The following is a 54,766-nucleotide window of genomic DNA, read 5'->3' on the forward strand; positions in this document are numbered from 1 at the left end:
TGACCGCCTCCGAGGTCAGGCCCCGCGATTCGGCGATGGCCTGCCACACCTGCGATTGCAGGCTCTCGATCATCCGGCCGTCGGCCTCACGCTGCGCGTCGGTGTAGCGGGCTTCCGTGAAAACGTTTGCCGCGGACTTGTATTCGCCGCGCGCGACGAACTGTGCCTCGACACCCACCTTGTCCAGCGCGTCGCGCAGGAACATCGCATTGGTGGCGAAACCGACCAGCCCGACTGTGCCCGAAGGCTGCATCCACACTTCGCGGAAGGCGGATGCCAGGTAATAAGACAGCGTGCCGGGGTACGTCTCGGCCCACGCCACCGTGGGCTTCACCGCGCTGAACGCCGCGATGGCATCCCGCAGTTCCTGTACCGGGCCGGGCGCAGCGGCGGGCAACTGCACCCGCGCGATCAACCCGGCCACCCGGTCGTCCTCGGCTGCGCGGTGGATCGCGGCGACGGCCTGCCGCAACACCAGCGGGCGGCCCCCGCCCGCGATCACGGCCAACGGGTCGAATCCGGCGGTCTCCGGCGGCGTCGACATCAGATCCAACTCCAGCACACACCCGTTGGGCACTCCGTTGTGCCGGGCGGTGTCCACGCGCCGGGCCAACACCTTGAGATCGTCCGGGCCGGGTAGTCCTGGGAGAAAAGCGAACATGGACCGAGCCTACCGATCGGCGGATTCCGCGCGCGGCGACGAGAACTGTCGCCCTACCGGACCACCGTCGTACCGTGAGACGGGTGACGTTCTCCATCTCGCTCCCGCAACTCGATCACGACGGCTTCGACGACGCGGCCTTCAAGGCGTATCTGGCCCGCGCCGAGGAACTCGGTTTCGAGGGCGGTTGGACGATCGAGCAGACCGTGGGGCCGGCACCGACGATCGCCCCGTTGGAACTGTTGTCGTATGCCGCGGCGGTCACCACGAGGCTGCGGCTGGGGGTCGCGGTTCTGGTCACCTCATTGCACGACCCGTTGCAGTTGGCTTCGGCGATCACGGCGGTGGACCGGCTCAGCCACGGCCGCCTCGACGTCGGCGTGGCCCCGGGCGGCAGCTTCCGGCAGTTCCCGGCGTTCGGGGTGGACTCGTCGACATTCATCTCCAGCTTCACCGAGGGTTTGGAGTTGATGAAAGCCGCCTGGTCGGATGAACCCCGGATCACCTTCCACGGCCGCTTCCGCGATGTCGACGATCTGGCCATCAGCCCCAAACCCGTTCAGCGGCCACACCCGCCGATCTGGTTCGGGGCCAACGCACCGAGGGCTCTGGCGCGGGCGGTCCGTTACGGCGATGCGTTTCTGGGAGCCGGCTCGTCGACCACCGCGGCCTTCGCCGAGGCGGTCCGGACGGTGCACCGCGAAATCGACGAGCAGGGCAAGGATCAGGCCGGATTCCGGATCGGCAAGCGGGTGTATCTGATCGTCGACGACGACCCTGCCCGTGCTCGCGAGCGGGTGGACGCGGGCCTTCGGCGGATCTACGGGGACCGGACGCACCTGGGCGAGGTGGCGGTCGCCGGGACCGTGGACGACGTGGTCCGGGGTCTGCGCGAGGTGCTCGAAGCGGGGGCACAGACCGTCGTACTCAACCCCACCGGCGCCACGATCGCCGAGGACCGCGAACAGATGGAACGGCTTGCCGCCGACGTGATCCCGCAGCTCACCTAGGTTCCGCGACCAGTCCCCCGCAAGCGGGAGGGGCCCCCAACAAAAGTGCCCCTTTTCAAAAGAAAAGGGGCACTTTTGTGTCTGCTGACGCAGCGAAACTAGAGCTCGGTGGCCGAACCGCCGGCAGCGGAGATCGCCTCACGGGCGCTACCGCTGAACTTGTTGGCGGTCACGTCGACCTTGACGGCCAGCTTGCCGTCGCCGAGCACCTTCACCAGGCTGTTCTTGCGAACGAGGCCCTTGGCAACCAGCTCGTCGACACCGATGGTGCCGCCCTGCGGGAAGGCCTTGGCGATGTCGCCGACGTTGACGACCTCGTACTCGGTCCGGAAGCGGTTCTTGAAGCCCTTGAGCTTCGGCAGCCGCATGTGGATCGGCATCTGGCCACCCTCGAACGTCGCGGGGACGTTCTTGCGGGCCTTGGTGCCCTTGGTACCACGACCGGCGGTCTTACCCTTGGAGCCCTCACCACGACCGACGCGGGTCTTGGCCTTCTTCTCTCCGGGGGCGGGCCTCAGGTCGTGAAGCTTGATAACGGACATCAGGACTTCACCTCCTCCACCTCGATGAGGTGATGAACGGCCTTGATCAGACCGCGGGTCTGCGCGTTGTCCTCACGCACCACGGACTGACGAATCTTCTTCAGCCCCAGGGTCCGCAGGCTTTCGCGCTGCTTCCAGCGTGCGCCGATGGTTCCGCGCACCTGGGTGATCTTGAGTTCTGCCATGGTTATGCCGATCCCTCACGCGCTGCTGCGGCAGCAAGCGCTTCGCTCTCGCGCCGGGCCTTCAGCATGCCGGCCGGCGCCACGTCCTCGAGGGGCAGACCGCGACGGGCCGCCACCTCTTCGGGACGCTGGATCATCTTCAGCGCGGCAACGGTGGCATGCACCACGTTGATCGCGTTGTCACTGCCCAGCGACTTGGCCAGGATGTCGTGCACGCCAGCGCATTCCAGCACCGCGCGAGCCGCACCACCGGCGATCACACCGGTACCCGGGCTGGCGGGACGCAGCATCACCACACCGGCAGCGGCTTCGCCCTGAACCGGATGGACGATGGTGCCGCCGATCAGCGGAACCCGGAAGAAGCCCTTGCGAGCCTCCTCGACGCCCTTGGCGATGGCGGCCGGAACTTCCTTGGCCTTGCCGTAGCCGACGCCGACCATGCCCTTGCCGTCACCGACGATGACCAGCGCGGTGAAGCTGAAGCGCCGACCACCCTTGACCACCTTGGAGACGCGGTTGATCGACACCACGCGCTCGATGTAGTTGCTCTTCTCGCCGCTGTCGCGGCCACCACGGCCACCGCGGTCGTCGCGGCGGCCACGGCCACCGCGGTTGTCGGAAGCGCCTGGGCCGCCGGCACCAGTTGCCTGCTCGGCCATCATGCAGTCCTCTCGTTGACAGTCATCAGAATTTCAGCCCGCCCTCGCGCGCGGCATCCGCCAGCGCGGCGATCCGGCCGCCATAGGTGTAGCCACCGCGGTCGAACACAACCGTGTCGACGCCGGCAGCCTTGGCACGCTCGGCGATCAGCTGACCGACCCGAACGCTGTGCGCCTTCTTGTCACCCTCGACGGCACGCACGTCGGCCTCGATCGAGCTGGCAGCCGCCAGCGTGACGCCTTCCAGATCATCGATGAGCTGGACGTGGATGTGCCGTGCCGAGCGGTTGACCACCAGACGCGGGGTCTCGGCGGTGCCGGAGACCTTCTTGCGCAACCGGGCGTGCCGACGCAGCCGGGAGTTACGGCGAGTCTCAGAGATGTTCTGCCCCACCGGCTTGCGGACGGCGGCAGCTTGAGTCTTTGCAGCCATAGTTACTTACCTGTCTTTCCGACCTTGCGGCGGATCTGCTCACCCTCGTAACGCACACCCTTGCCCTTGTACGGGTCGGGGCGGCGCAGGCGGCGGATGACCGCGGAGATCTGACCGACCTTTTGCTTGTCGATACCCGTGACCGAGAACTTGGTGGGCGTCTCGACGGCGAAGGTGATGCCCTCGGGCGCCTCGATCACCACGGGGTGGCTGTAGCCGAGTGCGAACTCCAGGTTGGAACCCTTGAGTGCGACGCGGTAGCCGACGCCGAAGATCTCCATCTTGCGGGTGTAGCCCTCGGTGACGCCGGTGACCAGGTTGGCCACCAGGGTGCGGGAGAGCCCGTGCAGGGAGCGGCTGCGCCGCTCGTCATCGGGACGGCTGACCACGATGGCGCCGTCTTCGTTGCGCTCGACGGTGATCGGCTCGGCGACATCGAGGGTCAGGGTGCCCTTGGGGCCCTTGACCGAGACGTTGCGGCCGTCAATCGTCACATCGACCCCGGCGGGAACCAGGACCGGCTGCTTACCAATACGCGACATGTCTTCTATCCCCTCACCACACGTAGGCGAGGACTTCGCCGCCCACGCCGCTTCGTGCCGCCTGACGGTCGGTGAGCAGGCCCGAGGACGTGGAGATGATCGCCACGCCCAGGCCGCCGAGCACCCGAGGCAGATTGGTGGACTTTGCGTAAACCCGCAGACCGGGCTTGCTCACGCGACGCAGCCCGGCGATGCTGCGCTCACGGCTGGGGCCGTACTTGAGCGACACCACCAGGGACTTGCCGACGCGGGCATCCTCGGTGCGGTAATCGGAGATGTAGCCCTCTTTCTTGAGGATCTCGGCGATGTTCGCCTTGATCTTCGAGTGGGGCAGGGTCACCTCATCGTGATACGCCGAATTGGCGTTGCGCAGACGTGTCAAGAAGTCTGCGATCGGGTCAGTCATCGTCATGACAACCGGCTCACCTTCCTCGCGGCGGTTCCCTGTTCAGGGCCTTCCGCAACCTGTTTGGATTGGTCTGTGTGGTCTACTGCGCAGATGCCGGCTGGATTACCAGCTGGACTTCTGCACACCGGGCAGCTCACCTGCGTGCGCCATCTCGCGCAGGCAGATGCGGCACAGCCCGAACTTGCGGTAGACCGAGTGCGGGCGACCGCACTTGTTGCACCGCGTGTACGCGCGAACCGCGAACTTGGGCTTCTTGTTGGCCTTGTGGACCAGCGCCTTCTTTGCCATGTGCTCAGTTCTCCTTGAAGGGGAAGCCCAGCGCCTTCAGCAGCGCACGGCCTTCGTCGTCGTTGGTCGCCGAGGTGACCACGGTGATGTCCATACCGCGGGGACGGTCGATGGAATCGACGTCGATCTCGTGGAACATCGACTGCTCGTTGAGGCCGAAGGTGTAGTTACCGGTGCCGTCGAACTGCTTTCCGTTGAGGCCGCGGAAGTCGCGGATACGGGGCAGGGCGATGGAGATCAGCCGGTCCAGGAACTCCCACATCCGGTCGCCGCGCAGCGTGACGCGCGCGCCGATGGGCATGCCCTCGCGCAGCTTGAACTGTGCGATGGACTTGCGGGCCTTGCGGATCTCCGGCTTCTGGCCGGTGATCAAGGCCAGATCGGCGACCGCGCCGTTGATCAGCTTGGCGTCACGGGCGGCGTCACCGACACCCATGTTGACGACAACCTTGACCACGCCGGGGATCTGCATGACGTTGTCGAACTCGAACTGCTTGTTGAGCGCCTCGCGGATCTCTTCGCGGTAGCGCTGCTTCAGGCGGGGCTGAACCTTTTCTGGTGCGGTCATCAGATGTCCTTGCCATTGGTCTTGGCGATGCGGACCTTCTTGCCGGTCTCTTCATCGACGCGGTAACCCACACGAGTCGGCTTGCCGTCGGAATCGACCACCATCACGTTGGACACGTGGATGGCGGCTTCCTGGGTGACGATGCCACCCGACGATGCGCCACGCTCGTTCTGCGACTGGGCAGTGTGCTTCTTGATCCGGTTGACGCCCTCGACCAGAACCTTGTCGCGGGTCGGGTAGGCCTCGATGACCTTGCCCTTCGCGCCCTTGTCCTTGCCCGAGACCACCAGAACGGTGTCGCCCTTGTGGACCTTCATCACAAAACCTCCGGCGCCAGCGAAACGATCTTCATGAAGCGCTTCTCGCGCAGTTCGCGGCCGACCGGCCCGAAGATGCGGGTACCGCGCGGGTCGTTGTCGGCCTTGATGATGACGGCCGCGTTCTCGTCGAACTTGATGTAGCTGCCGTCGGCGCGGCGACGCTCCTTGACGGTGCGGACCACGACGGCCTTGACGACATCGCCGCGCTTGACGTTGCCGCCGGGGATGGCGTCCTTGACGGTCGCAACGATGACATCACCGATGCCGGCGTAGCGTCGCGATGAGCCACCGAGCACGCGGATGCACAAGATCTCCTTGGCGCCCGTGTTGTCGGCGACCTTCAACCGCGATTCCTGCTGAATCACTCGATCTCCTGACCTGGATTTGTATGCACGCCAGATACCGACCTGGACGTGCGCGGTCTTTGTTACCGAAGGGCACGCAGGGCCGACTCTTAAACAGCAGTCAACCGAGGTCTGCCCAAGGCAACCCCTACATAGTAGGTGAGCACGGCGAATGCACCAAATCGCCGCAGATCTGCTCGCCGAACGTGCGGTGAGATCGCATCTGCGGGCTGAAACGCGATCTGCACGCACACTCGGCGTGAGTGCGTCGCGGGGTCAGCTCGTCACGCAGCGGAACCCGATGTGGGTGGTCGAGCTGTCCTGTGACTGCGGTGATCGCGCGGCCGGGCGGTAGCGGTGACAATACTCCGGCGCGCAGAGGTGCGAACCGCCCTTGAGCACCTGGTTCACCATCGGATCGGGGTCCGCGGGCGGTGGGCAGCACGCCGGCGCGTCGGCATCCGGCCGGTGATGTCCGGCGAATCGGGTGGTGGTCCACTCCCACACATTGCCGATCATGTCGGCCAAGCCGAACGCGTTGGCCGGGAAGCTTCCGATCGGTGAGGTGCCACGCCAGCCCAGCGCGCCGTCGTTGCGATACGGGAACCGGCCCTGCCAGGTGTTGGCCATGAGCGCTCCGCCTGGGGTGACCTCGTCACCCCAGGCGTAGGTGCCCTCGACTCCCCCGCGGGCGGCGTACTCCCACTCGGCTTCGGTGGGCAGCCGGCGGCCGGCCCAGGCGGCGTAGGCCGCCGCATCGGGATAGGCGACCTGCACGACGGGGTGGTCCGGTGCGGCGGGCTCGCGGTCGGGGCCGAAGGGCCGACGCCAGTTGGCGCCGGGCGCCCAGTCCCACCACTGTCGCCAGTCCCGCAGGTCGACCGGGCCCTCGGCGGGTCTGAACACCAGGGCGCCGGGCACCAGGTCCGCCTCGTCCACACCGGGATACAACGCGGGGTCCATCGGCCGTTCGGCGACCGTCACGTATCCGGTGGCCTCGACGAACGTGCCGAACTGGGCAGTGGTGACCGGATGTTGTTCGATGGCGAACGCACCGACGGTCACGGCGTGCACAGGGGCTTCTTCGGGGTAGAACGCCGTCGAGCCCATCCGGAAGGTCCCGCCGGGAAGCTCGATGAGTTCGGTGGCCACGCCACCGAGGCTAGTCGCGCCCGGCCATCGGTCGGCTCAGCCCGGCATGGTGATGCCGAAGTCGGCGAGCAGCGCCGAACTGGCCTGGTCGAATTCCGCGGTGCCACTTGGGGCTTCGACGCGCACGGCGGCCAGGAAGTCGCCGCCGTTGGTCCACACGTGAACGATCCGGTCGGCGTACCGGATGCCCTTGCCCGGCCGGTCGGCCAGGACGCCCATCAGCTTCTGCCCGCTGTAGCCGCACAGGTCTCCGGGCAGCACGCTGACGCTGTTGATGGAGAACTTCGCGACGCGCTCGTTGCTGTACTGATCGAAGGCGTTCTGCGCGTCCGCGGTGGTCGGGGTGAGACCGATCTCGGCTGTCACCCCGGCCGGTCCGGCCAGCCGCACGGTCTCCTCATGCGGTGCCACCTCGGTGAACCCGTCGGGTATCCCGACGGTGAGCGTCGGTGAACCGGGCGCCGGGCTGCGCACCGTGACGGTCGGTCCGCCCGGGGGTGGGCAGGTGATCTCACCGGAGGCCAGTGCCCGCCTGGTCGTGGGTTCGACGCCGTAGGCGGGCAGGGCGAATTCGGGTGCGGGCCGGCTCGACGAGGTGGTCACCGCGGGAGCGGTCGTGGCCGGTGCCGCCACGGTGGTGGCGGGGGCGACCGGGCTGTTGACGGGGCCGCCGTTGCCGCAACCCACCATCGCGACGACAGCCAGTGCACCGACACCCATCGCCATCGGGTTCATCGATCAGTCCTTGGCGAAAGCGGCTGCGAGTCCGCGTTCGAGGTCCTGATACGGCTCGCCGGACAGGTCGACGGTGACCTGCCGGATGGTGCCGCCGGTGAAGGCGAACGGTGCCCGGTACTGCTGTGACACCGCCGATCCCGTGTTGCGGCCGATGCAGATGCCACCCCCGGCGAGCGCGAACATGCCGGGGTGGGTCTGCATCCCCGCCAACTCGGCGACCGCGGTGTCGTCGACGTACAGCGCGGTGTCGCCGAGCGGGGTGTGGCTGCCCTCGACAGTGCCGGCCCGCCGGTACTGCACACCGAAGATGTGCCGTCCCAACGGGATCGGATCGGGTGAGACCAACGTCTGCTCGTGCTCACCGAGGAAGTTGTAGACGTAATGCAGTCGGCCGTCGGCGAGGAACAGCACGTGGCCGCCGTGTGCGCCGCCCTGTTTGAACAACACGCCCTGCGCGTCGGTGCTGTCCACGGTGACGTCGGCGAGCACCGTGAACGACTGCCCGCGCAGTTCGGCGGCCGCACCCAACCCGACCTCGGCGGTGTGCGGGTAGTAGGTGTATCTCGTCCGCTCGCCGACCAGGTACGGCCGCCAGCGGGTCATGGTCTCGAGGATGTTGAGGTCGGCCAGGGGCAGCCCGTTGTACTTGTCGGCCTCGCTGAACCACAACGCGGTGAGTTCGGCGAGTTTGTCCGGCTGTTCCTCGGCCAGGTCGTGACACTGGCTCCGGTCGGCCTCGATGTGGAAGAGCTCCCAGCGGTCGGTGTCGAAGTGGGACCAGCCCGACGGGGTCGCGGCATGCACGGTGTTGGCGAACCACCCTTTGTGCCAGATGCCCCGGGTGCCGAGCATGGTGTAGAACTGGGTTTCCTTGCCTGTCGGCGCGTCCGGGTTATCCAGTGCCACTTTGAAACTCACGCCGTCGAGCGGTTTCTGCGGAACCCCGCGCACAGTCGCCGGCGGTGTGATGTCGAGCAGGTCATAGACGGTCGGGGTGATGTCGCAGACATTGATGTAGTTGTCACGTACTGCGCCGTGGGAGCCAATACCGTTGGGCCAGGAGATGATTGCGGTGTCGGCGATTCCGCCCTCGTGCGAGGCGTAGCGCTTGAACAGCTTGTAGGGCGTGTTGAACGCCATCGCCCAGCCGATCGGGTAGTGGTTGTAGGTCTCGGGCGATCCCAGCCGATCGATGAACCTCAGCCCTTCCTCAGCGGTGTCGATGTAGCCGTTGAAGAACTTCGTCTCGTTGACCGAGCCGTTCGGCCCGCCCTCTCCACTGGCCCCGTTGTCGGAGATCACCACGATGATCGTGTTGTCGAGTTGCCCTGTCTCCTCGAGGAAGTCCAACACGCGGCCGATCTGGGCGTCCGTGTAGGACAGGAACCCGGCGAACACCTCTGCCATCCGGGCGAACAACCGCTTCTCGTCGTCCGACAACGACTCCCACGGCCGGACGGTGTCCTGCACGGGCCAAGGTTCTCCGTTGGGCCCCTTCACATCCGCATAGGGGTTGATCGGCGACAGCTCGGTGTCGGGCGGCACGATGCCGAGCCGCTTCTGGTTCTCCAGCACGATGTCGCGGTAGGCCTCGTAACCCATGTCGAACCGCCCGGCATAGCGGTCGGCCCACTCCTTGAACACATGGTGCGGGGCGTGGCCGGCCCCCGGACACAGGTAGGTGAACCACGGTTTGTCCGGGGCGATCACCTTGGCGTCCCGGATGAACTCGATGGTCTTGTCGGCCAGGTCCTGCGAGAGGTGGTAGCCCTCCTCAGGAGTCGCGGGCGGATCGACCGGATGGTTGTCGTACACCAGGTCCGGATACCACTGATCGGTCTCGCCGCCCATGAATCCGTAGAACCGTTCGAACCCTCGCGAACACGGCCAATGCCGTTTGGTGGCAGCGAGGTTCGACTCCTCCAGCGGTGTCAGATGCCACTTGCCGACGCAGTAGGTGTTGTATCCGTTCTCGGCGAGCACCTCCGGCAGTAGGGCGGTCTCGTACGGAATTCTCCCGTTGCAGTTGGGGAATCCGTCGGTGAACTCCTCGATGGTGGCCATCCCGACCGTCGTGGCATTACGTCCGGTGAGCAGCGAGGCGCGGGTCGGCGAGCACAGCGCAGTCGTGTGGAACTGCGACAACCGCACTCCGCGTTGGGCGATGCGGCTCATCGCGGGCATGTCGACCAAGCCACCGAAGCAGTCCCACGTCGCGATGCCGGTGTCGTCCCACACCAGATACAGCACGTTCGGCGCGTCCTCGACGGCAGTGGGCGCCGCGAAGGGGCCCCAGTCCGGTTCGGAATCCCGGATGTCCAGTTCGATCTTGCCGTTGAACTGTGAGTTGAACGCTGAGTTGAAAGCGGTAGCCATGGCGACCTCACTCCGGTTGGCGATTCGGCACCGGTAAGACTGATCGCGCAGGAGGTTACACCTGCTAGCTGGTGTTTATCGGGGAAACTGACGGAGCCGACCGGCAAATTGCGGTATCCGGTTCATCGCTGAGACCTCTTAGCGGACCGGCCATCCGAGCCACGATGGGACTGCAGGCGGCCAGGGTCGCCAGCACTGCCGACACCACTACGGCCCCAGATGCGCCGTGCGCGTCGGCGGCCACGCCGGCAACGGCGGTACCCGCCGCCCCGCCCACCAGTGCCGCACTGTTGAGCCAACCGAACGCCTCGGCCGCCGAGTGCTCTTCGATCTCCCGCGACACCGTGAGGTACAACGCGGACATCGCCGGCGCAAACCCCAGTCCCGATACGAACAGAGCGCAGAACTGCAGCGCGAGGTTGTCGACGAGGCCGAACACGGCCGTTCCGGCGGCCACGATTCCCAATGCCGTCACAAGCCCGGCGAGCCCAAATCGCCGGTGCCCGAACACCAAGCCGCCGATGAGAGATCCCACGCTGGCCACCGCGATCGCGAGACCGGCGGTGACGCCGGTGCGTCCGAGGGCAGCGACGATGCCGACCTCCAAGGCCATGAAGGAGGCGACCAGCGCAAGGCTGGTGGCCATGGCGAGGATGACCGTCCGGTTGGCGATCACCCGGCCGAATGCGGATGCACCTTTGCCCGTGCGCGGCCGAAGTTGCCTGGCGCCCAGCAGAAACCACCCGGTGCCGACCACGGTGACGACCGCGGACGCCACCAGCGGGATCGCGGTCGACAGCGCAGAGGCGAGGAAGGTCGTGGCAACTGGGCCGGCAACCCAGATCAGTTCCTGTGCGGTGGTGTCGAACGCGAACAACGCCCGGACCCCGTCGCTCGGCACCAGCTGCGGGTAGAGCGCTCGGACCACCGGCATCAGCGGCGGTACAGATGCGCCGACGAGCGACCCGAGCATCAGCACCAGTGACGGGGCGCCACCGGCGAATGCCAACGCCAGCATGGCGGCGCTGTTCGTCAGGGCCGCAACGATCAGGGTCAGCACCATGGCACGGCCTGCAAGGCGCGCGGTGAGAGGCATCGCCAGCGCTTCCCCGATACTGAGGCATGCCACCGCGGCGCCGGCCAGTGCGTAGGACCCGGTCTGGGACTGGACGTGCAGCAGGATCGCCAGATTGAGCATGCCCAGCGGCAGGCGGGCGAACAGCTGTGAAGCCGTCACGTTCAGCACCCCCGGCGCCCGGAGCACGTCGCGATACACCCGCATGACCAGCTTCTCCATGTGACTCGACCGACGTGACCCGGCCAAACTATACCGTCCAGACGGTACAGTTCCACAGCGTTGTCGTAAGCTCTCGGAATGGCTTCGTCGCGGGACCGCATCCTCGATGCCTACGAGGATGTACTTGCCGTCGAAGGCGAGCGCTATGCCACCCTCGACGCGGTGGCCGCAAAAGCGGGCGTATCGAAAGGCGGTCTGCTTTACCACTTTCCATCGAAGGACCGGCTCGCCGACGCGCTGTGCGACCGACTGCTGACGTTGGCGGCCGACGACGTTGCACAGATGCGGACGGCTCCCGACGGGCCGGCCCGGTACTACATCCGGTCATCGCATTACGCCGGCACGCCACTCGATCGAACCCTGGTGGCGGTGTCGCGATTGCAGCAGGCAGGCGACAACCACGCCCGCTCGGTCATCGAGACGGTCTCGGCGGACTGGTTGAACCTCCTACACGACGCGCTCGGCGACCTCGATGTGGCCCGTGCGGTAAAGCTGATCGGCGACGGTCTGTATTACAGCGCGCTGCACCGCGCCCTGGGCGGCCACGTGACAGAGGCCGAGCCGGACGACGGTTTGTTGGCAATCATCGATCGGATCACGGCGAACTCAGACGCCACTCGATGACCGACCAGTGACCTGAGCCGGTTGCCGTCGCAGCCACGCCTGCAGCAGCAAGAGCGGAATCGTCCAGCCCAGCCATCCGACCACCCCCGCGACCAACCACATATATCGGTCTTCGTCGCCACCGAAGGCACTGTCGCGCAACGGCTGGAAACTCAGGTACACCACGGGCGCCCAGATCCTGTTGGTGATGATCGACAGTGCCAGCGTGGCGCTGCGCAGCATCTGTCGCCGATGGGCGGCGAACCGGCGTTGCCGCGCCGCGACGAATCCGTCGACGGTGAACCAGAGCCAAAGCGCTCCCAGCGTCACGTTGCTGAGCGCCAGGATGGGGCCGAACGGAGTCGCCGCCCCGATCACCACCGCGCAGACGGCCGCCGGGATGGCCGTCGCGACGTAGACACGTCCGGTACGCCGGTGCAGCACCGGATGTCGACGGCGCAGGCCCGGCCAGATCTGCGCGACCGCGCACACCATCGCCACGCTCGCGAGCAGGACGTGCGCGACCAGCAGCGGGTAGTGCAGCCCGAATGTGGACTGCACCCGCGTGCCACCGGAGAGGTAAGGGGGCAGCGAATACGCGAGAAACCCCACGACCACGACCGCCAGCGCCGCCGACAGCCGGGTGGAGCGCTTTGATGCGTATGCCATACGCATCAGGGTATGGCATACGCATCCGGATGTCACTGATTACTCTGAGCGTTGATGACCGGCCCCGACACCCCACTCCCCCGCGTGTTGCGCCTGCTCTGGGAACCTGACGCGGCGCCGCGGCGGGCGCGTGGACTCACCCGGGACGCGATCGTTGCCGCTGCCATCGAACTCGCCGACACCGACGGGCTCGCCGCCCTGTCGATGGCGCGGCTGGCCGAGCGGCTCGGGTGCGGCACCATGTCGTTGTATCGCCACGTGGCCAACAAGGACGAGCTGGTGACGTTCATGCTCGCCGCCGGGCCCGGCCCACCGCCTTCGGCCCCCGACGGCACGGATTGGCGTGGCGCACTGACGAATTGGGCAGACGGACTATGGCGTGTCTACCACCGCCATCCATGGATCCTGCAGGCCGCGTCCGGCGGCCTGCCGGCGGATCCCGGCCAGCTCGCGTGGCTGGACGCCGGGCTGGCCGCCCTGTCCGGCACGGCACTGGTAGAACGCGAAAAGCTGACCGCGGTCCTCGCCGTGCTGATATTCACCCGCGGGTCGGCGGCATTGGCCATCGAGGCCGGCAACGTCGATGAAAGCGAGTACCCGGCCCTGCTCCGCCGGTTGGTGACCCCGGCCCGGTTTCCGGCATTGGCAGCCGCGATCGACGCCGGCGCACTCAATCAGCCCGACGACGACCAGATGACCGAATTCCGTTCGGGGCTGGATCAATTGCTGGACGGCATCGCCGCGAAAGCGGGCTGACCGGCTAGGCGCGCAAGCGGTCCAGTCGCAGCGAGATGCCGTCCAGCAAGAGCTCCAGGGCCGATTCACACCCGCTCCGCCGCATCGACTCATCGAGAAGGCGGCTGGTGGCGGCGATGTTCGGGTGCGTCTCGGCCGGCAATTGCGAGTAGGTGTCGCGCCACGTCTCGTCGTCTCGCTCGCGGTGTTCGGCCGGCAAGGCCTCGAAGGCGGCGTCGAGCGCCGCGAACCCCAGCATCTGGTCGATGAAGGCGTGATACACGTCGACAGCTTCCCGCTCGGGGAACCCGGCCGACCTCAGTAGCCCCAGAACCGTCTCGATGATCTGGATCTCGTGGGCACCGCCGGTCACCCGGCTCGCGGCAAGCACCCCGGCCTGCGGATATTCCAGGTAGACGCGGTGCACGCGCAGCCCGAGTTCCCGCATGTCGTCGCGCCACTGCCCCGTCGGTTCCCACCCTTCGGCCACGCGTCGCAGCAACTCGTCGGTGATGGCGAGCACCACGTCCTCGATACCGCGGAAGTAGCGGTACAGCGCGGTCGGATCAGCTCCCAACGCGAGACCGAGGCGCCTGACCGTCAGACCGGCGGCACCGTGGTACTGCAACACGCGCAGAGCGGCCTCGACGATGAGCTCCTCGGACAACACCACGCCCTGCTTCGTCTGCCGCCGCCGTCGCTTCGGCGATTCAGACTTCAACGTTCTGCCCATCGGCACTGCCTTCTTCGCGCTTACGTCAACGCCCTCGTGCCATTGTGCGACGTCGTCGCGCCTGACGCGCAGGAACGCTATGCGACGAAGACTTTTCGCAGCGTCTCGCGGACCGTCCAGATGGTGCGTTGCCCTTCGTGCAACCTGACCAGACTGCCCGGACGCAGATCGACAGCCGGGGAACCGTCGTCGAAGGCGACGGTCGCATCACCGCTGAGAACGACGAACACCTCGTCTGCTTCCACGTCGCGGGAAACCCCTGGCGTGTGTTCCCAGACCCCGATCGTCACGTCCGACAGCGTGGTCAGGTCGCGATGCCCTGTCGTCGGCGTTCCGTCCACGACCAACTCGTCAGGAAGCGGGGCGTGCTCCAGTGCCAGCGCTGCGATGTTGACCGGGATGCTCACGAGTCGAACCCAAGCCCCACGGAATCGAGTGCCTTCAGCAGGACGTTGCGACGGCCCTGGCGATGATCGGCGCGGTCCAGCGACCAGCGCGTGGCCTGAATCCCGGCCGATGCCAACGGTTCCGGCGGGAACGGCAGGGGCATGGACCTGACCATTTCGAGCTCGGTGCGCGGAGTCGGCTTACCGGTGAAGCGGTCGAGCATGACCTCAGCCGCGAAACGCGTTGCCGCCACACCGAGCCCGGTGAAACCGGCGGCGTATCCGACGCGGTCGCCATAGGCGGAGCCGAAGAACGCACAGAACCGCGTCGAGGTGTCGATCACGCCGGCCCAGCGGTGGCTGAAGCTGACGTCCTCAAGTTGCGGGAACGTCGTGAAGAAGTGACCGGCGAGGCGCCGATAAGTGGCGTCGCGGTCCTCGTACTGAGGCCGGATCCGTCCACCGAAGTGATAGATCGCGTCATACCCGCCCCATAGGATGCGGTTGTCCTTGGACAACCGGTAGTAGTGGAACTGGTTCGACATGTCGCTGATGCCCTGCCGGTTGCTCCAACCGATTTCGGCCAGCTGGGAATCGGTCAGCGGTTCGGTCATCAACGCATAGTCGTAGACCGGCACTGTGTGGTAGCGGTAGCGCTTGAGCAGCGACGGAAAGCCGTTCGTCGCCAGGATGACTCGGTCGGCATGCACAGACGCGCGCTCGGTGCGCACCGACAGTGATCCACCGCGACGATTCTGATCGAGCCCCAGCACCTTGCTGTACTCATAGATGTCCACGCCGAGTGCACCTGCGGCACGGGCGAGTTCACTCGCGAGCTTGGCGGGATGGACCAGCGCGGCAGCATCCTTCGACCACACCCCGGCCAGGTATGTGGGTGAGTTCACCTCGTCGCGGATGGCCCGCTGATCGAAGTACACCTGATCCGGCCGCAGCGCGGCGTCGGCCAGTTCGGCGGCCTGGTACGGCTCAACCGCGACCGCGATCGACCCGGTCCGTTCGAAGTCGCAGTCCAGATCCAGCGTATCGACAGTCTTCTCGATGGCGTCGAGATTCTCCACGCCGAGCCGGTCGAGAACGTCGATCTCGTCGGGCCATCGGCTGCGGCCGTTCTCGACGCCGTGGGTGAGCGAGGACTCGACGAACCCGCCGTTGCGCCCCGATGCCGCCCAACCGATCGTCTGCCCTTCGACGACGGCAACCCGGATACCGGGGTTCCGTTGCTTGGCCAGCAACGCCGACCACAGCCCGGTGTACCCACCGCCGACCACGACGAGGTCGTAGTGCGACGACGCGCTGGTCAGTACCGGGTAGTTGGGCTGATCCGGCATGTCGTCGAGCCAGAACGGCTGCAATACGGTGTTGGCCAGTGAGTGATCAACGAGGCTCACAGCAGGAGCGTTTCGTTCAAATGCGGTTTGCACGGGTTCTTCCTCGACGGGTGATGTGACACCAGTAAGAAGGATTTCCCGCACTAGCTCAACGGTGTTGACGTAAGCGCAGCAGCTGCGGGATCAACACCCGCGTGTCGGGCACGAACGGCCAGGCCGGATCGGCCAGGTGCGCGGCGAGTTCCCCATCGGTCCACCACCATCCGTCCACGATCTCTTCGGGTTGATGGCGGATGGGGCCGTCCCAGCGCGCCTCGAACGCATACAGGTGACAGCGCATGGGTTTACCGGCCCATTGCCCGTCCCAGGCCGTCGATGCCAGTGCCGTCAACGGTGGGCCGCTGATGCCGAGTTCCTCGGCCAGTTCCCGGGTTGCGGCCTGCAGCGGCGTCTCCCCCGGGTCGACGACGCCGCCGGCCAGGCAATCGTGCATTCCGGCGAACACCGCCTTGGTCATGGTGCGCCGGTGCACGTAAATCCGGGTGCTGTCCGTCGAACGAACGAGCACGCCGGCGCTCGCGTGCCAGAGCCCCTCGGCGTACACCCGTGAACGGGGCTCCGCACCAACCGCATTGCCGTCGGCGTCATATACGGAGACGAGTTCGTCGGTCACGGCTTCACGCTAGCGGGCCGCCCGGTTGATGGCTTCCCGGCGGTTGGTCGCACCGAGTTTGCGGTAGATGGCCGGCTTGCAGCGACGATGTTCCGGAAGACTGCACGTTGATTCCTGTCGATCACTGCTGCCGGCACGGTGCGCCACCCTGCGGACGACAGGGCAGCACACCATTGTCCAGCTACGGAGTGACGATGTTGAACCAGAATGGGAAGGTGTCGAGCATTCCCACGAAGTCGTAGACCGACTGGCGGTCCCCGTCAAGGGTGACCTTGTTCTGGTCGATACCGTCGTTGAGTTTGAGCTTGCCCAGCTGAATCTGATTCATCGTGTCCTTGGTCAACTTCAGATTAGCGTTGGCGTTCGGGATCGGCGCGGTGGTGTAGTTGAGCACGCCGTTCTCGACCCGCAGACCGTACTGCTTCTTGAGGTCGGTGAAGTCCACGTTCATCGTGATGTTCTTGCCTGCAGCCTTTTTGCCGTTGAGTCGCACGGCAAGGTAGTCGAACATCATCTCCGGCGGCATGGCGTTGATGGTGTCCGGACTGGCGACATCTGTCCCTCCGGCGGTCGGTACCCCGTTGCGCAGTTCGTAGGCACCCTGCAGGTACACCGACCGCCACGGGCCGGACTCAGCCTGGTACCCCATCTGCTCGAAGCTGTCGGCCAGCAGATTCTTGGCGTCAGCATTGTTCGGGTTGGCGAACACCACGTGCTTGAGCACCATCGCCGTCCAGCGGTAATTTCCCTCGTCGAAGTCCATCTTGGCTTTCTCCAGGATCGCGGCCTCGCCACCCATGTACTCGACGTACTTCTTGCCCGCAGGCTCGGGCGGCAGATCGTCGAGGTCGGCTGGGTTGCCGTCATACCAGCCCATGTAGCGCTGATAGACCGCACGCGAATTGTGCTTGAGCGTGCCGTAATACCCGCGGTCGGGCCAGAAGTTGTTCAGCTCCGGCGGCATCTGGATCTCTTCGGCGATCTCCGAACCGATCAGACCGTTGTTCATCAGCCGTACCGACTGGTCGTGAATGTACTTGTACATGTCACGCTGCTTCTTCCAGTAGTCGATGATCTTGTCCCGACCCCACATCGGCCAGTGGTGGCTCTGGAACTTCACATCGACGTTCGGTCCGTAGACGTTGATGGTGTCGTCGAGGAATTTCGCCCAGATCCGCGCGTCGCGCACCTGAGCGCCGCGCAGGGTCAGCAGGTTGTGCATGGTGTTGGTGGTGTTCTCCGCCATCCACATCGCTTTGAACTGCGGGAAGAAGGTGTTCATCTCGGTGGGCGCCTCGGTACCAGGGGTGAACTGGAATTCCATGTCCACCCCGTCGATCGTCATCTTCTGACCGGAAGAGGTGACGATGTCTGTGGGGAGGACGAGCGTCGGCAGACCGGTGGACACCGTCATACCGAGACCACCGTTGACGCCGCCCTCGGCGTTGCGAGGCAGCAGCGCCCCGTACATGTAGACCGCGCGCCGCCCCATCGCGTTGCCCGCGATCACGTTCTCACTGACGGCATCCTCGACGAAGTTCGCCGGGGCAATGACTTTCACCTTGCCGGAATCGACGTCGGCCTGGTTGATGATGCCCCGCACGCCACCGTAATGATCGACGTGCGAGTGGCTGTGCAGGACGGCGACAATCGGCCTTGGGCCCAACTTCTGATTGACCAGATCGAGTGCAGCTTTTGCGGTCTCAGGTGAGATGAGCGTGTCGTACACAAGCCAACCGGTGTTGCCCCTGATGAACGTGATGTTGGACAGGTCATACCCGCGGACCTGATAGATCTTGTCCGGAACCACCTCGAAAAGGCCGTACTCCATGCACAACTGGGCATTGCGCCACAAGCTGGGATTGACGGTGTCCGGCGCCGGCTTGTCATCGGAGATGTACTTCTTGTACTCCTCCAAGTCCCACACGACATTGCCGTTGGCGTCCTTGATCGTCAGGGTCTCCGGCCGATCGAGAAGCCCGCGTTTGGCATCCTCGAAGTCGGACTTGTCGTTGAACGGCAGCGAATCGGCAATCTTCTTGTTGGCGGCCTTGGTGGCCTCACTAGCGCCCTTGACGCTGTTGTCTGTCGTGACTCCGCCGTTGCCACCGCCGCCGGATGATGTCCCGCCGGAGTTGTCGTCGCACGCGGCGATCAGGGTGGTGGCGACACCGGCAACGGCCAAGCCGCCCAGCATCCTGCGCCGCGGGAGCTGCGCAGGCAATTCGTGAGGCTTATCAGATTGATATGACTTCGAATTGGAATCCATGCCGGTCAATTATGCCGCTGACTGCTCCCATTTTCGCGCAATTCAATGGGAGCGACCTAGTCCATGCTGCAACACGTGTCGTCACCGGCGTATTGGCGACGAATCGAATTACACAGCAACCAAACGAGATCGACTTGCTCTGATAGACGCGTGCAATAGAAGCGCGACGGCTCATCATGAAATGCTGATCAGACTCTCCGCCACCGTGACTCGGTACGTCGCCAGAGACTCGACCGCAGAACCGTCGAGTACTGGCCGAGTCGGACCGAGGTACCAAACTCATGCATCTACTGTCGAATTGGCCACAGCTACCGCCGGCGGCAGGCTCACATAACGCGATTCCCTCACCCTTTTGGGTGAGGGAATCGCCTGCTTCACATTTGTTTCGGCCTGCCACCAGCTGACAAAGGACCGATCCAGATACGGCGACCGGCCCTGATCTCGCCGACCGGCTACTCAGGCCACTTCGATCGCGGTCGGCTTCCAGGTGCCTCGCTGACACCGGGCTCGGGCTCGCCCCAGTAGACGCGAATGAAATGGAACGGGCCGTCCGGAGCCGGCAGCCAGTTCGACTGATTTTCCAGCCCCCGCGGATTCGCACGGATACCCGGGCCGACCAACAGGTGCCGCAGCACTGCGGGACGGGAATGCCACGACGTCGGCATGAAAGGAGTGTTGCCAGCGCGCCTGACTACACGGTCCACCAACTCGTTCCGTCAGAGATCACGTCCACGGCCACCCCGCTGGCGAGCCTGAGTCCAGCGTCGCCGTCGATGAGCTGCTGTCGTAAGGTGTTTACCAGCGCGTCGGAGCCGGATATGTTCTTGACCGTATAGCGACAGCTATTGCCCTGCGCTGCAGGCAATGTGACCGCGGACGCCCCTGCGACCAGCAGATATACGTAGTCGGTACCCGGAGAACTCGCGAGGGTACCGGGGCTGGACACCGTGGCGACCAGGCGTGTCGGCGCCGTCCGATTACCCGACGTATTACCCGCAAGCCCGACGTTTCTCCCCTCGGCCCGAACCGGTACGAGGCTGTATCCGTTGTTGTCCCACTGGTTTCCGCATATCGCGATGTCGTCGACATACTGCGCATCCACCGCGTAGCTCCAGCCCGCGCCCTCGTCGGTGTTCGCGATGTAGTTGCCGGTGACGTTGAACCCCTTGGTCCGATGCTCGGCGTCGACCGAATAGATCCCGATGGCGGGATACTCGCCGGGTGCGCCTTTGCCACCGTTGGTGATGTTGTTGCCGACGATGGCGATCTGTTCGTCATCCGACTCCAGCCATGACGGCATCGTGAAGACGATGGCCTCCTTGCGGGCACCCTCACAGATGTTGCCGATGATGGTCAGCTGCTTGTTGCCGCGCAGCTCGATGTTGTGCTGCGGCGCTCCGTCGAGGTGATTGGCGAGGATGCGCACGGGACCGGCCTCGACCGACAGGTTGGGCCCCGTCGACCCGATGTTGTTGTTCACGATCCACGAGTCGTAGAACCGGTAGGTGGTGAAGATGCCGTAACCCGTGCTCTGTTCTATGAAGTTGTCGTCGATCCAGTTCAGCAAGCCTTCGGTGGTGGCGTTGAGCCGCATCCCGTAGTCGGCCCACCCCATCACCCAGCAGTGCCTGATATAGCTCTTGTCGAGATCGACGTCGAATCCCGGTGCACCCTGATCGTTCGCATCGATCTTCAGGTTCTCGATCCGGCTCTCGATCCAGTGCCCGCTGATCGGTGGCACATCGGCCGTCACGCGCAAGCGAGCGGCACGTTCACCGTCGCCGAGCAGGCGGACCTGAGCGAAGCCGTCGACACCATTGCCGATGGAATCCGACAGCGCATACACCCCGGCCGGGAAGAACACCGTGCCCCCACCGGCATCGACCGCCTGCCGAATGGCCGTCATGACCGCCGCATGGTCGTCGGTCTGTCCATCCCCGGTGGCCCCATACGACGTCACATCGATCACAGACATGGTTCCCAATCTATTGCCGATGTCGGCCATTTCCATCGGCTATCGGGCCGATCCGCCGAGCATCGGTGAAAAGATGGAGTGTGCCCACCACATGCGGATCACCAACCAGGGGACGTCAGATGGTTCGAGTCGCCGTATTGCTGTCAGTTGCTCTCGCCGTCCTCACCGCCTGCAGTGGCTCGTCGAATCAGGCTGCGACCGAGCGCCCCGACGACGCCGGTCATGTCCTGTCCCAGGCGCCACTGGACAACGTCGTTCCGGCATTGCAAGAAGCAAGCTCAGAGGCGAAGGTGATCACATACGCGTCGCGTAACGGTGTGAACGACGCGGTCTCGCACGTGACCGGGACGGTGTTCGTGCCGAAGGGCGACGCGCCAAAGGATGGCTTTCCGATTGTGGCACTGGGCCACCGGACCGCCGGCACTTCCGCGGATTGCGCCCCATCACTGTCGCCGGATCTGCGGGGCGAGGCATCGACAGTGGAGGCGCTGCTGAAGGCCGGCTACGTGGTCGCCGTTCCCGACTACCAAGGACTGGGAAAGCCGTCCCAGCCTGACGAATATGACTTCCACCCGTATCTGGACTCGACCACGGCCGGTTACAACATGATCGATGCGGTGCGGGCCGCAAGAACAATAGTGCCCAACACATCCACCTCCTGGGCTGCGCTGGGCGCCGGGGAGGGCGGCCAGGCCTCTTGGGCCGCAAATGAACTCATCGACAACTACGGTTACGACCTCAATCTCGTCGCCACCGCTTCCTTGGCGCCGATGGCGAACATCGACGTGCTCGTAGACGGTGCCACGGCCGGCACACTCAACACCGACCAGAAACTGGCCTACATCGCGTACCTGGCAGCGTTGAAGGATCAGTACTACTACGACTTCGAGCTCGACGACTACCGCCGGGGCGCCGCGCAAGAGAATTGGGATGCGCTGCTCAGCTGCAATGACATTCCGCAACGAAGGTCGCTGGCCGACAAGCTGAGCGCTGATGATCTGCGCCCCGCCGGTCCTGAGGCAGTGAGGACGTTGCGCGGCTACCTCCAGAAGACCAACCTGCCGCAAGGCCCGACCGCGGCACCGATGTACGTCATCTATGCCGGTCAGGACTCGGTGATCCCCGCCGCCTCGACCGAGCGCGCGCTCACTGCAGCCTGCAAGATGGGCGACGGTATCCAGATAGCCTTCTGGCCCGACAAGCCCCGCGAAGCGGTCGAACCCGTGGCGGCCGTGGGATGGCTCAATGATCGGATGAAATCGGTTCCGGCAGCCAACGACTGCCCCGCGTTCCTCGCTGCCCATCCGGGCTGATCCACGGCGCGGCTAACGCCTCGAAACCTGCTCGTTGACCCGGTAGAGACGCCAATCCGGCTGGCCGTCACCGTCATTGGGGATCTCCAACTCGAGCGTCGCAACCTCGGCACCAGTGTCGTACAGCGTCGGGTAGCGCACATTGAGCGCATCGGAGGTGCCTCGGCCCGTGGCGGGCACCGCCAGTAGATACTTCACGCCGTTGGCGGTCGGATCATTGAGCAACTCGGTGAAGTCCGGATCTGACGGGATCACGAAAACCCGCGGCCGGCTCGACGCCGCCAGAATGCCGAACCCGTACACGGTATCGGTGATCACCGAGCTGTCCGGCAGATCGAGGTTCTCCAGATACTGGGCGATCTTGCGTTCCGTCCCGAACGTCCGGGCGATCTGGTGCTCGATGGCCTTGCGGTCGGTCACGTTGTACGGGTCCGGATTCAGCACAGCGCCGAGTCCGTATTCTTGCGGCGCGAACTTCGGTTCGGCCATCCCGAGCATCGTCACCGGAATGCCGACGGCGACCGTCGCGGCGACGGCGATGTAGGGCGCGGCGGACCTGGGTCTGGGCACCGGTTCAGCGGTCTGGACCGGTGCGTACCTACCCTGCCGCGTGGGTGTCCTGAAGACCCCGTCCGGAACGCCGAGCATCGCCATGGTCACGCACAGCGGTATCGCGATGATGAAGAAACGCAGGAACGGGAACGTCGATCCCGAGGCGTAGCTGTACGACTGGAATGCCAACACCGCACCGAACAACGCCAGGGGGACGATCAACATCTGCCAATTCGGGCGTCCCCACCGCTGCATCACCGCCCACAACGCCAGCGGCAACATGGTCGGTGCCAGCAGCATGATGCACATCGCGGCGAAGATCATGCCGTCGAACAGATTCGGGGCCGTCTGCCCGGATTGCTCGAGAATCGCCGTGTTGCCGTACTGCGAGGTGAACTGTGCGAAAGCCTCACCCGTGATCAGCCAGCCGGCCGCCGCCCAGCCCAGGAACGCCAGAAACCCGGGGCCCGCGACGATCAACATGTCCAGAATCGCGCGCCGCAACCGGGGCGGCGGTTTGGCCCGAAGATATGTCGTGATGCCGACCAGGAATCCGGCTGCCGCGACACAGGCCGCCGCGTCGTAGCGGGTCAGGTAGGCCAGCCCCATCGCGATACCGCCCGCTGCGACGAGGTGATGCACGTCGTCGTCGACCATCCACAAGATGAGCCGCCGCACGGCCCAGGTCATGAAGAAGATGAACGGAGCTTCGCTCATCCCGTTGGATCCGTAGAAGACGATCATCGGGTTGAGAGCGAACAGCAGGGTCAGCGTTACCGAATATGCCCGGGGCAGACCGCGATCGGTGCCCATACTGAGCATCTGGACTGCGGCGCCGGCCATGAAGGTCGCCGACATGATCGTGCCGGCGAACGCCTTGCCGGCGATATCGGGCCACACCGCGCCCAGCGCGACCGCCGGGATCTGCACCATGGCGGCCACCGGGGTGAAGATGAACCCGAGGGCAGCCAGGTGCGGATCCCGACTGAACAGCACCGACTGGGTGGCCACCACACGTGACAAGGTGTCGCCCATGATGAAGCCCTGCTGGACCTGCAGCCAGTGTCCGACCGCGAGGTAGACGAAGAGCATGGCGAAGAAGATCGTCAGTTTCAGTCTGAAATCCGACCGTCCCGCCGCCACTGACATCACGTCGAGGCCATCTGCTCGTGGGCGGCCTTGTCCTCGGGACGCTCGGCCAACCCGTGAAAGGTCTTCTCCCAGAACGACGGCTGCCGGATCATCTGGTAGGCACCCTTGGCCGCCGCGATGCTCATCATCAGCCAGAACAGCGGGACGCTGAGGGCGGCGAGCAGCAGATCAGATCGATCGTCCTCGCGCAGGGCGATCATGTTCATGTACATCACGGTGAAGTTGCCGATGATCATGGCGAACAGCGCCGGGAAGTAGATCAGCGCAGGGAACACCGAGCCGACGACAGCCGGCTGCCCCAGGAACCACAACACGGTGATGAACCAGAACAGCAGATTCAGCACCGCGATGATCGGGGTACCCGCCAGCACCAGGTTGAACCGGATGAACGAGCGCAGTCCCAACGTGCGGTACAGCTTCACCGGCTCGCGGGTGTGTACCAGCCAGGTCTGCAGATAGCCCTTGTACCACCGGGAGCGCTGACGGATCCAGTTGATCGCGTCACTGTTGGCCTCTTCCAGCGTGTACGAGTCGATCACCGCCGTGTGATAACCGTGCGAGGCGATGCGCAGGCCGAGATCCGCATCTTCGGTGACGTTGAACGGATCCCACGCGCCGATTCTTTGCAGGATGTCCCGGCGAAGGTGATTGGAGGTGCCACCCAAGGGAATCGGCGACGTGCTCACCATCATGCCGGGCAGCAGGTAGCCGAACCACAGCGCGTACTCGGCGGTGAACCACGCTGTCAGCAGATTCTGATGGCCGTTGTGGTACACCAACTTGGCTTGAACGCATGCCACGTCGTCGGGCAGGTCCCGGAAGGCCGCCACCACACGACGCAGCTGCAACGGCTCGGGCAGATCCTCCGCATCGAAGATCGTCACGATGTCACCGGTCGCGAAATGCAGACCGTAGTTGCAGGCCTTGGGTTTGGTGCGGGGCTCGGCAGGGGGCACCAAAAGGATGGTGATGACGTCGGATTCGCCGCAGGCCTTCGCCGCGTCGATCGTGATCTGATCGTCGGCTTCGAGTAGCAGCAGCACCTGGAGGCGGTCTCTTGGGTACTCCAGCGCATCCATCGCTGCGATGAGGTCGGCGACCACTTCCGGCTCGTTGTAGGCGGGCACCAGGATCGTGTACGGCGGCAGGTCTTCATCGGGAATTGCGCGCGCCACGTCGTCGGGGATCACGATCGGCCGCGATGCCAACCCGCGCTTGAAGATCAGCACCCGGTCGCCGAGCGTCAAAAGATATGCCAGCGTGCACAACCCGATGAGTGTCACGGTGGTCTGCAGGGGCCGCCAGATGCCGAAGGCGATCACAATCGCCAGCAGGCCCCACAGCACCGGCTTTTGCCAGCCGGTCAACGGTTTGGACGCCGAATGTATGGGATCGTCTTCGCGCAAACCGTTGATCGCCCGGTCGAGCGCGTAATCGCGCTGCTCGGCCGTGACGGTCTCGGGGTCGAATGTGCCGTCGAAATTCATTGGCCGGCCCCTTTCACGAACTGTTCGGCCACCAGGGCACGGCCGAACTCGGTGAGCAGCTCCGCGTCTTTGTAGGCCGGCTTACGTTGCACCAAGACGGAATTCCCACGAAACAGCACGGTGAACAGGTTGCGCAGCGTGGAAACCAATCCCCGCTGCGGATTGGGGAACGGCGCGTCAGGAAGGTGGTTGTCCACCGCGAAGACGTCGACGATCTGATCCTCATCCTGGTCGCCCCAGGCGAAACGCAGTACGTCCCAGCTCACCAGAAGTCGGTCGTCGATCGCCGAGAAGAGATTCCCGGTCACCCCGTGGCCGAGATCGACCGGTAGCGGTCTACTGAGCCGGGTCCCGGTGGTGTCGTAGAGCACCTGTCCCGGGTACGCATCGAACGAGAAGGGCAACTCGCTTACGATGCTGTCCACCATCAGGTTCCGCCGCGCCGACAACTTGTCGAACCGGGGGTCTCCGACATCTGCGGTCATCCGTTGGCGAATGAGTACAGCGTCATCGCCGTAATACCGCTTCACCCCGGTATATCGCTGCTCGCCGGCGATCGACCAGCCTGGCGGTGCTGCCAGGCGCATACCCGGCGCCAGATCATATGGGGCGCTTCGGCTGATCGTCGTAGCACTCAGTTGCTGCGGCAACGGCATGAACGCGAGGGCAACCGCCACCGCGACCACCAGTGGAACTGACGACCAGATCTGTCTGGCGGCAAGAGGTTCCACCTTGCGGTCGAGCATGATCTTCGGTTTACCCCGGCGCGTGTACAGAAATGCCGCCACACCCACCGCAACAATCGACGCGAGCGATGGCACCATCTGATACACGATGACCGGCGCATGCGGCCACAATTTGTCCAGCCCGAACAGGATGACGAAACCGAACGCGAAGGAAGCGAGCGCACCCACCGCCGCACGCTTGCGCGTGCGCCCCACCGCGATGGCAGTGGCCGCGGCGGCGATCAGCAGGGTCCCGACTCCCGCAGCGAAGTTGCCGCCGCCCAGCGCGATGACGACAACTTGATAAGGCAAGGCCGATATCAGTGACAACAGCGCCCAGGCCCACCCGAACCGGGCGACCGGCCGCACGCCGAACAGAACCAAGCTGCTGCTGAGCATGAAGAGCCACAGCGCCAAGAGATCCAGCCGCATCAGGTGGAAAAACTCGGAGTAGCGCTTCAGTAGGACGCCTTGCACCATGAGCGCCAAACCGAGCCCGATCACACCGACGATGACGTCTGTCTGCCGATCATGAATCGGCAGTTCGGTTCGGCGCCGGACGTCGGTTCCCCACGCCGCCAGCGCGGCGGCGATCGGGACCATCCAGACATAGCCGATGAGACCTCCCGCCAGGGTTGTCTCGACCAGGTTCCGCAGACTCTCCCGGAATGCCACCAATGTGAGCACGCCGATCAGTGCCCAGCGCGCCACCAGTCGGACCGCCTGAGGTAGACCGAACCACCAGTGCACCAGCCGGTCCCAGGCATCACCGGTGCCCTGGACCGTCGTCGTCACGATGTACCCCGGGACCGCCCACGCCATGCAACCAACCCGGCTGCCAGGGCCGCCAGCACCACCGCCGCGACGCCGACCCGCAGCCGCAGTGACTTGTGCTCGGCGGCCGCAGTGATTTCTTGCTCGGCGGCGGGAGTAGTCAGAGCGAACGGCGCTCGACCCGGCATCGCGAGTGCGGCATTGCCGGACAGCCCCGACCACCGTGCCGTGTCACCGTCCAGCCAGCCCAGGAGCCGGTCCAGTTCCTGGGGCGCCTTGCTGGACGTGGCGACCAGCACCGAACGTCCACCGGTGTAGACGGTCTGCAGCGATCCGAAGCCGACCGTGGGATCCAGCGTCAACGTCGACGAGTTACCCGACCCGTCAACGTTTTCGACCGTGATCACGCCGTCGGCGTCGACTGCGACGGGCAGCGCGATGCGCTCGTCGTTCCAGCCGTCGGCACTGATCAGCACAGCGGGGTTCGGCGAGGCGACAGCATCGGCGAGCGAACGGACCTCGGCGTCGAACGGGCGCGAGCTCAGCCGCTGCAGCCCCGTCAGAATCTGGACCGCCCGATGCAAATTCGCGAAACCCAGGTCCATCCCGACCGCCACCCGCGGCATCAATGCCTGTGGCAACGACTGGAAGCCTGCCGGGACAGGAGGTTTGGCCTGTTTGCTCTCGACCGGGGTCTCACCGTCGATGGTCAGGGTGATCGGCTGGAACTCGCCGCACCGGCCGGTGTTGCCCGCCGCGTCTATCGCGATGTCCAGATTGGTGTAGCGCTGCAGATGCCGGTCCGGTATGTCGACCCACTTGTCGATGCGGCCGTTGGCCTCCGTGGGCCAGCGGTCGACGGTCTGTCCCCCGATGCTGACCACCACCTGCCCTGCGATGCTCGCGGGCAACGGGGTGTAGGAACCCTGCAGATGAATGCGGACATCATGCACCGCGCGGCCCAGCCGGGTCTGATCAAGCGGAACCGTGACCCGGGGATTGACCAGCGACGTGGCATTGACCCCCGGCTGACCGAGTTGGCGGATAGTGGTGTGGTCCGACGGCAGCTGCGGAGTGTTGGACAGCGGTCCCACCACAGCCTTCGACTGCACGGCCAGCCTCGAGATGTCACTCGACAGCAACCGGGCCTGGTTGGTGACCTCTCCGGCAGGGCCTGAAATGAGCAGGGCCGGTACTGCATTGGGCCCCTGCAGACTCAATCCGGGCGCGTCCCCCTCCCGCACGACCACTTGTCGTTCCAGCGGCTGCGGCGGTGCGATCGGGCCACCGTCTGTAGTGACGATGTCGACGGCAGGACGTTGCAGACCGTACCGGGCCACCACTGACGTCGCGATCCGGATTGCGGCGTCCGATTCGGATTGCGACGGATTCGGCGGGACGAACAGCGTGAGCTTGCCCAGCACCGGCGGAAGGAAATCGGCGATCACCGTCGGGGGCTGTTCGGTACCGGTGAACCGAACATCACTGTTGATCAACCGCAACGGATTGGTCGGGTCGTACACGCAATACCCGTCCGGCACGGAGAGGTAGGCGGTCAGCTGCACCGTCACAGCGTTCTCCACCACCCGGGCGCCGCCCAGAGGAATCGTGATCGGTGATTGATCCGGCGGCAGCGGCACACGCGACAAAACCCGCTGGTCCTGACTGACCTCGAGAGTGCCGCCGCGGGTATTGACCGGAAGTTGCACCGTGGCAACCAGCTCGGCGGGAATCAGACCGCGCGGCACCGGAATTGTCAGCGTCTGTGAACCCTGAATTCCGTATAACGCGATATCCGCATTCACACCGAGCGTTCGCAGATTCAATGTCGGGGAACTCACCAGCGACGGGTCGTCTTCCGGCGCGGCCGCAGCGACCCCGGGACCAACCGCGGTTCCTGCGATGAGCACCGTTGCCGCAAGCAGGGACCATATGCGGGAAGTCACCCGCGTCAGTCTAGATCGGCCATTGCGGATACACCCACCTTTACCGCAATCGATATCCCAACCTGTTCGCGACGTGGCCCAGATGTCGGTCGGATCGCAAGGCAAAAAACAGCCCGGGAATTCGCTGAGTTCACCTCTCGGCAACCAACCATCATCGCGAATTCGTCCACGGGCGGATTCGTCTGCGGCGGCAACGCGAAACCGCTGCGACCTTTTTGCGGACGCGGCAATTTCTGATAGGCCAATCAGCCCCTCCGGCAAACGGCACCGAAACGTATGGCTCTGCCGCATCGATCACCTCACGTCGACCTCACGCAAGCGAAAGCCTGGCCACCATCTCCCCGGTCGGCTTCGGCGACCCGCCACCGGGCTCCATGGTGAATGCCAACGCACTCGAGTTCCCGATATCGCGCACCATGGCAGTCGTCGAGGGAGCCATGCTTCCCATCGTCCCCGCCGACTGCGGCCCCTGATCGGTCATGAGCCACATCTGATAGACCATGCCGGGCGGCGGCGGCGCGACGTTGTTCATCACCAACACACCCGTTCGCTCATCGCGCGAGTACATGAACGTCGCAGTACCACCGACACGGAGTTGTCCGGTCACCGTGCGGACATCGCCGGCTGCAAGCACCTGCTCGGCGGGGGTCGGCGCATTCACCGGGCGCAGCGCCAACCCCGCTCCGAAGCCGCCCGCGGCGACCACCACCGCAGCGGCAGTCGCCAATAATCCTTTGCGCCAACCGAAACGGTCGGGTCGAGCACCGCGTGAGACCGCAAGTGCCTGCTGTCGCAGCGACGCCGGCGGCGTCACAGCGGTCGCAGTCGAGGCCTCTGCCATCGTCTCGTGCACCGCACGAACCTCCGAGCGGAACGCCTCTGCGATCTCAGCGGGAGACTCGGCCAACCGGCGCTCGATGTCGGCACGCTCGGCGTCGGTAACCGCATCCAGTGCGTAGGCCGTGGCCAGGTCTGGCAGCTCGGAGTCGCTGGTCATGCCACCCCCAGACAATCACGAAGCCTACGAAGCCCGTCCCGCATCCGGGTTTTGACGGTGCCCAGGCTGACCGACAGCCGTTCGGACACCTGTGGGTAGGTCAGGCCGTCGTAGTACGCCAGCTCGATGGCCTGGCGCTGCAGGTCCGTCAGTGATCCCAAGCAATCGGCCACCTGCCGCTGCTCGTCAGAGCGGATGGCCGAGTCGGCGACCACGTCGGTGTCGGGCTCTGCGCTCGCCGCGACGTAACGCGCCTCGCGCCGGCTGGAGGCCACCTCGGCCCGCACCCGGTCCACCGCGCGGCGATGCGCCAAGGTCATGAGCCACGCCAGCGCAGACCCTTGCTCCGGGTCATAGTCGGCGGCAGAGCGCCACACCTGGGCGTAGACATCCTGCGTGGTTTCCTCGCTGTATCCGGGATCCCGCAGGATGCGGATCACCAATCCGTATACCCGGGCGCTCGTGGCGTCGTACAGCCCGGCGAACGCCTCGGCGTCGCCGCGGGCCACCCGACGCAGCTGCGCGTCGAGGACGTTACTCACCTCCGGCGTACGTGCCATCGACCGGTAGCCTAGCGCCGAATAGACGGTGGTCATCGCCGGTCACCCGTAGGTGAACGAGAAAGCCTGCAGCCCTTGACTCAACCGCAACTCGATCTCGCCACGATGCGCTTCACGATCGTCGACGATCTGGTGCAGGGTGGGCGGCCCGCTCACCGGCACCGTCGTGGTCTCGCCGCCGCGAAGCACGGTCACGGCGCCGGTCCCACCCACGACGAGATAGACCTGCTTGGCCTGGTAATTGAGCTTGATGGCCGAATCTGAGCTTTGGGCGGTCGCGCCCTGGTAGTCCAGGTGCCACGGCCCATCCAGCGCGAACGAGTCGGCAGGCAGACTCGTCGGGTAGCCGAACACCGCGTCGCCCTCGTCGTACGTGCCACCACCGGCGTAGTTGATCTCCTTGCCGACTCCGAGGTACGTCTCAGGGGTGAGTGCCGACGTCGGCGTCGTGTCGGGCGAGTTCACCGGCGCGGGCAACGCGGCGTTCTTCGCGTCCATGAGCAACTCGCGAATCAGCCGCTCCGTCGTGTCGTAGCCACCCTCACCGAACTTCACGTGCCGCACAACGCCATTCGCATCGATGAGGTACTCGGCCGGCCAGTAGCGATTGTGGTAGTTCGTCCAGGTGGAGTACGAGTTGTCCAGGGCGACCGGGTAGGTGATACCCAAGTCGGCCGCACCCCTGGCCACATTGCCGGGTACCCGCTCGAAGGCGTATTCCGGGGTGTGGACGCCGACCACCGTCAGACCGGAGTCCTTGTATCTGTCGTACCAGTCGACGACGTGGGGAATCGCTCGCTGGCAGTTGATGCACGAGTACGCCCAGAAGTCGATGAGTACCACCTTGCCGCGCAAGGACTTGAGGTCGACAGGTGCGCCGTCAGGGGTGTTGAGCCAACCGGTGATGCCGGTGATCTCCGGTGCAGCACCGCAGTTCTGGAGTTCTTCCGCGCCTTCTGGGCAATTCGACAGTTCCCCTCCTGCGGTCGGGCTCAGCCGGTCTTGGACCTCACCTGCGGTGGCGACCCGGTCCTGTAACCCGCTGGTGTAATCCGGGATCGCCCGCTGCAGCTTCGCAGGCACGTTGGCGGCCAACGCCACCGCGAAAACCAGCATCACCACTCCTCCGATCAGCCGGATCTTGCGCTGCTGACGGCGGAAGGCATTGACCCGCTCCGCAACCCGACGCCCGGCGAGCGCGAAGGCGAGTAGGGGAAGCGCGGCACCGACGGCGAACGAGAGGGTCAATGCAACGGTATCGGCACCGATCGAGCCGGTGGCGCCGGCAACGACGATCGCTGCGAGCACGGGTCCCGCGCACGGCACATAGAGCACGCCGAGCGCGAGACCCAGTCCGAAACCGCTACTGCCCGAGCCGAACTGCTTCTGCGGGATCCAGCTGAACGGTTTCTCCAGCAGCTGCTCGAAGCGCGGGAAGATCAGGCCAAGCCCGATCAGTGTCAGTGCGACAAGGCCCGCCCAGCGGAGTGCGTCCTGAGGTAGGTGCAACAGCTGCAGTAGCGCCGAGCCCGCCAGGGTCACCACGCTGAAACTCAGCACCAGGCCGGCGATCACCCGATAGGGGCGCAGCGTCTCGGCCAGTGTCGGCTTCGTCGCAACGACTGTCGTGCCGTCCGACTCGGTGACACGGGCGCTCTGCGCTCCGGAGAAGAAGATCACGGGCAATACCGGCAGGATGCACGGCGAGATGCCGGTGATGAGTCCGCCGAGGAATCCGATGAGCACCAAGGTGTACATGCCGGGTATTCGGCACCGACGCTGTGCCGGATTGGTCGAAATCGACACCCATCCGGATGCGGGCCCGCTCCGAATACCCAGTGACCGAGAAAGTGACGGGGGTCACCGTCAATCAGCCACAGGAGTCGGAAAATGTTGATTTCTCAATACAAGTTGGCCGCGGTGGCGGGGATGTCAGCCGCCGTCATGTTCGCGCTGCCCGCCTGCTCAAGCGACACCGCGCGGTCCGCACCCGCGACACCGGAGGCCACCAGTGCGCCCGCCATGGCCGCCGACCCGGCATCAGACCTGGTGGGTCCGGGCTGCGCGTCCTACGCGGAAAAGGTGCCGTCGGGCCCCGGGTCGGTGATGGGGATGGCACAGGATCCGGTCACCGTCGCCGCGTCGAACAACCCGCTGCTGACGACGCTCACCGCAGCGCTGTCGGGAAAGCTGAATCCGAACGTGAACCTGGTGGACACCCTCAACGGAGGTGAGTTCACCGTGTTCGCGCCCACTGATGACGCATTCGCCAAGATCGACCCGGCCACCATCGAGGTGTTGAAGACGGACTCCGCGATGCTGACCAACATCCTGACCTATCACGTCGTACCGGGGCAGGCCAGCCCGGCCAAGGTCGTCGGCAGCCGGCCAAGCGTGCAGGGCGCACCCGTGACGGTGACCGGCTCGGGTGACGCACTGAAAGTCAATGACGCATCCGTGGTGTGCGGCGGAGTCCACACCGCCAACGCCACCGTCTACCTCATCGACACGGTGCTGATGCCGCCCGCCGGCTGACCCCCCACACACGAAAGTGCCCCAAACCCGAAGGCTTGGGGCACTTTTGGCGTCTGCTCGCGCGGCGAGTTGAGCTTTCGCTACTTCGCCTTCTCGAGAACCTCGACCAGCCGCCACCGCTTGGTGGCCGACGTCGGCCGAGTCTCCATCAACGAGACGCGGTCGCCGATACCGGCGTCGCCGTTCTCGTCGTGCGCCTTGACCTTCTTGGTGGTCCGGATGATCTTGCCGTAGAGCGGGTGGCTCTTACGATCTTCCAGCTCGACCACGATGGTCTTCTGCATCTTGTCGCTCACCACGTAGCCGATGGCGGTCTTACGACGGCCGCGCGGCTTCTCGGTGGCCGGGGTGTGCTTGGGGCCCTTGGTCTCTGCCATTACGAATCCTCACCAACGGGTCCGGAAGCCAGACCCAACTCACGTTCACGCAGCACGGTGTAAACCCGTGCAATCTCCTGGCGCACGACGCGCAGCCGACGGTTGTTGGCCAGCTGACCGGTCGCCATCTGGAAGCGCAGGTTGAACAGCTCTTCCTTGGACTCGCGCAGCTTCGCCGTCAACTCGGTGTCGGACAGTTCACGCAGCTCACCAGGCGTAGTTCCCACTGCCATCAGAACTGCTCCTCTCGACTCACGATGCGTGCCTTGATCGGCAGCTTGTGGATTGCGCGAGTCAGTGCTTCCTTGGCGATCTTCTCGTCCGGGTAGCTGATCTCGAACAAAATGCGGCCCGGCTTGACGTTGGCGACCCACCACTCCGGCGAACCCTTACCGGAACCCATGCGGGTCTCGGCGGGCTTCTTGGTCAGCGGACGGTCCGGGAAGATGTTGATCCACACCTTGCCGCCACGCTTGATGTGCCGGTTGATGGCGATACGAGCGGACTCGATCTGCCGGTTGGTGATGTAGGCGTGGCCGAGGGCCTGGATGCCGTAGTCACCGAAGCTCACCGACGTGCCACCGCTGGCGATGCCACGCTGGCGCGGGTGGTGCTGCTTGCGGTGCTTGACCTTACGGGGAATCAGCATGGTTTAGCTCTCCGTGCTCTCAGCGGCCGGCGCTGCCTCAGCAGCGACAACCTCAGTAGCGGCGGGCGCATCTCCGGTGGCGGCGCGGCCGGCTTCGGTGCTCGTCGCCGTGGTGCCCGAGGAACCGCTACGACGCGGCCGGGTGCCCGACGGACGCTCACGACGCGGCCGGTCGCTGGCCGGTGCGGCGGCGGTCAGCTCACGCTTACCACCGACGATGTCGCCCTTGTAGATCCACACCTTCACGCCGATCCGGCCGAAGGTGGTCTTGGCCTCGTACAGGCCGTAGTCGATGTCCGCGCGCAGCGTGTGCAGCGGAACCCGACCCTCGCGGTAGAACTCCGAGCGGCTCATCTCAGCACCGCCGAGGCGGCCCGAGCACTGCACCCGGATGCCCTTGACGTTGGGCTGACGCATCGCCGACTGGATCGCCTTGCGCATCGCGCGGCGGAACGCCACACGGTTGCTCAGCTGCTCGGCAACACCCTGGGCGACGAGCTGTGCCGTCGACTCAGGGTTCTTCACCTCGAGGATGTTGAGCTGAACCTGCTTGCCGGTCAGCTTCTCCAGGTCGGCACGGATGCGGTCGGCCTCGGTGCCGCGGCGACCGATGACGATGCCGGGACGCGCGGTGTGGATGTCAACGCGAACCCGGTCGCGGGTGCGCTCGATCTCCACGTCGGCGATGCCTGCACGCTCAAGACCAGTGGCCAGCAGACGCCGGATCGCGACGTCTTCCTTCACGTAGTCCTTGTACTGCTTGTCGGCGTACCAGCGGGACTTCCACTCGGTGGTGATACCGAGCCGGAAACCGTGGGGATTGATCTTCTGGCCCACTACTCCGAGCCTCCCTTCGTCTCGGCCGTGCCCTTCGCAGCAGCAGCCTTGCTGCCCTGCGCACGACGGCTGCGCGCGGATGCGGCGGCCGCACCCTTTTGCTTGGGCGGACGGCTCTCAACGATCACCGTGATGTGGCTGGTCCGCTTGCGGATCCGGAACGCGCGCCCCTGGGCACGCGGACGGATGCGCTTGGCGGTCGGACCCTCGTCGGCGGTGATGGTCGCAACCACCAGCGTCGTCGGGTCCAGGCCGTCGTTGTTCTGCGCGTTGGCCGCAGCGCTGGCGATCACCTTGGCGACCGGCTCGCTGGCACCCTGCGGCGCCCACCGCAAGATGTCGAGGGCTTCCTCGACGCTCTTGCCGCGGACCAGATCGATGACACGGCGGGCCTTGCTCGCCGAGACACGCACGAAGCGCGCCTTCGCCTGTGCGGACGGGTATTCAGTGACTGTGGTACTCATCGCCGCTTGCTCTTCCGGTCGTCCTTGATGTGACCCTTGAAGGTGCGCGTCGGGGCGAATTCGCCGAGCTTGTGCCCGACCATCGCCTCGGTGACGAACACCGGGACATGCTTGCGGCCGTCATGCACCGCAAAGGTGTGCCCGATGAAGTCGGGGAGGATGGTCGACCGACGCGACCAGGTCTTGATGACCTGCTTGGTGTTTTTCTCGTTCTGAACGTCGACCTTCTTGAGCAGATGGTCGTCGACGAACGGACCCTTTTTGAGACTACGAGGCATCGCTGCTACTCCTTCCGCGGCCTAGCGCTTCTTGCCGGTGCGCCGGCGACGGACGATGAGCTTGTCGCTCGGCTTGTTGGGCTTGCGGGTGCGGCCCTCGGGCTTGCCCCACGGGCTGACCGGGTGGCGGCCACCGGAGGTCTTGCCTTCACCACCACCATGCGGGTGGTCAACCGGGTTCATGACGACACCACGGACGGTCGGGCGCTTGCCCTTCCACCGCATACGGCCGGCCTTGCCCCAGTTGATGTTGGCCTGCTCGGCGTTGCCCACCTCGCCGACGGTGGCGCGGCAGCGCACGTCGACACGACGGATCTCACCGGACGGCATACGCAGCGAGGCGTAGGTGCCTTCCTTACCCAGCAGCTGGATGCTCACGCCGGCCGAGCGGGCGAGCTTGGCACCGCCACCGGGCCGCAGCTCCACAGCGTGGATCACGGTGCCAGCGGGGATGTTGCGCAACGGCAGGTTGTTGCCGGGCTTGATGTCGGCGTTCGGCCCCTGCTCGATGACGTCGCCCTGCTTCAGACCCTGCGGCGCGATGATGTAGCGCTTCTCGCCGTCCAGGTAGTGCAGCAGCGCGATGTTCGCGGTGCGGTTGGGGTCGTACTCGATGTGAGCGACCTTGGCGTTGACGCCGTCCTTGTCATGGCGACGGAAGTCGATGAGGCGGTAAGCACGCTTGTGGCCGCCACCCTTGTGCCGGGTGGTGATGCGGCCGTGCGCGTTACGCCCACCGGTGCCGTGCAGCGGACGGATGAGCGACTTCTCCGGAGTCGAGCGAGTGATCTCGGCGAAATCGGAGACGCTCGAACCGCGACGACCCGGGGTCGTCGGCTTGTACTTGCGAATTCCCATATCAGTTAAATCCTCTTAGTTCCCGGCGTTACGCCGGGGCTCCGAAAAGCTCGATCGGCTTGCTGCCGGCGGCCAGGGTCACGATGGCGCGCTTGGTGTCCTTGCGCTTACCGAAGCCCGAGCGGGTGCGCTTGCGCTTGCCCTGCCGGTTGGCGGTGTTCACCGAGCTCACCTTGACGTCGAAGATCTTCTCGATGGCGATCTTGATCTGCGTCTTGTTGGAGTCCGGGTGCACGACGAACGTGTACACGTTGTCCTCGATCAGCCCGTACGACTTCTCCGAGATGACCGGGGCCAAGATGATGTCGCGGGGGTCGGTCACGGTAGCCATCAGGCCGACACCTCCTCTTTCTTCGTATTGGCCTCGATGTAGGCGTTCAGCGCCTCGACCGAGAACACCAGGTCGTCGGCGTTGAGCACGTCGTAGGTATTCAGCTGATCCGGCGAGATCACGTGCACACCAGGCAGGTTGCGAACGCTGCGGGCGCCGACCTCATCGGTGCGACCGATGACGACGAGCACCTTCTTGTTCTCGGTCAGGCTGCCCAGGAACGCCTTTGCGCTCTTGGTCGACGGGGTCTGACCCTCGACGAGCTCGGTGATCGCGTGGATGCGCTCGTTGCGGGCCCGGTCCGAGAGCGCACCGCGCAGAGCGGCGGCGATCATCTTCTTCGGGGTCCGCTGGCTGTAGTCGCGCGGCTGCGGGCCGTGGACGACGCCACCACCGGTGAACTGCGGTGCGCGGGTCGAACCCTGGCGGGCGCGGCCGGTGCCCTTCTGGCGGTACGGCTTCTTGCCACCACCGGACACCATGGCCCGCGTCTTGGTGGCATGCGTGCCCTGGCGCTTGGCGGCCAACTGTGCGTTGACGACCTGGTGCATCAGAGCGATGTTCGGCTCGACGTCGAACAGCGCGGCGGGCAGCTCTACGGAGCCGTCCTTCTTGCCTGCCGGCGTCTTCACATCAATTTTGAGAGTCATTACTTCTCGCCTCGCTTGATTGCGCTGCGGACAACCACCAGACCACCGTTGCGTCCGGGGATGGCGCCCTTGATCAACAGCACGCCGTTCTCGGCATCGACCTTGTGAACCTTGAGGTTCTGCGTGGTCACCCGGTCGTGGCCCATGCGGCCCGACATCCGGGTGCCCTTGAACACGCGGCCCGGGGTGGCGCAGCCACCGATGGAGCCGGGGCGGCGGTGCACTGCCTGGGCGCCGTGCGAGGCGCCCTGGCCGGCGAAGCCGTGACGCTTCATGGTGCCGGCGAAGCCCTTGCCCTTGCTGGTGCCGGTCACGTCGACGTAAGCACCGTCGGCGAAGATCTCGGCGGTCAGCTCCTGGCCCACCTCGTACTCGGCGGCAGCAGCCTCGTCGACCCGGAGCTCAGCCAGGTGGCGGCGCGGGTTGACACCCGCGGCGGCGAACTGACCGCTGACGGGCTTGTTGACCTTGCGCGGGCTGATCTCGCCATAAGCAAGCTGCACGGCGCTGTAGCCGTCGCGCTCGGGGGTACGGATAAGGGTCACCACGTTGGGGCCGGCCTTGACGACCGTCACCGGGACGACTTTGTTGTTCTCATCGAACACCTGCGTCATGCCCAGCTTGGTGCCCAAAATGCCTTTTCTAGCCATTTTTCTCGGGTCTCCTACTGGATGTTGACGTCGACACTGGCCGGCAGATCGATGCGCATGAGCGCGTCAACCGTCTTCGGCGTCGGGTCGAGGATGTCGATCAGTCGCTTGTGGGTACGCATTTCGAAATGCTCCCGCGAGTCCTTGTACTTGTGCGGCGACCGAATCACGCAGTACACGTTCTTCTCGGTCGGCAGCGGCACGGGGCCCACCACACTGGCACCGGTACGGGTGACCGTCTCGACGATCTTGCGCGCCGAGGCATCAATGGCCTCATGGTCGTAGGCCTTGAGCCTGATGCGGATCTTCTGTCCCGCCACGCTTCTCCTACCTCTACTTCGTACATCGGCCGGCCGTATCGAAGCCTCGATGGGAAAACCCACCGAAACCCGTCGGGCCTGGTCCCCGGCGCGGGTGCGCCGAGTATTTGCCGCCGCTGTTTACCTGTCTGTGGTCCACCGGCCCCCGCGGTCGGGCGTGTCGCCTTCGCGCACATTTTCTCGCCCTGAAAATCAGTCGCGATCTAATGTTGGGACCGGATGCGCCCGTGGGGGCGCGGGTCGGATGCCCGGCCAGGAATACCCGGCTCAAGGCAACCCGAACAGTATGCCTTAGATCCGGGCGTGCTCCAAATCCGCGATCGAGCAGGTCGGGGCCCGTCGATGCGGCCAGACGCATCGAGCCTCCAACTCGCGGATTTCCCAGTGTTTTCCGACCTCAGGCACCGGCCGGCGGGCTCTGTCCGCGTAGGTGGCACCGCGGCGGAAGATCGCGCCGCGGACCGCTCGACCGAACTTACTTTTGAGTAAGGTATGGCGCATGACGCAGTCTCCCGTGAGGACACCCAGCGCTACCTATAGAGCATGGAAGAAGTTGTCACCGCTTCCCGGCGGCAGCTGGGCCTTCTCCGCCGCAGCCATGGCCCGGGTGCCCTACTTCGCGTCGATCCTCCCCCACGTCGTCCGGATGGAACCGGGGCTGGCCGAGGTGACGGTGCCGAAGTGGTTCTACGTCTACAACCATCTGCACACCGTGCACGCCATCGCGTCGTGCAATGCCGCCGAGATGGCGATGGGCATGCTGATGGAGGCCACTGTGCCGACAACGCATCGCTGGATCCCCAAGGCCATGAACGTGCAGTACCTCGCCAAGGCCACCACCTCGCTGCGGGCCCGCGCCGAGCTGACGCCCCCGGATTTCGGCACCATCACCGAAGGCACCGACATCGTGGTGCCGGTCAGCATCACCGACCGCCACGGCGTCGAGGTGGTGCACGCCGACATCACCACCTGGGTGACGCCGGCCTAGGCGCTGATCCAGACGCTCGCGGCCCGCGAGATCAACGCCATGGCTGTGTTCAGGTCCCGGCGACAGCCGCTGCGTTGATCTCGGCGCTAGGCCAGATAGGTGCCGTGTCCCTCGCGCACCAGTGCACCGTCGAACAGCAGCACCTCGTTGACCAGCCCGCCGTTCTGATTGCGGTAGTGGATCACCAAGGCCGATTCGCCGCGGTAGGTCGCCAGCACCTCGAACTGCAGATCCGGCATGCCGGCCAGCGCCGTCGTCCAGTAGTGGCGCAACGAGTCCTTGCCCCGCACCACACCCCCGGTCTCGGGAAAGAGGCGGGCCGCTACCGGCGAACTGAACAACACATCGTCGTGGAAGTGGGCGAGTACCGCGTCCACGTCGTGCGCGTTCCACGCACGCACCCATTCCTCGGCGAACGCCTGCGGATCCGGTGTCGCCATCGAGTTCACTTCTCCCTCAACCCGGCCCAGAACGGGCATTGATGCTCCTGTGGGTAGCCATTGTCGACGCGACTGCCGTCGGCCTGCAACGAAATTCTGGCGCCCTCTCCCGCCGGATCGAACCCGGGCCAGTCGGGCTGCCCCTCGACCGCCGGCTCGCCGGTGCGCACGAAAGCGCTCCAGTAGTCGATCATCTGGTCCGAAAGTCGCTGCTGCGCCGGGTCCAACGGCGGCGCCCCGCCGACGTCGAACAGGTAGCGAAGCTCCAGCGAGTGACTGGCTCCGACCGGGAAGGGCAGCGTTCGCATGACCTCCGGCGCCGGGGCAGAGCGATCGTTGAACTCGTAGGCGTAGACCGGTCCGGTGCGCGAGAGCTCACCGGCCATCCGCTCCGACACACAGGCGAATTCGCCGTCGGTGACCGCCGCCGAATATGCCTGCGCCACACCGCCGTACCGGTCGACGGGGTAGTGTGCGCCGACGGCCACGGCATCGGCACCGAACGTCTCGGACAGCAGCCGCGGGTAATCCCCCGCGACATAGCGCTGCCCCAGACGCAGGTAGCGCAACGCCACGAAGAGCGTGAACTCATCGCGGGTGGTGCCGATGAGGACCGGCACCGGTTCGGCCCGATCCGATGCGAACGCCGCCAGCGGGGCCTGCGGAATCACAGTCGACCCGGTGACCGGACCGGTCAGCTCGTCACTGCCGATATTGAAGTACCACACCGGCTTCCGCAGACTGTCCACCGGCAGGGCACGCAAGCAAGTGGCCGCCACCGCGGGATCGGGGCATCCGGCAGCGGCCGCGTAATCGAGCGAGCGGCGGGTCGCGGAGGCGAGGTCGGCCTGAGCCTGGCACGGCGCGCTCATCAGGATCGCGGCTCGGAACAATCCCGCCGAGCCCGGCGACACCAGGTGGTCACACACCGACATGCCGCCCGCGGATTCACCGGCGACGGTGACCTTTTCCGGATCGCCGCCGAAGTTGGCGATGTTGTCGCGCACCCAGCGGAGCGCCGCCTGCTGGTCGGCCAGACCGTAGTTGCCGACGTCCCCACCGACGCCCAGGGCAGGGTGGGCCAGGAAGCCCAGTGTGCCTAGGCGGTAGTTGATCGTCACCACGACGATGTCGCCGCGCGCGGCCAGTCGTCCCGCGTCGTAGATGCCACTGCTACCGCCGGCGAACGCGCCGCCGTGGATCCAGACCATGACGGGGCGCTTCTCCTCCGAGACCGGCGGCGTCCAGACGCTCAGGTTCAGGCAGTCCTCGGCCGTGTTGGCTCCGCGTTCGGGATCGGAATCGGGGTCCTGGATGCACCGCGGGCCCGGGCGGGTGGCGTCGCGCTCACCCGGCCAACCCGGCGCGGGGACCGGTGCCGCAAATCGCATGGGGCCCACCGGCGCGGCGGCGTACGGCACCCCGGCGAACAACCGATGGTCGGATACCACTGTGCCGCGCAAGGTTCCGGCCGCGGTCCGGACCACTGCCGGGTCCGGCCCTTGCACCAGGCCGGCCGGAGGGTCAGCTGAACGGCCGGGCGTCGCCGCCCGGCCGCCACCTCGTGCACAGCCTCCCACCAGCATGGCCAACACTGCCAGCAACGCGACGACGCGACGCCCGGACCGCATGGCTGCGAGCGTACGGGGCCGATCGGCATAATCGACTCCCTTACGTGGCGCCGATCACATATGGTGGCAATTGACACCCGTCAAGTTCTGCCAGTGAGGAGTCTGTATGAGCGCGCCGACAATGGATGACGCCGCGAAGGTGCTCGCCGATCCGACGGCTTACGCCGACGATGCACGCCTGCACACCGCGCTGACCCACCTGCGCGCCAACAACCCGGTGGCCTGGGTCGACAATCGGCCCTACCGGCCGTTCTGGGCCATCACCAAGCACGCCGACATCATGGCCATCGAGCGGGACAACGAGCTGTTCATCAGCGAGCCCCGGCCCCTGCTGGCCACCGCGGCCGCCGACGATCTCGCCAAGCAACAGCTCGAGGCCGGCATGGGCCTGCGCACCTTGATCCACATGGACGACCCGCACCACCGCAAGGTTCGGGCGATCGGGGCAGATTGGTTCCGCCCCAAGGCAATGCGTGATCTCAAGGTCCGGGTGGACGAGCTCGCCAAACGGTATGTCGACAAGATGCGCGATATCGGGCCCGAGTGCGATTTCGTCACCGCGATCGCCGTCGACTTCCCGCTCTACGTGATCATGTCCCTGCTCGGGCTCCCCGAAGAGGACTTCGCCCGCATGCACATGCTGACCCAGGAGATGTTCGGCGGCGACGACGACGAGTACAAGCGCGAGGGGGGCTCACTGGAGGACCAGCTCGCCGTACTGATGGACTTCTTCGCCTACTTCTCGACGCTCACCGCGTCCCGCCGCGCCAACCCGACCGCGGACCTGGCGTCGGCGATCGCCAACGGCACCATCGACGGGGAGCCGCTGTCCGACGTCGACACCGCGTCGTATTACGTGATCGTCGCCAGCGCGGGGCACGACACCACCAAGGACGCGATCTCCGGCGGACTCCATGCACTCATCGAGAACCCCGACCAGCTGGCCAGGCTGAAGGCGCAACCCGATCTGATGGGCACCGCGGTCGAAGAGATGATCCGGTGGTCCACCCCGGTCAAGGAGTTCATGCGCACCGCCACCGCCGACACCACCGTGCGCGGTGTACCGATCGCCAAGGGCGAATCCGTCTACCTGGCCTACGTTTCCGGCAATCGTGACGAAGAGATCTTCGACAACCCGCATCGCTTCGACGTCGGGCGGGATCCGAACAAGCACCTGGCATTCGGATACGGCGTGCACTTCTGCCTGGGCGCTGCGCTGGCCAGGATGGAGATGAACAGCTTGTTCACCGAGCTGCTCAGTCGGCTGGATTCCATCGAATTGGCCGGGACGCCAGAGCTTTCCGCGACCACCTTCGTCGGTGGGCTCAAGCACCTGCCGATTCGTTACTCGCTGCGCTGAGCCTGCTCGGTCCGCCGGTGGGTGGCCAGGAAGCCATCCACCGCGGACTGCACGCAACTGGTGTAATCGAACTCGGCCAGCGTGCTGAGCTTACCCAACACGATCGGCCCCAGCAGTAGCGCGGCGGCCTGCGTCCGATCCACCTCGCCGAGTTCGTCGACCGCCTCGGGACTGTCGAAAATCGCCTCGAACGGCAGCGCGTACTGCTCGGCCACCCGCTCGCGCAGGGTCCGCACCTCCGGGCTGTCACCCGACCGCCAGGGCAATTGCTCCATGTCGCCACCCAGTGCCAGCCAGGACATCGCGGTGATGCTGATCGGCGCCTCGGCGATCAAGTCGGCCTGCGCCTGAACCAGGGCGATCAGCCGATCGCGGAGCGTGCCGTCCGCCGGCGGCATCGGCGCGGCCGGGATGAGTGCGCGAAATGCCGCTGCCAGCAAGTCATTTCCGCTCGGGAAGTGACGGTACAGCGTTGCCCTGGCCACGTTCGCGGCCCTGGTGACCGCGTCCACCGTCACCGCACTGGGCCCACCCGACCGCAACAGCGTCGTGGCCGCCTCGAGCAACCGGGCCCGAGATCGAGCCGGCCGGGGGTCACGGCTCTCGGCAGTCATGCGCCCACACCTCCATAAAACAGACTTACCGTCTCGCTCCGAGACTGTTAGTCTCGAAACTCCATCGACGAAGGAGGTGGACCGCATGTCCGACACCCTCGTCGAGTCTGGCCAGGATATAGATCCCGGCCTGTCCTATCTGTCGATCCGGAAGCGATACTGGCTGCTCGCGGTGGCCTGCATGGACGTCTCGATCGTGATCGCCTCGATGGTGGCCCTGAACGCAGCCCTACCCGACATCGCCCGCCAGACCGCGGCCACCCAGGCCCAACTCACCTGGGTGATCGACGGCTACACCCTGGTGCTCGCCTGCCTGCTGCTGCCGGCCGGCGCGATCGGCGACCGCTACGGCCGCCGCGGCGCCCTGTTGACCGGCCTCGTGGTCTTCGTCCTGGCCTCCGCGGCACCCCTGCTTTTCGACGATCCCGTACACCTGATCATTTCTCGTGCGGTGGCCGGGGCAGGCGCCGCCTTCATCATGCCGGCGACCCTGTCCCTACTCACCGCGGCGTTTCCGAAATCCGAGCGCAACAAGGCAGTTGGGATCTGGGCCGGCGTGGTGGGGTCCGGCGCCATCGTCGGCTTCCTCGTCACGGGTGGCTTGCTGCACTTCTGGGGATGGCAGTCCATCTTCGCCACCTTCGTCGTCGCCGGGGTCGGGTTGTTCATCCTGACCTGCACCGTGCCCTCTTCACGCGACGAACACAGCGCCCCGGTGGATTGGACCGGCGCCGTCCTGATCGGCGCGGCCGTGGCGGTCTTCGTGCTCGGCGTGGTCGAGGCCCCGATCCGAGGCTGGACGCACCCGGCGGTGTGGGGTTGCATGGCCGGCGGGGTCGTCCTCGCTGCTGCGTTCACCGTGGTGCAACTCAAGATCCGGCACCCGCTGCTCGATGTCCGACTGTTCGGAAAGCCCGACTTCGCGACCGGGGCAGTGGGCGTGACATTCCTGTTCTTCGTCAACTTCGGCTACTTCTACGTCAGCATGCAGTACATCCAGCTGGTCATGGGATATAGCCCGATCCAAACCGCAATCGCCCTGTGCCCGTTGGCCATACCGCTCCTGATCCTCAGTGCCACCACACACCTGTACCTGCCTCGGCTCGGCCTCCGGACCTGTGTTTTCGTCGGACTGCTGGTGATCTCGGCGGGGCTGCTGAGTATGCGCTGGCTGCAGATCGACTCCAGCTATCCGCAGTACGCCTGGCCACTGCTGATCATCAGTATCGGCATCGGGCTGTGCACGGCGCCGACGACCTCGGCCATCATGGGCGCGGTTCCCGACGAGAAACAAGGCTTGGCCTCCGCGGTCAACGACACCACTCGGGAAGTCGGTGCCGCCCTGGGCATCGCGGTCGCCGGCTCGATCCTGGCCGCGCAATACCAGAACCACCTGGGGCCCAAGCTGACCGGGCTACCCGCCGAGGTGCGTGAACCCATCCTGAGCTCACTGGCCGAGGCACTCACCGTGGCCGGGCATTTGGGTCCGCAGGGCGTGACCGTCGCCGGGCTGGCCAAGCAGGCGTTTCTCGACGCGACCAACTCGGCCCTGCTGGTGATGGCGGCGGTCCTGGCGGTGGCGGCGGTGTTCGTCGGGATCTGGGCTCCGGGCCGCGACGGTGAGCAGCTCCGAGTGATCCGGCGGCTCAGGTCGCCAGGAACTCCGCAGCCCGATGACCGATCATGGCAATGGTCGCGTGCGGGCCGCGGCTGGTGATGGCCGGCATGATCGACCCGTCGACCACCCACAGATTCTCGACGCCCAGCACCCGGCAGGTCGGATCCAGCACTGCCTGCACGCCGGTGCCCATGGGCGCCGTACCGGCCAGATGCTGCGATGTCGACCACGAAGCCTCACCGACTTCTGCTGTGTGACTGACCAATTCACGAGCCAGTTCCGCGCCACGGCGCAAAGTGTCGACATCCTCTGCCACCGTGTCATACCGATGCTCGATCACCGGTGCCACCGTCGGGTCGGCCGATGCCAACCCGACCCGGCCCCGTGAGTGCGGGCGCATCAGCGCCACACCGAGGTGCGGAAGTTCGGCAGGATCGTGCCCCGGCCCGTGCACCATGGCCGAAAAACCTGCGGTGTAGGGACGCACTTCGATGCCGTCGTCGGTGGTCAGCACAGCCTCCAGCGGCGGCAGGTCGTGAGTCGGCGTCCAGGAGACCGGCAGCACCCATTCCGGATGGTCCACGGTGTGCATGCCGACCGGCAGATCGGAGACCACCTCGATGCCGAGCGCTTCGAGCTCTGCCGCCGGCCCGATGCCCGACAGCAGCAACAGGTGCGCTGACCCAATTGCGCCAGAACACAGAACAATTCGTTCGGCACCGAGCACAGAGCCGTCTTCGCACTGCACTCCGACGGCCTGGTTCGCGCGGAACAGCACGCGGTGGACCCGGGTGTCCGTCACCAGCTGGAGGTTGGGCCGACCCAGCGCGGGTTGCAGGTAGGCACCACCCGGACCAACCCTGTTGCCGCCGTTGATGTTCAGCGGAACGGCACCGACCCCCGCCGGGAGTGCCGCCGCAGCGGTGGACCCATTGAGGTCGTCGATCCAGCCGAATCCGGCACCTATCGCTGCGTCGACGAAAGATGCTGTGCAACCGTCAAATTCGCGGACCCGCCGCACGGTGATCGGCCCGGCATCGCCATGCAGGGAGGTGTCGAAATCCAGATCCGTCTCGATGGCACGGAAGTGCGGCAGTACATCGTCCCAGCCCCAGCCCGGCACGGCCCACCGGTCGAAGTCTCCTGGCAGCCCCCGGCAGAAATAACCGCCATTGACCGCACCAGAGCCACCCACCACCGATCCCCGGATGATCTCGGCGTGCCGGGGCGGGTGTTCGGTCAGTACCGAGGCGTAGTGACGGACCACCGAACTGGCAGCCCCGATCGGCAGGCGCAGCGCATCGGTGATCTGCGCCGCCACCCGGGGGTCACTGGGCTCCGGACCGGCTTCCACGACCGTGACATGGCAGCTTGGATCGACGGAAAGCCGTTCAGCCAGAATTGATCCGGCGCTTCCGGCACCGACGATCAGGACGTCTCGCTCCAACTCGGGTTAGCTCCGAAGCTGCGGCTTGAGCGCGCCCAGCTGACGTTCACGCACCACACCGGTCCACAGGCCGATCCCATAGGCGAGATCGTCCAGACGCTTGAGCAGGATGTGGGTCAGCAGGCCGACGGGCTTGGTGTCGTCGTCGGCATTGCCGCGTCGGGTCGCCCAGTCGACCACACCGTCCAGCACCGCGGCCACCAGGACCGCGTGTCTGGCCCGCCGGAACATCAGGGCGGCGACGAGGGCGACCGGCCAGTAGTGCCGGCAGATCGCCGAACACAGCTGCAGAGCCGCCGACCACAGCCCGCGCGCGGTCACCGCGGCGACCTCGGTGGGTTCGGTGTCGACCGTGCTGAGGGACCGGGCGATACGCCGACCGGTGAAGATCGCGATCACCACCGAGCCCAGGTACCCGAAACACGACCCCATCGCAAGCAGCAGCCAGACCATCAGCGTCCACCCGGAGATCACCACAGGGGCCGTCTTGCCTGGATGGCGGACCGTCAACGGAGCTGCCGAAGTGCCGTAGAAAGCCTTGCGGTTGAACCACTCTCGCAGGTCTGTCCGATGATCGTGGGCAACCAGCGCAATGGGCTCATAACGCAGGCGGGACCCGGTTTCGACCAGGCGCCAGCACAGATCGACATCCTCACCGGACTGCATGGTCTCGTCGAAGCCGCCCACCGCGGCCAGCGCCGCGCGCCGGCAGATGATCGCCGCGCTGGGTACGTAGGACACCGGGCCATAGGGCACCACCGGTGCCTCGCGCACCCCGAGGTCCAGGGACGAACGCACCGCCTCGTACCTGGCCACCACATTGTCGGCGGTGTGCAGTCCGACGATGCGGGGTGCGACCAGCGCCACGGCCGGGTCGCAGAAGTGGCCGAGCAACGCCTCGAGCCACCCGCGCCGAGGCACCACGTCCGAGTCGAGGAACGCGACGAAATCGGTCTCCGTCGCGGCGAGGCCGGTGTTGCGGGCGGCCGCCGGACCGTTGCTACGGAAGTGCCGGAGGACCTGCACGTCGCAGTGCATCCCGGCGAATTCTGATTGCGAGACCGGAACCGCCGAGCCGTCGTCGACCACGATCACCCGAAGGCCCCGCAACGCCGAGATGAGCCGGTGCAGACCGGATACGTTGTCGCGCACCGGGATAATGACCGTCACATCACGGTGGGACGGACCGCTGGGCGGACGGGGATGGGCGACCGTGGCGTCGAGCAAAGTCCGGGCCAGTTGCGCACTCTGCGCGTCGTGCACCTCGAGACGGCCGCCGTTGAGCATGGTCTGCGCCGTCGGCGCCAGCCGCAGCAACCGGGTCGGCGACCCGCCGAGTAGGGCCGCGCCGGCCCCCAGCACCTTGACACGGCGATCCACCTGTACGGCAAAACCGTCGGGCAGCCTCGGTCCGGTCATGTCAGCAATCCGTTCCGGTCCGGTTGCCACCGCCGTATCCGACCGGCGCAGCCGTTGACCATCTCAGCAAAGATACGCTCCCCCTCGGCAGCCGTGGCGGTTGTCGGGTCACCCAGCACCCCGACTTCGCTGACGGCCGCGATCCCGCCACTGCGCATCGCCGGCATGAGCTCGGCCAGCGGGGCGGTGTTCCCGGGAGCCAGGCCGTCAGCCCAGACATCGCCGGGCGAAATATGTAGCAATACAGATGTTTCGGTATGCCCCGCGTGTGCGTCGGCGCCCGCGGCGATGCACGGGACCCAGCCGACGTCGCGGCTCTCCTGGCGCAACAGGGCCACCGCAGCGGCCAGCGCCTCCACATTCCCCCCGTGACCATTGACGAACACCAGACGCGACGTCCAACTCAATGCGGAACGCCCGTACTCCAGCAGCAACAACCGCAGGGCCGCGGTGCCGATCGACACCGTGCCGGGGAACCCCTCGTGCTCGCCGCTGGCCCCGTAATGGACCGGCGGCGCGACCACCCAGTCACCGGACGACGCGTCATCGACGTGCTCGAGCAGCGCATGCGAGACTGCGGCGGCGATGCGCGTGTCGGTGTCCAGAGGCAGGTGCGGACCATGTTGCTCGGTAGAGCCCACTGGGACGATCAACATTGGCGACATGCTGCGTAGCTGTCTCGACGTTGAGTTCCCGAGCCCGCTGGGGAAAGCCACGTGCCGATGGTAGGCCCAATTCACCTACTGTGCGCCAATTGTTGGAGCACAGGCAGCAATTGATTTGCCGTAGCTTTCCCGGCACCGGTCGTGAACATCACGTACGTCTCTCCCGCCACCCCTGTCACGCTGCACCTCAGGGTGAACGTCAGTGTCAGGCGCGCGGCACACCGAGGGTTCGGGTGAAGCCCTCCGGCACCAGGATGTCCTCCGGCGTCAGGTCGTGGATCGACGACTTGCCCAACCCGCGCAGCGCGGAGTCGATGCCGCCGCTGAGGATGTCCAACACGTTCTCGACACCCGCCTGGCCGTTGGCGGCCAGACCCCACAGATAGGCGCGGCCGATCATGACGGCTCGGGCGCCCAGCGCCACGGCCTTCACGACATCGCTACCCCGGCGGATCCCACCGTCCAGCAAAACCTCGACCTGATCCCCCACCGCGTCGGCGATGGCAGGCAGGCAGCGGATCGCCGCGGGCGTGCCGTCCAGGTTGTTGCCGCCGTGATTGGACACCGTGATCGCCGAAACACCCGCATCCACGGCACGTTTGGCGTCGTCAACCCGCACCATTCCCTTGAGCAGGAAAGGACCGCCCCACTGCTCCCGCAACCAGGCGATGTCCTCCCAGGTCGGGGGCGGGGTACCCATCCACTGCCCGTAGGCCTCGAAGAACGTCGGCCCCGGCTCGCCGGCGCGACCCTGGTTCGGCACCCGCAGGTCCGGCGGACGCAGGTGCTTGCCGAAGCTCCAGAGCCAGCGTGGCTTGGTGAGCACCTCCGGAGACATCCGCAGCATCGTGCGCAGGTCCATTCGCTCCGGGATCTTCGGGCTACCCCAGTCGCGGCCGTGGCTGAAGCTCCAGTCGGTCGTGGCGATGAGCCCGACGGCGCCGGCGTCCTTGGCCCGCTGCACACGCTCGGCGATCTCGTCGCGCGACCCGAGCCAGTAGATCTGGAAGAAGATCTTGTCGTTGACCGCGGTGACTTCCTCCATCGGCTTGCTGGCGAAGGAGGACAGCCCCATGGCCGTGCCGCGTGCTGCGGCGGCCCGGGCGACGGCCACCTCACCGTCGGGGTCGACGGCCTGCACGCCGGTCGGCGAGATGATGACGGGCATCGAAATGTCCTGCCCCATCACCGTTGTCGCCATCTCACGCTTCTCCGTGGCACCCACCACGTGCGGCGCGAAACCGAGCTCGGCGAACGACTCCACGTTGTCGGAGACCGTCACGCCCTTCTCACTGGCAGAGATCAGCGAGGAGTAGGCGGACTTGGGCAGCCGCTTCTTCGCCCGCTGCTGGGCAATGGCGACGGTCTCGAACCAGGTATCACGAGCCATGGGGTTACACCGGACTTTCGTTACAGATGCGGGCGGGCGGCTTGGTCAGCAACTTCAGTGCGACCGGGCCCTGCTTGGTGCCGCGGGAGTGGTCACCGCTGGGCTTGGGTTTGACGCGCTCGGCCGCGAGGGCGGGCTCGCCCCAGCCTTCGACGCACTCGGGATCCGGCCCGTCCATCGGCAGACCGGTGAAGAACTTGGCAGCCATGCAGCCGCCGCGGCAGGCGTCGTAGTGTCCACAGCCGCTGCAGGCGCCGGCCGACTGGGGCTCGCGCAGTTCGCGGAAGAGCGGGGAGTTCTGCCAGACGTTCTGGAATCCGGCGCCGAAACCGGTGTCTTCCAGAATGTTTCCGGCCAGGAACTTGTCGTGGATGGCGAACGGGCAGGCGTAGACGTCGCCCACAGGATCGATCAGGCACACCACGCGGCCGGCGCCGCACAGGTTCAGCCCGGCCAGTGCACCGGGCTCACCCAGCCCCGACAGGTGGAAGAACGAGTCACCGGTCAGCACCCGCTCACCGTGGGCGACCAGCCAGTTGTACAGCTGGCGCTGCTGCTCCGGGGTCGGGTGCAGCTCATCCCAGACATCGGCGCCACGGCCCGACGGGCGCAGCCGCGTGATCCGCAGCGTGGCACCGTAGCGATCTGCCAACGCCTTGAACTCGTCGAGCTGGTCGACGTTGTGGCGGGTGACCACCACCGAGATCTTGGCGTCCGAAAAGCCGGCGGCGGCAAGGTTTTCCAGTGCACGCACAGCCATGTCGAACGAACCCTTGCCGCGCACCGCGTCGTTGACCTCGGCGTTGGCGCCGTCCAGGGAGATCTGCACATCGACGTAGTCGCTGGCAGCGAGTTTCGCAGCCACCTCGGGCGTGATGCGCACCCCGTTGGTCGAGAACTTGACGCCGACATGATGGGCGGTTGCGTAATCGACAAGTTCCCAGAAGTCCGGGCGCACAGTCGGTTCCCCACCGCCGATGTTCACGTAGAACACCTGCATGCGTTCCAGTTCGTCGATGATGTCCTTGCACTGCTGGGTGGACAGTTCACGAGGATCGCGCTTCCCCGACGAGGACAGGCAGTGCACACACGCCAGGTTGCAGGCGTAGGTGAGCTCCCAGGTCAGGCAGATGGGGGCGTCGAGTCCGTGTTCGAACTGCTCGACGAGCCTTGGAACAGGCGTGCGCACGGGCGCAACAGAAGTCATTGTGGATTCCCGGGGATGAGCATCTTCGAGGACACCAGCACGCTCAGCGCGTGCAGGTAAGGGCCTTGGTCGGAGTCGGCGATACCGACAGCGCGACACGCGGACCGGGCGTCGGGGTGGTCAGCCAGTGAGTTGACCACCTCGACGACCGTCCGGTTCTTCAGAAACGACAGCTTGCGGGTTCCGAAGTGATACAGCAGGGCACCGAACGGCTCCGGCCGCACCGCCACCTGGTGGTGCAACCGCCAGCTGACATTCGGGTCGAAGACGACGCCGACGTGCCCGGCCGTATCGGCAACCTGTGTAGACACGGTCAGTAAACCCCGCACATACCGTCGATCGAGACCTCTTCGACGAGCGTCTCGGTGACGAGCTGGGTTTCGGTTTCGGCCTGCGGGTTCTGATCCATGAATCGCACCTTTCCTGTAACTGTGGGTCTCGACAATTGTGACCTGAGTCGCAAGAATATGGCATCGAGTGCACAAATGGAAGGGCGGGTTTTATGCGGCAGGGATCCGGGCCCCGCGTCGGCAGGCGTCCGTCCACCACGCAGGACCACATCACCGACGTCGCACTGGCATTGTTCGCCGCCCACGGCTTCGACGAGGTGAGCGTCGACGACGTGGCCAAAGCCGCCGGCATCGCGCGACGCACGCTGTTCCGCTACTACGCCTCCAAGAACGCCATCCCCTGGGGAGACTTCGACGCCCACCTGCAACACCTGCGCGACCTGCTCGCCGCGCTGAGCTCCGAGATCCCGCTGGCCGAGGCCCTGCGCGAAGCACTGCTGTCGTTCAACACCTACGACGCCCAGGAGATGGCCCAACACCGCCTGCGTATGCGCGTCATTCTGGAAACCGCAGGGCTGCAGGCATATTCGATGACGATGTACGCCGGATGGCGTGAGGTCATCGCCACCTACGTGGCCCAACGCATCGGCGCGACCCCAGAGGGCCTGATGCCTCAGACCGTCGGATGGCTGATGCTCGGAGTCGCGCTCTCGGCCTACGAACACTGGCTTGCCGACGAGTCCGTCGCACTGCCGGACGCCATCGGCCGGGCCTTCGAAGTGGCGCGTCCGGGGTTGGAGCGGCTAGCCCCGCAGTAACCCGTCCCACGCTGCCGCCAGCGCCGCCGGGCCCTGCGGACCGAGCCTCTCGGTGAGCAGGATCGGCGCCTGCGACATGAAACGCGGTGAGCGACCGCGATGTACATCGGCGGCGTGCGCGGTGAACGGATGCAGCACGTACATGTCGCCGGGCCGGCCCGTCGCATGGTCCACCGGACAGGTTCGGCTGGCCACGTCCACCATGGCACCGGCCTCGATGAACTCGACAGGGTCGGACCCGAGCACCCGGGCGACGTCGCGATGCGAACCCACCCGAATCCGCGTCGGCGCGTCGGCCGGTCCCACCTCGGACAGCAGGGTCAACACCAGGACGGTGTGCGGACGCCCGCTGACCGTCCACTCCCCGCCCGGCAAGGGGGTGTTGGCGTCGACGTGCCAGCCCCGGTCCGCTGCGGGCGGATCGACCGGAAACCGCACCGGGATGTTGCCCAGGGCCCCACGCGGCAGCCAACCTCCTCGTCCACAGATCGCGTCCAGGGCATCGGTGAGCGCTGCGTTGTCCACCAGTTGCCGGAACGGGCCGGCGCCGGTCAGATCGGCCGTCCACACCACCGCACTCGTCCACGACGCGGGCTCATCCGGAGACAGTCCGATCTGCGTCCAGAGCAGATCCCGCGCGGCATCGGCGATTTCGGCCGGCGCGGCCTGCTCGACCTTGACGAACCCGTCCCGCTTGAATGCCTCGACGTCCACCACGCCGACCACCATGACGCACCTCCCCTGACCGGCGCCAATGGTTTTCCGGCGAAAAAACTTCGCCCAAGGCCGTCGGAGTTCGGTGCCCGGCGGCGACGATAAGGGTGTGAGCGCCGAAACAGACGCTCCGCGGGCGCTGCTGAGGTGCTACGACGAGGCCCTGCCTGCGGTGTACGGCTACTTCGTACGCCGCTGCGGCGACCCCGGAACCGCCGAAGACCTGACGTCGGAGACGTTCCTGGCCGCCATGGACGCGGCCCGCAGACCGTCGCCGCCGCAGATCTCGGTGCCGTGGTTGATCGGGGTGGCCAGGCACAAACTCGCCGACCACTACCGCCGCCGCCACGACCGGTTCACCGTGCCGGTGGCCGAACTGCCCGAACCGGTAGACCCGGCCGATGACTGGGACGCGGAACTGGATCGCATTGTCGCCGAAGCGGTTCTGGCCCGGCTACCCGAACAGCACCGCACCGTGCTCGCCCTGCGTTACCTCGACGACTGCTCGGTGGGTGAATGCGCCGAGCTGATCGGGCGCACGGTGCATGCCACCGAGGCTCTGCTGGTCCGGGCCCGCCGAGCCTTCAGAGCCCAGTACCCGACACCGGAGGGAGGGACGTCGTGATCAACAGCCACGATCCGTTGACCGTGCTCAGCGGCGACGACCCGCCGGTCTCCCCCGACCCGGCGTTCGCCGCCCGGCTGCGCGCGCGGCTGGAATCGGCGCTCACCCTTCCCCAACGCACCGAAGGAGTTGACATGAGTGGAACCGAAACTGCCATCGCCGAACTGAACGAGCCCGCGGCCACGCCGGCCACCCCGGCTCCCCCACGGCCCGGGCCCGATTCGCGGCCCGCCGCGGCCGCGATCCCGTACCTGGCCGTGGCCGGTGCCCGTGAGGCCATCGCCTGGTATGCCGATGTCTTCGGCGCGTCCGTCGTCGGCGAGACGTACGAGATGGACGACGGCCGCATCGGACATGCCGAGCTGCAGATCGGTGACGGCGTGCTGTACCTGGCCGACGAATACCCCGAGCTGGGCCTCAAAGCACCTGTATCACAGATTAATTCGGTGAGTCTGATGCTGCATGTGGCCGACACCGACGCCGCCATGGAACGGGCGCGCGCGCTCGGCGCCGTCGTGCACCGGGAGCCCTACGAGAACTACGGGGCGCGCAACGCCACGATCATCGACCCGTTCGGCCACCGGTGGATGCTGTCCGGACCGGTCACCGGCGCGGCCGTCACGATCCAGCACGGCGATGTCGGATACGTCTCAGTGTGGGCCCCCGACGCCGCACGCGCCGCGGCCTTCTACGGCCACGTGCTGGGCTGGACCTACGACCCGGCCACCGGCCAGGTCACCAACACGCGACAGCCCATCGGCATCTTCAGCGTCGCGGGCGCCGGCAACCTGTTCTGCTGCTACGCGGTGACCGACCTGGACGGAGCACGCCAGGCGATCCTCGCCGGCGGCGGCCAACCCGGCCAGACCCAGGAATTCGACTTCGGCACCGTGCTCGACGCCACCGATCCGGCCGGCACCCCGTTCGCAGTGTTCCTGCCGACACCGGGCACGCCGCGGCCGGAACTGAACGGCGCAGGGCCAGGCGAGCTTTCGTACCTCACCTACGAGGTGCCCGACTCGACGGCGTTCAAGGAGTTCTACAGCCGAGTCTTCTTCTGGACCTTCGAACCCGGCCGGATCAACGACGGTTGGGGCGTACAGGGCAGTCAGCCGATGTCGGGGGTGGCCGGCGGCGCCGAGAGAGCCACCGCTGTGCCGATGTGGACG

At 65.9% G+C, this 54,766-nt stretch carries 62 protein-coding genes and 1 pseudogene (2 of these 63 only partly in view); 11 read left to right on the plus strand and 52 right to left on the minus strand.

Annotated elements, in window-relative coordinates; translation table 11 throughout:
* Window positions 1–661, minus strand: the start of a protein-coding gene (gene sppA, locus AC4ELH_RS16795; RefSeq protein WP_498885501.1) for a signal peptide peptidase SppA. It extends 1,124 nt beyond the left edge of the window; the window shows 661 of its 1,785 coding nt (coding positions 1–661); its start codon is at window positions 659–661; the stop codon falls past the left edge of the window.
* An 83-nt stretch (window positions 662–744) separates the two neighbouring features.
* On the opposite strand from sppA, the gene AC4ELH_RS16800 reads away from it, so the two are divergent.
* Complete coding sequence (locus tag AC4ELH_RS16800) at window positions 745–1,671, plus strand: LLM class flavin-dependent oxidoreductase (RefSeq protein WP_064883271.1); 927 nt, start codon at window positions 745–747, stop codon at window positions 1,669–1,671.
* 98 nt (window positions 1,672–1,769) lie between these two features.
* Here AC4ELH_RS16800 and rplO read toward each other — a convergent pair whose 3' ends face one another.
* The 14 genes from rplO to AC4ELH_RS16870 form a co-directional block, all read right to left on the minus strand.
* A complete protein-coding gene (gene rplO, locus AC4ELH_RS16805) occupies window positions 1,770–2,213 on the minus strand; it encodes a 50S ribosomal protein L15 (RefSeq protein ID WP_064883273.1) in 444 nt (147 codons plus the stop codon).
* Window positions 2,213–2,398, minus strand: coding sequence for a 50S ribosomal protein L30 (rpmD, locus tag AC4ELH_RS16810; RefSeq protein ID WP_029106891.1), 186 nt, complete (start codon window positions 2,396–2,398; stop codon window positions 2,213–2,215). Before rpmD ends, rplO begins: the two co-directional genes overlap by 1 nt.
* A 2-nt stretch (window positions 2,399–2,400) precedes the next feature.
* On the minus strand, window positions 2,401–3,057 hold the full coding sequence (gene rpsE / locus AC4ELH_RS16815; protein ID WP_072279034.1) for a 30S ribosomal protein S5: 657 nt from the start codon (window positions 3,055–3,057) through the stop codon (window positions 2,401–2,403).
* 25 nt (window positions 3,058–3,082) lie between these two features.
* Window positions 3,083–3,490 carry a 50S ribosomal protein L18 gene (gene rplR, locus AC4ELH_RS16820; RefSeq protein ID WP_055109948.1) on the minus strand — a complete coding sequence of 136 codons (408 nt, stop codon included), beginning with the start codon at window positions 3,488–3,490 and terminating at the stop codon, window positions 3,083–3,085.
* A gap of 2 nt (window positions 3,491–3,492) precedes the next feature.
* Entirely contained in the window at window positions 3,493–4,032 is a 540-nt protein-coding gene (gene rplF, locus AC4ELH_RS16825; protein WP_055109950.1) for a 50S ribosomal protein L6, read from the minus strand.
* 13 nt (window positions 4,033–4,045) lie between these two features.
* The gene (gene rpsH, locus AC4ELH_RS16830) at window positions 4,046–4,444 is read right to left on the minus strand and encodes a 30S ribosomal protein S8 (protein WP_029106887.1); all 399 of its coding nucleotides are present in this window, start codon (window positions 4,442–4,444) and stop codon (window positions 4,046–4,048) included.
* 99 nt (window positions 4,445–4,543) lie between these two features.
* On the minus strand, window positions 4,544–4,729 hold the full coding sequence (locus AC4ELH_RS16835) for a type Z 30S ribosomal protein S14 (RefSeq protein WP_003892855.1): 186 nt from the start codon (window positions 4,727–4,729) through the stop codon (window positions 4,544–4,546).
* Window positions 4,730–4,733: 4 nt separating this feature from the next.
* Window positions 4,734–5,297 (minus strand): 50S ribosomal protein L5, encoded by a 564-nt coding sequence (gene rplE / locus AC4ELH_RS16840; protein WP_055109951.1) that lies wholly within the window; start codon window positions 5,295–5,297, stop codon window positions 4,734–4,736.
* Window positions 5,297–5,614, minus strand: a complete 318-nt coding sequence (gene rplX, locus AC4ELH_RS16845; RefSeq protein ID WP_003883431.1) for a 50S ribosomal protein L24 — start codon at window positions 5,612–5,614, stop codon at window positions 5,297–5,299. Before rplX ends, rplE begins: the two co-directional genes overlap by 1 nt.
* Window positions 5,614–5,982, minus strand: a complete 369-nt coding sequence (gene rplN / locus AC4ELH_RS16850; protein ID WP_003883432.1) for a 50S ribosomal protein L14 — start codon at window positions 5,980–5,982, stop codon at window positions 5,614–5,616. The genes rplX and rplN overlap by 1 nt, the downstream gene beginning before the upstream one ends.
* Window positions 5,983–6,237: 255 nt before the next feature.
* Window positions 6,238–7,113 (minus strand): formylglycine-generating enzyme family protein, encoded by an 876-nt coding sequence (locus tag AC4ELH_RS16855; protein ID WP_498885508.1) that lies wholly within the window; start codon window positions 7,111–7,113, stop codon window positions 6,238–6,240.
* A 36-nt stretch (window positions 7,114–7,149) separates the two neighbouring features.
* Entirely contained in the window at window positions 7,150–7,848 is a 699-nt protein-coding gene (locus tag AC4ELH_RS16860) for a hypothetical protein (RefSeq protein WP_498885510.1), read from the minus strand.
* Window positions 7,849–7,851: 3 nt separating this feature from the next.
* A complete protein-coding gene (locus tag AC4ELH_RS16865) occupies window positions 7,852–10,227 on the minus strand; it encodes an arylsulfatase (protein ID WP_498885512.1) in 2,376 nt (791 codons plus the stop codon).
* A gap of 64 nt (window positions 10,228–10,291) precedes the next feature.
* Complete coding sequence (locus AC4ELH_RS16870) at window positions 10,292–11,524, minus strand: MFS transporter (protein ID WP_498885514.1); 1,233 nt, start codon at window positions 11,522–11,524, stop codon at window positions 10,292–10,294.
* A 78-nt stretch (window positions 11,525–11,602) separates the two neighbouring features.
* Here AC4ELH_RS16870 and AC4ELH_RS16875 point away from each other — a divergent pair, with 78 nt between their 5' ends.
* Window positions 11,603–12,148, plus strand: a complete 546-nt coding sequence (locus AC4ELH_RS16875) for a TetR/AcrR family transcriptional regulator (protein ID WP_064959328.1) — start codon at window positions 11,603–11,605, stop codon at window positions 12,146–12,148.
* Here the strand turns inward: AC4ELH_RS16875 and AC4ELH_RS16880 are convergent.
* On the minus strand, window positions 12,131–12,796 hold the full coding sequence (locus tag AC4ELH_RS16880) for a DUF2306 domain-containing protein (RefSeq protein ID WP_498885517.1): 666 nt from the start codon (window positions 12,794–12,796) through the stop codon (window positions 12,131–12,133). The two genes, AC4ELH_RS16875 and AC4ELH_RS16880, sit on opposite strands and share 18 nt — an antisense overlap.
* A 54-nt stretch (window positions 12,797–12,850) precedes the next feature.
* Here AC4ELH_RS16880 and AC4ELH_RS16885 point away from each other — a divergent pair, with 54 nt between their 5' ends.
* The gene (locus tag AC4ELH_RS16885) at window positions 12,851–13,552 is read left to right on the plus strand and encodes a TetR/AcrR family transcriptional regulator (protein WP_498885519.1); all 702 of its coding nucleotides are present in this window, start codon (window positions 12,851–12,853) and stop codon (window positions 13,550–13,552) included.
* A gap of 4 nt (window positions 13,553–13,556) precedes the next feature.
* Here AC4ELH_RS16885 and AC4ELH_RS16890 read toward each other — a convergent pair whose 3' ends face one another.
* The 7 genes from AC4ELH_RS16890 to AC4ELH_RS16920 all read right to left on the minus strand — a co-directional run bounded on the left by AC4ELH_RS16890 (window position 13,557) and on the right by AC4ELH_RS16920 (window position 20,916).
* Window positions 13,557–14,264 (minus strand): TetR/AcrR family transcriptional regulator, encoded by a 708-nt coding sequence (locus AC4ELH_RS16890; protein ID WP_064885186.1) that lies wholly within the window; start codon window positions 14,262–14,264, stop codon window positions 13,557–13,559.
* A gap of 77 nt (window positions 14,265–14,341) precedes the next feature.
* Window positions 14,342–14,671 carry a cupin domain-containing protein gene (locus AC4ELH_RS16895; RefSeq protein WP_064959326.1) on the minus strand — a complete coding sequence of 110 codons (330 nt, stop codon included), beginning with the start codon at window positions 14,669–14,671 and terminating at the stop codon, window positions 14,342–14,344.
* Complete coding sequence (locus tag AC4ELH_RS16900; protein ID WP_064959325.1) at window positions 14,668–16,092, minus strand: NAD(P)/FAD-dependent oxidoreductase; 1,425 nt, start codon at window positions 16,090–16,092, stop codon at window positions 14,668–14,670. Before AC4ELH_RS16900 ends, AC4ELH_RS16895 begins: the two co-directional genes overlap by 4 nt.
* Window positions 16,093–16,147: 55 nt before the next feature.
* Window positions 16,148–16,672 (minus strand): NUDIX hydrolase, encoded by a 525-nt coding sequence (locus AC4ELH_RS16905; RefSeq protein ID WP_064959324.1) that lies wholly within the window; start codon window positions 16,670–16,672, stop codon window positions 16,148–16,150.
* Window positions 16,673–16,853: 181 nt separating this feature from the next.
* A complete protein-coding gene (locus AC4ELH_RS16910; RefSeq protein WP_448446012.1) occupies window positions 16,854–18,896 on the minus strand; it encodes an alkyl/aryl-sulfatase in 2,043 nt (680 codons plus the stop codon).
* 497 nt (window positions 18,897–19,393) lie between these two features.
* The gene (locus tag AC4ELH_RS16915) at window positions 19,394–19,606 is read right to left on the minus strand and encodes a hypothetical protein (RefSeq protein WP_498885523.1); all 213 of its coding nucleotides are present in this window, start codon (window positions 19,604–19,606) and stop codon (window positions 19,394–19,396) included.
* Window positions 19,607–19,632: 26 nt separating this feature from the next.
* Window positions 19,633–20,916: a glycosyl hydrolase family 28-related protein gene (locus AC4ELH_RS16920; RefSeq protein ID WP_448446014.1), complete on the minus strand. Its 1,284-nt coding sequence runs from the start codon at window positions 20,914–20,916 to the stop codon at window positions 19,633–19,635.
* Between the two features lie 119 nt (window positions 20,917–21,035).
* On the opposite strand from AC4ELH_RS16920, the gene AC4ELH_RS16925 reads away from it, so the two are divergent.
* Entirely contained in the window at window positions 21,036–22,229 is a 1,194-nt protein-coding gene (locus tag AC4ELH_RS16925) for a lipase family protein (RefSeq protein ID WP_498885525.1), read from the plus strand.
* A gap of 12 nt (window positions 22,230–22,241) precedes the next feature.
* Here the strand turns inward: AC4ELH_RS16925 and AC4ELH_RS16930 are convergent, their stop codons facing one another.
* The 7 genes from AC4ELH_RS16930 to AC4ELH_RS16960 form a co-directional block, all read right to left on the minus strand.
* On the minus strand, window positions 22,242–23,930 hold the full coding sequence (locus AC4ELH_RS16930; RefSeq protein WP_498885527.1) for an ArnT family glycosyltransferase: 1,689 nt from the start codon (window positions 23,928–23,930) through the stop codon (window positions 22,242–22,244).
* Window positions 23,930–25,420 carry a glycosyltransferase gene (locus tag AC4ELH_RS16935; RefSeq protein ID WP_448446020.1) on the minus strand — a complete coding sequence of 497 codons (1,491 nt, stop codon included), beginning with the start codon at window positions 25,418–25,420 and terminating at the stop codon, window positions 23,930–23,932. Before AC4ELH_RS16935 ends, AC4ELH_RS16930 begins: the two co-directional genes overlap by 1 nt.
* Window positions 25,417–26,967: a hypothetical protein gene (locus AC4ELH_RS16940; RefSeq protein WP_448446022.1), complete on the minus strand. Its 1,551-nt coding sequence runs from the start codon at window positions 26,965–26,967 to the stop codon at window positions 25,417–25,419. Before AC4ELH_RS16940 ends, AC4ELH_RS16935 begins: the two co-directional genes overlap by 4 nt.
* Entirely contained in the window at window positions 26,937–28,865 is a 1,929-nt protein-coding gene (locus tag AC4ELH_RS16945; RefSeq protein ID WP_498885530.1) for a hypothetical protein, read from the minus strand. Before AC4ELH_RS16945 ends, AC4ELH_RS16940 begins: the two co-directional genes overlap by 31 nt.
* Window positions 28,866–29,175: 310 nt before the next feature.
* Window positions 29,176–29,862, minus strand: a complete 687-nt coding sequence (locus AC4ELH_RS16950; RefSeq protein ID WP_448446026.1) for an anti-sigma factor — start codon at window positions 29,860–29,862, stop codon at window positions 29,176–29,178.
* Complete coding sequence (sigK, locus tag AC4ELH_RS16955; protein ID WP_064885180.1) at window positions 29,859–30,422, minus strand: ECF RNA polymerase sigma factor SigK; 564 nt, start codon at window positions 30,420–30,422, stop codon at window positions 29,859–29,861. The genes AC4ELH_RS16950 and sigK overlap by 4 nt, the downstream gene beginning before the upstream one ends.
* 42 nt (window positions 30,423–30,464) lie before the next feature.
* Window positions 30,465–32,180, minus strand: a complete 1,716-nt coding sequence (locus AC4ELH_RS16960) for a cytochrome c biogenesis protein DipZ (protein ID WP_498885532.1) — start codon at window positions 32,178–32,180, stop codon at window positions 30,465–30,467.
* A 132-nt stretch (window positions 32,181–32,312) separates the two neighbouring features.
* On the opposite strand from AC4ELH_RS16960, the gene AC4ELH_RS16965 reads away from it, so the two are divergent.
* Complete coding sequence (locus AC4ELH_RS16965; RefSeq protein ID WP_064885139.1) at window positions 32,313–32,957, plus strand: fasciclin domain-containing protein; 645 nt, start codon at window positions 32,313–32,315, stop codon at window positions 32,955–32,957.
* A gap of 80 nt (window positions 32,958–33,037) precedes the next feature.
* Here the strand turns inward: AC4ELH_RS16965 and rpsQ are convergent, their stop codons facing one another.
* From rpsQ to rpsJ, 11 genes and pseudogenes are all read right to left on the minus strand, one after another.
* Complete coding sequence (gene rpsQ, locus AC4ELH_RS16970) at window positions 33,038–33,334, minus strand: 30S ribosomal protein S17 (RefSeq protein ID WP_055109976.1); 297 nt, start codon at window positions 33,332–33,334, stop codon at window positions 33,038–33,040.
* Window positions 33,334–33,567 (minus strand): 50S ribosomal protein L29, encoded by a 234-nt coding sequence (gene rpmC / locus AC4ELH_RS16975; RefSeq protein WP_055109978.1) that lies wholly within the window; start codon window positions 33,565–33,567, stop codon window positions 33,334–33,336. The genes rpsQ and rpmC overlap by 1 nt, the downstream gene beginning before the upstream one ends.
* Window positions 33,567–33,983, minus strand: a complete 417-nt coding sequence (gene rplP, locus AC4ELH_RS16980; protein ID WP_019348878.1) for a 50S ribosomal protein L16 — start codon at window positions 33,981–33,983, stop codon at window positions 33,567–33,569. Before rplP ends, rpmC begins: the two co-directional genes overlap by 1 nt.
* A gap of 3 nt (window positions 33,984–33,986) precedes the next feature.
* The gene (gene rpsC, locus AC4ELH_RS16985) at window positions 33,987–34,820 is read right to left on the minus strand and encodes a 30S ribosomal protein S3 (protein WP_055109980.1); all 834 of its coding nucleotides are present in this window, start codon (window positions 34,818–34,820) and stop codon (window positions 33,987–33,989) included.
* Between the two features lie 14 nt (window positions 34,821–34,834).
* Window positions 34,835–35,284, minus strand: a pseudogene (gene rplV, locus AC4ELH_RS16990) (50S ribosomal protein L22); the annotation flags it as partial.
* On the minus strand, window positions 35,281–35,562 hold the full coding sequence (gene rpsS, locus AC4ELH_RS16995; RefSeq protein WP_003883480.1) for a 30S ribosomal protein S19: 282 nt from the start codon (window positions 35,560–35,562) through the stop codon (window positions 35,281–35,283). The gene rpsS and the pseudogene rplV, both read right to left, overlap by 4 nt.
* Before the next feature lie 21 nt (window positions 35,563–35,583).
* The gene (gene rplB, locus AC4ELH_RS17000; RefSeq protein WP_044516133.1) at window positions 35,584–36,420 is read right to left on the minus strand and encodes a 50S ribosomal protein L2; all 837 of its coding nucleotides are present in this window, start codon (window positions 36,418–36,420) and stop codon (window positions 35,584–35,586) included.
* A 28-nt stretch (window positions 36,421–36,448) separates the two neighbouring features.
* Window positions 36,449–36,751, minus strand: coding sequence for a 50S ribosomal protein L23 (gene rplW, locus AC4ELH_RS17005; RefSeq protein ID WP_064885135.1), 303 nt, complete (start codon window positions 36,749–36,751; stop codon window positions 36,449–36,451).
* Window positions 36,751–37,401 carry a 50S ribosomal protein L4 gene (gene rplD, locus AC4ELH_RS17010; RefSeq protein WP_448446034.1) on the minus strand — a complete coding sequence of 217 codons (651 nt, stop codon included), beginning with the start codon at window positions 37,399–37,401 and terminating at the stop codon, window positions 36,751–36,753. Before rplD ends, rplW begins: the two co-directional genes overlap by 1 nt.
* Window positions 37,401–38,051 (minus strand): 50S ribosomal protein L3, encoded by a 651-nt coding sequence (gene rplC / locus AC4ELH_RS17015; protein WP_064885131.1) that lies wholly within the window; start codon window positions 38,049–38,051, stop codon window positions 37,401–37,403. The genes rplD and rplC overlap by 1 nt, the downstream gene beginning before the upstream one ends.
* Window positions 38,052–38,065: 14 nt before the next feature.
* Window positions 38,066–38,371 carry a 30S ribosomal protein S10 gene (gene rpsJ, locus AC4ELH_RS17020; protein ID WP_003883485.1) on the minus strand — a complete coding sequence of 102 codons (306 nt, stop codon included), beginning with the start codon at window positions 38,369–38,371 and terminating at the stop codon, window positions 38,066–38,068.
* A 499-nt stretch (window positions 38,372–38,870) separates the two neighbouring features.
* Between rpsJ and AC4ELH_RS17025 the strand changes: the two genes are divergently transcribed.
* Complete coding sequence (locus tag AC4ELH_RS17025) at window positions 38,871–39,359, plus strand: hotdog fold domain-containing protein (RefSeq protein WP_463790894.1); 489 nt, start codon at window positions 38,871–38,873, stop codon at window positions 39,357–39,359.
* An 86-nt stretch (window positions 39,360–39,445) separates the two neighbouring features.
* On the opposite strand, the gene AC4ELH_RS17030 is transcribed toward AC4ELH_RS17025, so the two are convergent.
* Complete coding sequence (locus AC4ELH_RS17030; RefSeq protein ID WP_498885538.1) at window positions 39,446–39,799, minus strand: nuclear transport factor 2 family protein; 354 nt, start codon at window positions 39,797–39,799, stop codon at window positions 39,446–39,448.
* A 5-nt stretch (window positions 39,800–39,804) separates the two neighbouring features.
* On the minus strand, window positions 39,805–41,430 hold the full coding sequence (locus AC4ELH_RS17035) for a carboxylesterase/lipase family protein (protein WP_498885540.1): 1,626 nt from the start codon (window positions 41,428–41,430) through the stop codon (window positions 39,805–39,807).
* A gap of 106 nt (window positions 41,431–41,536) precedes the next feature.
* On the opposite strand from AC4ELH_RS17035, the gene AC4ELH_RS17040 reads away from it, so the two are divergent.
* A complete protein-coding gene (locus tag AC4ELH_RS17040) occupies window positions 41,537–42,790 on the plus strand; it encodes a cytochrome P450 (RefSeq protein ID WP_498885541.1) in 1,254 nt (417 codons plus the stop codon).
* On the opposite strand, the gene AC4ELH_RS17045 is transcribed toward AC4ELH_RS17040, so the two are convergent.
* Window positions 42,775–43,404 (minus strand): TetR/AcrR family transcriptional regulator, encoded by a 630-nt coding sequence (locus AC4ELH_RS17045; protein WP_498885543.1) that lies wholly within the window; start codon window positions 43,402–43,404, stop codon window positions 42,775–42,777. The genes AC4ELH_RS17040 and AC4ELH_RS17045 overlap by 16 nt on opposite strands.
* Window positions 43,405–43,489: 85 nt before the next feature.
* Between AC4ELH_RS17045 and AC4ELH_RS17050 the strand changes: the two genes are divergently transcribed.
* Window positions 43,490–45,121 (plus strand): MFS transporter, encoded by a 1,632-nt coding sequence (locus tag AC4ELH_RS17050; RefSeq protein WP_498885545.1) that lies wholly within the window; start codon window positions 43,490–43,492, stop codon window positions 45,119–45,121.
* On the opposite strand, the gene mftG is transcribed toward AC4ELH_RS17050, so the two are convergent.
* The 7 genes from mftG to mftA form a co-directional block, all read right to left on the minus strand.
* The gene (gene mftG / locus AC4ELH_RS17055; protein WP_498885547.1) at window positions 45,051–46,469 is read right to left on the minus strand and encodes a mycofactocin dehydrogenase MftG; all 1,419 of its coding nucleotides are present in this window, start codon (window positions 46,467–46,469) and stop codon (window positions 45,051–45,053) included. The two genes, AC4ELH_RS17050 and mftG, sit on opposite strands and share 71 nt — an antisense overlap.
* A gap of 6 nt (window positions 46,470–46,475) precedes the next feature.
* The gene (gene mftF, locus AC4ELH_RS17060; RefSeq protein WP_448448224.1) at window positions 46,476–47,888 is read right to left on the minus strand and encodes a mycofactocin biosynthesis glycosyltransferase MftF; all 1,413 of its coding nucleotides are present in this window, start codon (window positions 47,886–47,888) and stop codon (window positions 46,476–46,478) included.
* Entirely contained in the window at window positions 47,885–48,628 is a 744-nt protein-coding gene (gene mftE, locus AC4ELH_RS17065) for a mycofactocin biosynthesis peptidyl-dipeptidase MftE (RefSeq protein WP_064885115.1), read from the minus strand. The genes mftF and mftE overlap by 4 nt, the downstream gene beginning before the upstream one ends.
* A 130-nt stretch (window positions 48,629–48,758) precedes the next feature.
* On the minus strand, window positions 48,759–49,943 hold the full coding sequence (gene mftD, locus AC4ELH_RS17070; protein WP_055109998.1) for a pre-mycofactocin synthase MftD: 1,185 nt from the start codon (window positions 49,941–49,943) through the stop codon (window positions 48,759–48,761).
* A gap of 4 nt (window positions 49,944–49,947) precedes the next feature.
* Window positions 49,948–51,132, minus strand: coding sequence for a mycofactocin radical SAM maturase (mftC, locus tag AC4ELH_RS17075; RefSeq protein ID WP_498885549.1), 1,185 nt, complete (start codon window positions 51,130–51,132; stop codon window positions 49,948–49,950).
* Between the two features lie 14 nt (window positions 51,133–51,146).
* Window positions 51,147–51,461, minus strand: coding sequence for a mycofactocin biosynthesis chaperone MftB (gene mftB, locus AC4ELH_RS17080; protein WP_055110001.1), 315 nt, complete (start codon window positions 51,459–51,461; stop codon window positions 51,147–51,149).
* Window positions 51,462–51,463: 2 nt separating this feature from the next.
* Window positions 51,464–51,559, minus strand: a complete 96-nt coding sequence (mftA, locus tag AC4ELH_RS17085) for a mycofactocin precursor MftA (RefSeq protein WP_003881928.1) — start codon at window positions 51,557–51,559, stop codon at window positions 51,464–51,466.
* 93 nt (window positions 51,560–51,652) lie between these two features.
* On the opposite strand from mftA, the gene mftR reads away from it, so the two are divergent.
* Entirely contained in the window at window positions 51,653–52,258 is a 606-nt protein-coding gene (mftR, locus tag AC4ELH_RS17090; RefSeq protein ID WP_498885552.1) for a mycofactocin system transcriptional regulator MftR, read from the plus strand.
* Here mftR and AC4ELH_RS17095 read toward each other — a convergent pair.
* On the minus strand, window positions 52,244–52,987 hold the full coding sequence (locus AC4ELH_RS17095) for a phytanoyl-CoA dioxygenase family protein (RefSeq protein ID WP_498885554.1): 744 nt from the start codon (window positions 52,985–52,987) through the stop codon (window positions 52,244–52,246). The two genes, mftR and AC4ELH_RS17095, sit on opposite strands and share 15 nt — an antisense overlap.
* 94 nt (window positions 52,988–53,081) lie before the next feature.
* Here AC4ELH_RS17095 and AC4ELH_RS17100 point away from each other — a divergent pair, with 94 nt between their 5' ends.
* The gene (locus tag AC4ELH_RS17100) at window positions 53,082–53,597 is read left to right on the plus strand and encodes an RNA polymerase sigma factor (RefSeq protein ID WP_498885556.1); all 516 of its coding nucleotides are present in this window, start codon (window positions 53,082–53,084) and stop codon (window positions 53,595–53,597) included.
* Window positions 53,594–54,766, plus strand: partial view of a VOC family protein gene (locus AC4ELH_RS17105; RefSeq protein ID WP_498885558.1) — the 5' portion only. It continues 141 nt past the right edge of the window; the window shows 1,173 of its 1,314 coding nt (coding positions 1–1,173); its start codon is at window positions 53,594–53,596; the stop codon falls past the right edge of the window. Before AC4ELH_RS17100 ends, AC4ELH_RS17105 begins: the two co-directional genes overlap by 4 nt.

It is taken from the genome of Mycobacterium shunyiense (assembly GCF_058270075.1).

What these genes read in the sequence shown, in the direction of transcription:
- rplO (WP_064883273.1), bottom strand. Translation starts at nt 2,213, where the DNA reads ATGTCCGTTATCAAGCTTCACGACCTGAGGCCCGCCCCCGGAGAGAAG.
- rpmD (WP_029106891.1), bottom strand. Translation starts at nt 2,398, where the DNA reads ATGGCAGAACTCAAGATCACCCAGGTGCGCGGAACCATCGGCGCACGC.
- rpsE (WP_072279034.1), bottom strand. Translation starts at nt 3,057, where the DNA reads ATGGCCGAGCAGGCAACTGGTGCCGGCGGCCCAGGCGCTTCCGACAAC.
- rplR (WP_055109948.1), bottom strand. Translation starts at nt 3,490, where the DNA reads ATGGCTGCAAAGACTCAAGCTGCCGCCGTCCGCAAGCCGGTGGGGCAG.
- rplF (WP_055109950.1), bottom strand. Translation starts at nt 4,032, where the DNA reads ATGTCGCGTATTGGTAAGCAGCCGGTCCTGGTTCCCGCCGGGGTCGAT.
- rpsH (WP_029106887.1), bottom strand. Translation starts at nt 4,444, where the DNA reads ATGACGATGACTGACCCGATCGCAGACTTCTTGACACGTCTGCGCAAC.
- AC4ELH_RS16835 (WP_003892855.1), bottom strand. Translation starts at nt 4,729, where the DNA reads ATGGCAAAGAAGGCGCTGGTCCACAAGGCCAACAAGAAGCCCAAGTTC.
- rplE (WP_055109951.1), bottom strand. Translation starts at nt 5,297, where the DNA reads ATGACCGCACCAGAAAAGGTTCAGCCCCGCCTGAAGCAGCGCTACCGC.
- rplX (WP_003883431.1), bottom strand. Translation starts at nt 5,614, where the DNA reads ATGAAGGTCCACAAGGGCGACACCGTTCTGGTGGTCTCGGGCAAGGAC.
- AC4ELH_RS16860 (WP_498885510.1), bottom strand. Translation starts at nt 7,848, where the DNA reads ATGAACCCGATGGCGATGGGTGTCGGTGCACTGGCTGTCGTCGCGATG.
- AC4ELH_RS16865 (WP_498885512.1), bottom strand. Translation starts at nt 10,227, where the DNA reads ATGGCTACCGCTTTCAACTCAGCGTTCAACTCACAGTTCAACGGCAAG.
- AC4ELH_RS16870 (WP_498885514.1), bottom strand. Translation starts at nt 11,524, where the DNA reads ATGGAGAAGCTGGTCATGCGGGTGTATCGCGACGTGCTCCGGGCGCCG.
- AC4ELH_RS16875 (WP_064959328.1), top strand. Translation starts at nt 11,603, where the DNA reads ATGGCTTCGTCGCGGGACCGCATCCTCGATGCCTACGAGGATGTACTT.
- AC4ELH_RS16880 (WP_498885517.1), bottom strand. Translation starts at nt 12,796, where the DNA reads ATGGCATACGCATCAAAGCGCTCCACCCGGCTGTCGGCGGCGCTGGCG.
- AC4ELH_RS16885 (WP_498885519.1), top strand. Translation starts at nt 12,851, where the DNA reads ATGACCGGCCCCGACACCCCACTCCCCCGCGTGTTGCGCCTGCTCTGG.
- AC4ELH_RS16890 (WP_064885186.1), bottom strand. Translation starts at nt 14,264, where the DNA reads ATGGGCAGAACGTTGAAGTCTGAATCGCCGAAGCGACGGCGGCGGCAG.
- AC4ELH_RS16915 (WP_498885523.1), bottom strand. Translation starts at nt 19,606, where the DNA reads ATGCCGACGTCGTGGCATTCCCGTCCCGCAGTGCTGCGGCACCTGTTG.
- AC4ELH_RS16920 (WP_448446014.1), bottom strand. Translation starts at nt 20,916, where the DNA reads ATGTCTGTGATCGATGTGACGTCGTATGGGGCCACCGGGGATGGACAG.
- AC4ELH_RS16925 (WP_498885525.1), top strand. Translation starts at nt 21,036, where the DNA reads ATGGTTCGAGTCGCCGTATTGCTGTCAGTTGCTCTCGCCGTCCTCACC.
- AC4ELH_RS16930 (WP_498885527.1), bottom strand. Translation starts at nt 23,930, where the DNA reads ATGTCAGTGGCGGCGGGACGGTCGGATTTCAGACTGAAACTGACGATC.
- AC4ELH_RS16935 (WP_448446020.1), bottom strand. Translation starts at nt 25,420, where the DNA reads ATGAATTTCGACGGCACATTCGACCCCGAGACCGTCACGGCCGAGCAG.
- AC4ELH_RS16940 (WP_448446022.1), bottom strand. Translation starts at nt 26,967, where the DNA reads ATGGCGTGGGCGGTCCCGGGGTACATCGTGACGACGACGGTCCAGGGC.
- AC4ELH_RS16950 (WP_448446026.1), bottom strand. Translation starts at nt 29,862, where the DNA reads ATGACCAGCGACTCCGAGCTGCCAGACCTGGCCACGGCCTACGCACTG.
- sigK (WP_064885180.1), bottom strand. Translation starts at nt 30,422, where the DNA reads ATGGCACGTACGCCGGAGGTGAGTAACGTCCTCGACGCGCAGCTGCGT.
- AC4ELH_RS16960 (WP_498885532.1), bottom strand. Translation starts at nt 32,180, where the DNA reads ATGTACACCTTGGTGCTCATCGGATTCCTCGGCGGACTCATCACCGGC.
- AC4ELH_RS16965 (WP_064885139.1), top strand. Translation starts at nt 32,313, where the DNA reads ATGTTGATTTCTCAATACAAGTTGGCCGCGGTGGCGGGGATGTCAGCC.
- rpsQ (WP_055109976.1), bottom strand. Translation starts at nt 33,334, where the DNA reads ATGGCAGAGACCAAGGGCCCCAAGCACACCCCGGCCACCGAGAAGCCG.
- rpmC (WP_055109978.1), bottom strand. Translation starts at nt 33,567, where the DNA reads ATGGCAGTGGGAACTACGCCTGGTGAGCTGCGTGAACTGTCCGACACC.
- rplP (WP_019348878.1), bottom strand. Translation starts at nt 33,983, where the DNA reads ATGCTGATTCCCCGTAAGGTCAAGCACCGCAAGCAGCACCACCCGCGC.
- rpsS (WP_003883480.1), bottom strand. Translation starts at nt 35,562, where the DNA reads ATGCCTCGTAGTCTCAAAAAGGGTCCGTTCGTCGACGACCATCTGCTC.
- rplB (WP_044516133.1), bottom strand. Translation starts at nt 36,420, where the DNA reads ATGGGAATTCGCAAGTACAAGCCGACGACCCCGGGTCGTCGCGGTTCG.
- rplW (WP_064885135.1), bottom strand. Translation starts at nt 36,751, where the DNA reads ATGGCTACCGTGACCGACCCCCGCGACATCATCTTGGCCCCGGTCATC.
- rplD (WP_448446034.1), bottom strand. Translation starts at nt 37,401, where the DNA reads ATGACTCTCAAAATTGATGTGAAGACGCCGGCAGGCAAGAAGGACGGC.
- rplC (WP_064885131.1), bottom strand. Translation starts at nt 38,051, where the DNA reads ATGGCTAGAAAAGGCATTTTGGGCACCAAGCTGGGCATGACGCAGGTG.
- AC4ELH_RS17025 (WP_463790894.1), top strand. Translation starts at nt 38,871, where the DNA reads ATGACGCAGTCTCCCGTGAGGACACCCAGCGCTACCTATAGAGCATGG.
- AC4ELH_RS17030 (WP_498885538.1), bottom strand. Translation starts at nt 39,799, where the DNA reads ATGGCGACACCGGATCCGCAGGCGTTCGCCGAGGAATGGGTGCGTGCG.
- AC4ELH_RS17035 (WP_498885540.1), bottom strand. Translation starts at nt 41,430, where the DNA reads ATGCGGTCCGGGCGTCGCGTCGTCGCGTTGCTGGCAGTGTTGGCCATG.
- AC4ELH_RS17040 (WP_498885541.1), top strand. Translation starts at nt 41,537, where the DNA reads ATGAGCGCGCCGACAATGGATGACGCCGCGAAGGTGCTCGCCGATCCG.
- AC4ELH_RS17045 (WP_498885543.1), bottom strand. Translation starts at nt 43,404, where the DNA reads ATGACTGCCGAGAGCCGTGACCCCCGGCCGGCTCGATCTCGGGCCCGG.
- AC4ELH_RS17050 (WP_498885545.1), top strand. Translation starts at nt 43,490, where the DNA reads ATGTCCGACACCCTCGTCGAGTCTGGCCAGGATATAGATCCCGGCCTG.
- mftF (WP_448448224.1), bottom strand. Translation starts at nt 47,888, where the DNA reads ATGACCGGACCGAGGCTGCCCGACGGTTTTGCCGTACAGGTGGATCGC.
- mftD (WP_055109998.1), bottom strand. Translation starts at nt 49,943, where the DNA reads ATGGCTCGTGATACCTGGTTCGAGACCGTCGCCATTGCCCAGCAGCGG.
- mftA (WP_003881928.1), bottom strand. Translation starts at nt 51,559, where the DNA reads ATGGATCAGAACCCGCAGGCCGAAACCGAAACCCAGCTCGTCACCGAG.
- mftR (WP_498885552.1), top strand. Translation starts at nt 51,653, where the DNA reads ATGCGGCAGGGATCCGGGCCCCGCGTCGGCAGGCGTCCGTCCACCACG.
- AC4ELH_RS17095 (WP_498885554.1), bottom strand. Translation starts at nt 52,987, where the DNA reads ATGGTGGTCGGCGTGGTGGACGTCGAGGCATTCAAGCGGGACGGGTTC.